Source organism: Pedobacter terrae (assembly GCF_036946585.1).
Lineage (GTDB): Bacteria > Bacteroidota > Bacteroidia > Sphingobacteriales > Sphingobacteriaceae > Pedobacter > Pedobacter terrae_C.
Genome location: NZ_JAQIIV010000017.1, coordinates 57,672 through 109,637 on the forward strand (window position 1 = coordinate 57,672; position 51,966 = coordinate 109,637).

Here is a 51,966-nt window from a genome sequence, read left to right on the forward strand (position 1 = left end):
ACAAAGTCCACAATCAATACAATCGCCTGTTTTTTGTTCAATGGCATTTCGCTGCATATGCCCGCGGGGTTCGCCCCTGGTGAAATCATAAGCTACAACCAGGCTCTGGTTATCGAGCAACACCCCTTGAAGTCTGCCATAAGGACAGATTACAGTACACACCACTTCACGTAAATATGCGAATACGCCATAAAAAATAAAGGTAAACAACCAGATGGATGCAAAACCAGAAAGATGTTGCGCGATAGGTTCTGTGATGATTTTAAATAGCATATCAGAACCGATCATATAAGCCAAAAAAGTATTGGCAATGGCAAAAGAAATGAACAGGAAAATAAAATGTTTTACACCTTTTTTCCATATCTTTTCTGTGGTCCAGGGTCCATTATCCAGCTTCTTTTGCTTATTGGCATCGCCTTCTATCCAGTATTCAATCCTGCGGAACACCATCTCCATAAAAATAGTCTGCGGACAGGCCCATCCGCACCAAAGCCTGCCCAGTACTACCGTAAAACAGACAATGAAGATGATAAAGATGAGCATAGCAATTGCAAACAGGTAAAAATCCTGTGGAGTAAAAATCAACCCAAAGAAAACAAATTTCCTTTCGATGAAATTTAGCAGTACCAATTGCTCGCCATTAAATTTCAGCAATGGACAGAAAAACAGAAACAATAACAGGACATAACTAACCCATTTGCGGTAGGTATACAATTTACCCGACGGCTTTTTAGGATAAATTGTTTTTTTGCCCCTGCTATTATTCGCTGATTTATTTTTTGGTAACATCGGCTTGATTTACACTGTCTTTTGCTGCTTTCATCTCATTATCTTTTACATCTTTCGCTTCGTATTTTTCGCCTTGCGGAGCTTTTGCACCTGGAGGATTACTGCCATGTACCGAAAGGATAAAATTGGCAACTGCACTGATCTGTTTAGGGTTAAGGTTTTTCTCCCAACTGATCATTCCTTTTTCAGGTACACCATATTTGATTGTTTTAAATACATTGTTAATGCCCCCACCATGCAACCAGTAATCATCGGTTAAGTTAGGGCCAATTACACCTTGTCCTTTATCGCCATGGCAAACCACACAGTTGGCATTAAATATGGTTTTCCCTTCTTCCAGTACGGTTGGTGTATTATCAACTTTTACGGAGTTTTCGTCAATGGTATTGGCAGATTTTTCGAGAAATGCTGCCTTTTCTATCTTCGCCTTCGCTATCTCATTTTCATATTCCTTATCCTGTAGATCGCCATAACCACCGATGTGATAATAAAAGAGATAACCTGCAGCAAAGATCATCGTGCCGAAAAACAGGAAGTTAAACCATGCCGGCACTGGATTATTCAATTCCTTAATACCGTCATAAGCGTGATCAATAACCAGGTTTTTTTCTTCCTCAATAGGTTTTAAGCCTAATACTTTTGCCCAGATGGATGGTTTTACCGGTTTCTGTTTCAACCAGCTATCATAATCAAGCGCTTCTTCCTTTACAGGCCCACTGTATTTGGTCGGATTTAACTGTTCCTGATACATTACTTTAAATGCATTGAGCAGTGTCACCGAAACAAAAAGTAGCACAAGTGCTAATAATAACAACAGTACAATGAGTAATTCAGATTGGTTAAGTCCTAATCCAGGCTCAGAAGGAGCTACTTCTTTTGCTGCTTTTTCTTCTGAAGCAAAAGTGGCCACGGATAAAAACAGTGAAAATAATAATAGTTTAATCTTCTTCATATGGATTGGTATTATGATCTTGAAAAGGGATTTCACTCATGGTTTTGATATGGTTTTTGCTTAATTTGAAGAGGTAAACCCCAACAATTACAAAAAACAACATGAACATAAGCAGCGAGGTAACGAGGTATATTTCGCCTCCGGCTAAATCTTTGATCTGATTGAACATATCTTATTGGTTTGATGGAATGGTTTCTTTATTGGCTTTAATATCGGTACCCAGTCGTTGCAGGTAAGCAATAATGGCTACAATTTCACGGTCGCTTTTGACCTTAATATTGTTCTGTTTCAGGTCTAAAGCAATTTTATTGGCCTGTTTTTTTAAATCTTCATTAGCCTGTTTGTCGTAACCTTCAGGATACGGAACGCCCAATGTTTGCATCGCTTTGATTTTACTTGCAGTAGTACTGATATCCAGCTGTTGTTCGATAAGCCAAGGATATGGTGGCATTATACTTCCCGGCGACATCGATGTCGGATCAACCAGGTGATTGTAATGCCAGGCATCAGAATACTTTCCGCCTACACGGTGAAGGTCTGGTCCGGTACGTTTACTGCCCCACAAAAACGGGTGATCGTAAACAAATTCTCCCGCCTTACTGTATTCTCCATAACGTTCAGTTTCTGAACGGAAAGGTCTGACCGTTTGCGAATGGCAGTTTACACATCCTTCTCTGATGTACAAATCTCTGCCCTGCAGCTCAAGCGCAGTATATGGTTTTACGCTTGCAATGGTGGGTACGTTAGATTGAATGGTGAAAGTTGGCATCATTTCTACCATTCCACCAATCAGGATAATGATCAGCGATAATACCATGAATTTCATTGGTTTACGTTCCAACACCCTGTGCCAGGCTTTATCTGCCGGACTGCTATCTACCACTATTTTAGCTAAAGGCATGGTTTCTGCAGCTTCATTGGCTACCAGTTTAGCACTCAGCATGGTTTTGACCAGGTTATAGGTCATTACGATTACTCCGGTTAAATAAAGCGCGCCGCCGATAGAGCGTAAAACATGCATCGGGATAATCTGTAATGTGGTGGCCAGAAAATTAGGGTATTTCAATAAACCTTCGGGGGTAAATTCTTTCCACATCAATCCTTGCGTAAAACCTGCCCAATACATCGGGATGGCATAAAAGAGGATACCCAAAGTACCGATCCAGAAGTGGAAACCAGCAAGTTTTTTAGAGTAGATTTCGGTTTTATAAATACGTGGGATTAACCAGTACAGTACGCCGAATGTTAAAAATCCATTCCATCCCAAAGCGCCAACATGTACGTGGGCTACAATCCAATCGGTAAAGTGTGCTACCCCATTAATTTGTTTTAACGATAATAAAGGACCTTCAAAAGTGGCCATACCATAAGCGGTAAGGGCAACCACCATAAATTTAAGTGTCACATCTTCTCTTACTTTATCCCAGGCACCGCGAAGCGTCAACAAGCCATTAATCATACCACCCCAACTTGGCGCAATTAACATGATGGAAAATGCAACCCCTAATGATTGTGCCCAACCCGGTAATGAAGTATATAATAAGTGATGGGGACCTGCCCAGATATAGATAAAAATGAGCGACCAAAAGTGTAAAATACTTAGCTTGTAAGAGTAAACAGGTCGGCCAGCCATTTTTGGCAAGAAATAATACATCATCCCCAAATATGGTGTAGTGAGGAAAAATGCTACGGCATTATGTCCGTACCACCATTGTACCAAAGCATCCTGAACGCCCGCATACAAATAGTAGCTTTTCATAAAAGAAACAGGCAGCTCAAAAGAGTTTACGATGTGTAATACAGCAATGGTTACAAAAGTGGCAATGTAAAACCAGATCGCTACATAGAGATGGCGCTCTCTCCTTTTGATAATGGTTCCGAACATGTTGATACCAAAAACCACCCAGATGATGGTAATGGCAATATCGATTGGCCATTCGAGTTCAGCATATTCGTGTGAGGTGGTAAAACCTAGTGGAAGGGTGATTACAGCCGATAGGATAATGAGCTGCCAGCCCCAAAAATGAATCTTGCTAAGCGCATCGCTAAACATTCTGGCTTTAAGTAAACGCTGAAGCGAATAATAAACGCCCATAAATATGGCATTTCCAACAAAGGCAAAAATCACCGCATTGGTGTGTAAGGGCCTAATCCTACCAAAGGTGGTATACTGATTGCCCATGTTCATTGCCGGTTTAAAGAGTTGCATGGCAACAAGCAGTCCAACGGTCATTCCGATGATGCCCCAAACCAGGGTGGCAATGCCAAAGTTTCTGACAATCCTGTTATCGTAAGTAAATTTTTCTAGCTGCATAATAGAAGCGGAATTTTATATGTTTTGTACACCAAAGGTATCCCGCAGCAAAGAGATAAAGGATGATAGCGGTTAGCTGGAAAAGTGATCTTCTTCACTTTTTTCGGCAGCAACTTCGTCATCAAACAAGATGCGCATACCAGGAGTATGTACATCATCATTCTGACCGGTTTTATAAGCCCAAAAGAAAGCACCCAAAAAAATGAGTGCCATTAAAACGCTACAGCCAACCAAAAAGTAAAGGATGTTCATATCAGTTTGTTTTTACGGGCAAACCAGCGGGTAGCCAAAGTGGTAAATAAAATAATGGTAACGGTACTAATAGGCATTAGCACCGCTGCAACCAATGGATAAAGTGTCCCCTGTACAGCATAATAAATACCTATACAATTATAGGCTGTGGCGATTGCAAAACTGATTTTAATCACTTTTAGGCCATCTTTACCAAGCTGGATAAAGTTTGGAAGGAGGTTTAACGCGCTCCCTTGTAGAATGGCATCGCAACCCGGCGTAAAGTTATTGATGTTATCAGTTAAAGCTATCCCAAAATTGCTCTGCTTTAAAGCTCCGGCATCATTTAGCCCGTCACCTAACATCATTACGTGATTTCCCTTATCCTGAAGACTTAAAACAGCATCAAGTTTCTTGTAAGGACGCTGTTGAAACCTGATCGTTGTGTTTTCAGGGAAAATAGTCTTGAGCATAGAATGGTCCTTGTTCGTATCGCCTGATAAAACCTGAAGTTCAAATTTAGATAGTTTCGAAACCAGTTGTCCCAATCCAGGTCGCCATTGCTGTTTAATATCAAAACAACCTTTATAAATATGATCGATCAGGATATGTACACCGGTTTCTCCTACTGATTTCACGGTTATCGGCAGCATAGATAGATGTCCTGCATAAATACCATGATCGTTTATTGTAGCAGATAAGCCTTTGCCTACCAATTCTTTATAATCTTTAAGTGAATAAAATTTTTCTACATTTAAGGCCTTTAAAATATGTCGGCTTAAAGGATGGGTTGAATTACGCAACAGCGAAGCTACAATCAGTTTTTCTTCTTTTGTTAAAGATCCGCTAAACGAAATCTCGGCGTTTTCATTACTGGTTAATGTTCCTGTTTTATCGAAAATCACCGTATCGCATTTGGCCAGTTCTTCAACAGCATCAGTATTTTTCACATAAAATCCTTTTTTATCAAACACAGATAAAATGGCTGATAAAGTGAAAGGCGTGCTTAAAGCGAGTACACATGGACAAGCTACAATAATGACCGCGGTAAATGCCGACCAGGCCTTATGGCTATCCTGCTGAAACAACCAATAAGCAGTAGCTGCAAAAGCTATTAGAAAAACACCAAGAGTGAAATATTTAGCTACCGAATCGTTAAAGTTCTGTTTTTCGATATTACTTTTGTAATGGTCATTATTCCAGAGTCCGGTGAGGTAACTCTGTGAAACCGGTTTAATTACTTCGAGTTCTATGGCCTCGGTAGTCTGCCTCCCTCCTGCATAAATGATCTCACCCAGTACCTTATGTATCGGTTCCGATTCGCCGGTAACAAAACTCATGTCTACCCAGGCATCACCTTTCATTAAAATAGCGTCTGCCGGTACCAGTTCTCCATTTCTGATCCACAACCTATCGCCTATTTTAACGTCATTAATAGGCACAGGTTTTTCTTTGCCATTTTGCAAGGTAGTAACCGCAATCGGGAAATAAGAACGGTAGTCACGATCGAACGAAATGTGATGGTAGGTACGCTGTTTAAGCCACTTGCCCATTAAAAGCAAAAAGACCAGCCCAGTTAAGGTATCAGCAAAACCTGGTCCGGCGGCAAAAATGACTTCAAAAGCAGTACGTAAAAACAACACGGCAATAATCAATGCTAAAGGTGTATCTAAATTGATGTGTTTGTGTTTGATACTGGTAATAGCCGAAGTAAAATAATCTCGCCCACAATAGAAAGCAGCGGGAATAGAAAATGCCAGGTTTAACCAGCCGAATAAATATTGGAACTGTTTTTCGAAACCCGATAAACCAAAGTATTCTGGAAAGCTGAAAAGCATTACGTTCCCCATTAAAAAGCCTGCAACAGCAATTTTCAGCACCAAAGTTTTATCAACCGAACTGCTGTGTGCCTTTACTACATCCTGAAGACTGATTAAAGGTTCGTAACCGATCTGATTTAAGGTTTCGACCAAATGTTTTAACGAAATTTCTTCCTGATTAAAGTGAATGGTTACCTGCTTTTTTATAAAATCAATTCGAGAGCTGAAAATAGCCGCATTAATTTTATAAAGGTGTTCTAACAACCAAATACAAGAACTGCAGTGGATGGCGGGAATGTAAAACGTAATGATGCTTGAGTTTTCATGTTTGTAATCAAGCAATTGATCAATAATTTTAGGATCGTCAAGGTATTCCAGGTGGCTTTCATTTTTTAATTGCCGACCTGGGTTATTGTTATACACATAATAATTGCAGAGGTTGTTTTCTGAAAGAATTTTGAAAACAGCCATACAGCCTGCACAACAAAAATCTTTATCGTCTGTTTGATATCTTATCTTGGGCAGATCTTCTCCACAGTGGTAGCAAATGGCTTTGGTGGCAGTTTTTCTTTGATCTTCCATTGTATTTATTACTTATATTGATGAACTGAACAGTTGCGTTTTGGGTTGCCTAAGCCATAATTTCTCGTCGAATGCCATGCAAACATTTCTTAGGAAAGATTTTCCTCTGGAATTAATACTGATCTCTTTTTCAGTTAACGATATCAGCTTATCTTGCAATAAAGGCAAAAGCCGCTGATGAACCTCTTCTGGAATCCTATCGCTGTAGGCTGTGTTGGATCTGCACATGATATTAAGAATATGCTTTCTTACATCGAGATCTTCATCTGTTAAAAGATGTCCTTTCTCCACAGGCAATAACTGCTTTGCAATTTTATCCAAGTAAGCTTCTACCGTTTTAGGATTCTGCGCAAAGGCCGTCCAGCTATCACTGATCGACGAGACACCAAGGCCAATAATTAAATGTGTGTGCTGACTGGTATAGCCCATAAAATTACGATGAAGTTTATTTGATGCCATCGATTGAAATAAAGGATCGCTTTTCATCGCAAAATGGTCCATGCCTACATCTTCGTAGCCGGCATCAGAAAGTAATTTTCTTCCAAATTGATATAGGGCAAATTTTGCATCACCTGCTGGAATATCCTTTTCTGTATAATGCCTTTGTCCGGGTTTTAACCAGGGCACATGTGCATAACCGTAAAAGGCGATACGATCTGGCCGCATACCAATCACATCTTTTATAGTACGGCCCAATCCTTCAATGCACTGACCAGGCAATCCATAAATTAAATCGAAATTGATGGAGGTGTAACCTATTTCCCTTGCTTCATTTGTTACCTGAGCTACTTGCTCTGGTGATTGAAAGCGATTGATTAAAAACTGTACCTTAGGATCAAAATCCTGGATGCCTAAACTTAACCTTCTGAACCCGAGGTGGTAAAGCGTTGTTAAATGCGCTTTGGTGGTATTTGCGGGATGAGCTTCAAAAGAGAGTTCGGCATCTGTAGCCAGGCTCGCATTTTGCATAATGCAGCTAATCAGCAGATCAAGATTTTCTGCACTAAAGAAAGTGGGTGTTCCGCCGCCTAAATGAATTTCTTTCAATTTTGGTTTTTCCTGTAGGGCATCTACATACATGCGCCATTCACCAAGTACGGCGGAGATGTACGGCAACTCTACTGAATGATTTTTGGTAATGCGGGTATTACAGCCACAATAAGTGCATAAGCTTTCGCAAAAAGGGAGGTGAATGTACAAGCTAATCCCATCGTCTTTATGGATTGCATAGGTTTTAACTACCCTATTCAACCATTCATCAGCACTAAAGTTTTCGATATCCCAAAACGGAACCGTTGGATAACTGGTATAGCGTGGAGCAGCAACATTGTATTTTTTAAGTAATTCTGCGCTTTCCATGTTTATAGCTTTTTGGTGGTTGCGCATTCACTCTGGCAACAGCAGGCTTTACCTACGCATTTACCGGCTGCCCATTGATCGAGGTTTTTGATCACCTGTTCCATTCTTGCCTTTGTATCGGCTTGATTAGCCGTCAGCGGAACATTGGCAACCTTCATGCCGGCGAGTCCGGCAGCATTAAGATCAAGATGATCTGTTTGTGAAGATGAAGTTGCAATATATTTGATACCCAATGATCTAAGGCCTAATATCATGTTACCGCTTAACTCATCATTGTTAAAAACCAGTAGCGCCTCTTTACCGGTTGCGAATGAAAGCGTATCAGCTGTTAAGCTATTGGCGATTATCGTGATATCATGTTTTTTGTAATTGGCCAGTACCAACCATTCCTTTTCATCGGGCTTGATGTTGTAAGCTATAGCTTTCATATACAGTATTTATGTATACAAAACTATGAAGGAAGCTAACGGCAGCAGGTGAGCACGCTTAGGGAAAAAAATGATACTGCTCACTTTTTTAGTCCAGAGTCTCGTATCTGTAGTCGAACGATTAGTGATCAACAAATCAAGTGTATCTCTAATTGCCATGGTTCGTTTCCCGACGAAACATTTCTTTTTGCCTCATCTAGCGCGAGTCTTAGTGCGAAGATAAAGCAGGCTGGCCGACTTGTGCTTTGGAAGAGTTCGGTCTAAGCACAAGTCAGGCCGTTGATCAAGCCCCATGCGCTAACACTCTCGCTAAATTTGAATACGATAGGAAAGTTCGGGAGAGATAATTATCACAATAGATTTCTCGACTGCGTTGCACCCCGCTCTAAATGACGAACTCTTCAGGGACCAAGTTCCAGTTAACCGAATAAACTGTCAACCTAATGACGAATGAACCAATTTCCAGTTAACCGATTAACCGATTTTAACAGTTAACCAGCCGAACAATGAGCCTGAACCTTACTGCTTGATATTCCTAAGTTTTTCGATGGAAAGAATGTTAATGGCATTCCCAGTTTTATCAATTAGTTTCTCATCTTTAAAATCAGCCAGCATTCTGCTTACGGTTTCGCTGGCAGTACCCACCAATGCTGCAAGATCATCGCGGGAGATCCGGATGGTGCAGGTATCTTCCGTGCCATGGCCAAATTTTTCAGCGACTTGTAATAAAGCTTCGGATACTCTTTTTCTTACTGATGAATATGCCAATTGGAGCATCTGCTTTCCTTTATCGCGTACATTTCCGGATAACAGACCAATAAATGTTTTAGATACAGCCTGATGACTCAACAGGTATTCCATAAAATCTGCTTTCGGAATATGGATAATTTCTGATTGGGTTAGGGTGGCAGCATTTTCCACATAAAGTTCGCCATTGCATAAACTCTCGTAACCGAAAAAGTCTCCATCATGGTAGAGTCCTGAAGAAAGTTCCCTGCCATCTTTAAAGCGTTTGTAAGTTTTCACTTGTCCTTTATTTACATAATAGAGGTGTGTAGGCTCATCGCCTTCTATATAAATTACTTGTTTAGCGTTTACGGTTCTGGGTTTTCCTTTTTTGCGCAGTTCATCTATTATCGTTTCACCATTGCCATCTATTGAACTGAATCCTGCTGCTTGTTGCTTTTTTTTGAACCTGCTTTCTATGGCTCTAAAAAGTTCCGTATCGTCAAAGGGTTTGGTCAGGTAATCATCAGCACCCATCTCCATACCTTTCCGCATATCTGCCCGCTCCGTTTTTGCAGTAATGAAAATGAAAGGGATATTGGCCGTTTTCGGATTTTTGTTTAACAAGTACAAAACACCATATCCATCAAGTTCTGGCATCATAATATCGCACAGAATTACATTGGGTAAATGATTGACAGCCATTTCCACACCGATTTTTCCGTGTTTAGCTGTAAAAGTTTCATAACCAGCCAAATCAAGTACCTCAGCAGTACTCTCTCTGATATCGTCATTATCTTCAATAATTAAAACTTTTTTGTTCATCGGATAGCGCTTAAATTATAAAATGGTTTCTAAAGGAAAAGTAAGCGTAAATACCGTACCTGAATGCTGTTTGCTATTGCAGGTTACCGTGCCGTTCATCAAGCCCACGTATCTTTTCACTATATTAAGTCCTAGTCCCGTTCCCGGAATATCGCCCGTATTGTGGGCCCTGAAAAACGGTTCGAATAAATTGCCTTGATCGGCATCCGGAATACCAATGCCATTGTCTTTTACCTCTAAAATCAGTTCATCATCTTTTAAAATAGAATTGAATTGGATGAGTGTATCTTCTCCTGAGTATTTGATCGAATTGGAAATGAGGTTAATGATGCAATTTTTCAACAGATTAGGGTCCAGATATACTTCGGCAGTTGTTCCGGTATGTTCATAAATAATATGCTGGTTCTGCTTGGTCATCATCTGCATCTCTTCTGCTATTTCTTCTGCAAAGCTGATGATGTTAAAAGCTTGTGCAGATGCCTCTACTTTACCCGCTTCCAATTTCTCAAGCGAAAGGAAATCGTTTAGTATCGTAGTGAGGTTGTTAATGGAGTTTTTAATCTTTAAGGTATGCTTTTCCACACTGGTCACATCCTGTTTAATAGTATATTTATCAATTAATGATGCTGATAGCTGAATGGAGCTAAGTGGCGTCCTAAATTCGTGAGAAGCCATAGATACAAACCTGGTTTTGAGCTGGTTGAGTTCCTTTTCCTTTTGAAAAAGTGCACGCATGTTTTCTTTCGCCGTTTCCAGTTCTGATACGAGCTTAACCAGGTCTCGCGTACGTTCCTTTATTTTAACTTCCAGTTTTTCGGTATAACTCTTTATCTGTTCTTCGTTGGCTTTTTCCTTGCTTAGATCGTGGATAAAACCCGTATAAATTTTACGATCTGTAAATTTGATCTCACTCACACCAAGCCTGAACGGAAATATAGAACCGTCTTTCCGTTTGCCCGAAACCTCCCGCCCAATACCAATAATATGTTTCTGACCCGTATGTTCATACCTGGACAGGTATCCATCATGGCGCGATTGATCAGGCTCGGGCATCAGAATGGAAATGTTACTGCCCACTAATTCCTCCTTTTCATAACCAAAAAGCTCAAGTGCTGCAGGGTTTAAATGTTCTATAATTCCCTTGTCATCAATGGTAATAATCCCATCAATGGCGTTTTCAATAATCGCATCCAAAAATTTCGACCTGTCCATTGCTATGCTTCAAATATGCCTGTAAATATAGAAAAAGTATTATCGATCTTCTTTTCCTAACCAACAATCAACGTGTCGAGTTTAGTTTTAGCACGTGCCAGTTGTTCATATAATTGGTTAATATCATCCGAAGCCTGGTCCGCTATTTCGCTGAAAAGCTTTTTGTAATAATTGATCCCTTCAGCCAATTGCAGCCTAAATCCATTTAACTGTTTGATCTTTTTATCGCTAAAATGCTGCAATTGTTTTTTGATATCTTCCTGTAAGTAATCGATATAGAGATTAAGCTCTTTGATGAAAACATGAGGACGATCAACCTGCGTTAAAAGATTGTTTTTGCCATAAATATGACCAACCATTTCATCTAAAGAGTATACATCAGAAAAATAAGCCAGGTTGGGTCCCGGGCAAATGGCTACGGACTTATTTTCTTTCGGTTTTAGGATATTGTATTTGAGGTAAGTAGAAGAACAAAGTCCTTCACAAAGGCATACCTTTCCAGTCGCCTCATTAAAATGTTTTTCGTATTCTTCTGCAGGCAGCCCAGCCATTTGAAGGCTTTTGATCTTTAGGTGCTGGTATTCACGAGATGCGGTACAGATTGCCTGTTCGGTAAATTCGGTATTGTTGCAGAGGTATTTTTTGGTGCAAGGGCTTCCAGGTCTGCCCTTTTCAATGCGTTCAATCCGTTGCTGCTCTATCGTACTGTTTCTAAAGTGATTAAAGCGGATGCCCAATGGTGAAGCATCACTTAAATAAAAATCCTTTTCGGTTGCAGCAGTAAGTTGTGTTAAAGTCTTTGCATCTACATTGGTTACTTCCGGCACCAATAAAAAAGGACTTCCCCATCCTGTAGCATCAAGTTGGTAATGCTGTAGCAGAAACTGATGTTCTGCCGCTGTTCCGATTCCACCCTGTACCGTAATCTTTTGTTTCGGTTCTTTTTCAATCTGAATTCCCTTGTGCGCCAGGGCAATCTGATACATACTGAAAAGCTCCCTGTACATGTCACTTCTTTTTGTTTTAAATTCTTCTAAGATCGGGCCCAACAGATAACCCTCGGTAGCAAATGCATGCCCACCACAGTTTAGGCCCGATTCGATCCTGAATTCTGATACCCACAAACCTTTTTTTGCTAAAAATTTAGCCTGGATCAGTGCAGACCTGAAATCGCTTACTTTTAAGATGATACGCTTTTTTAATGAGGTATTTTTATCTGGTAAAAAGTCTGCAAATTGTTCCATATAGCTGTATAATTTAGGATTCATGCCTGCAGAAAGCACCACTGAGGCATTAAGCTTACTTTTAGCAAAACCTCGCAAAGCCGCTAAAGCGTCGGTGTTGGCATCACCCGTGTATTCACCATCCACATAGTTCATTTTATCTACCTTAGCCATAATGTTCACATCAATATTGCCCATACACATGGCATTTTTTAGTACGGATTTAAAGATCTGTTTGGCTTCTCCCTCGGGATATTCCATCATCAGTTCATAACCATGTTTCAATTTTGAAGTATCAGGCAAAAGCTCGAAATAACGGCAGATATCATCCTCATCGATAAAATCCTGCTGTTTTAAAATTTTAAAATCTTGGCTGATACAATCGGATAAAAAGTTAAGGTATGCGGTAATGCGCCTGCTGCGACTATCTGTTTCGTAGTTACTAATCGGCTCGTAACCTACCGATCTATTTTGCGAATGATAAGCACGCATACGCTCCACCAGTTCATCATCAACAATCGAAAGTACAGAAGAGATGCCATACCTGGCAACTTTTAAAGGGGTATCAATGGAGTAACCCAATCCCAAAACGGGAATATGAAATGAATGTGACATGATGTTCTTGATATAAAATTGGCTTTCAATATGCCGAAAGCCAAATATTTTCATTGGCAAAACTACTCTGCATTAACTGCGGTAATGATGATATGGCTCAAACCAAAAAATGAGCGCAATCATTTTTTCAGTTTATTATGGAAAGCACACTGCTCAAATAATAGAAAACGTTTGTTTTATTGGTAAACGGATACGTAAACCAATAGATTAATCCGAGTGTCATTATATTATAAATCTTCTTTCAATGTTTTAACAGTTTATACTTTCGTTATAGAAATAAAATATTTTAGGATAAAAAAAATAATATTCAGCCATGAAAGCTATAGGATTTAAAACCTCATTGCCAATAAACGAAAACGAAAGTTTTATCGAATTTGAAATGCCTGTTCCAGAGCCAAAAGGACGGGATTTACTTGTCAAAGTAAAGGCCATTAGTATAAATCCGGTTGATTTTAAAATCCGCCAGAACAGCGCAAAAAACACTGTATTGGAAATCCCCAAGGTAATTGGCTGGGATGCTGTTGGAACAGTTGAAGCGGTTGGTGAAGGTGTTTCGCTATTTAAAACCGGAGACGAAGTATATTATGCCGGAGATTTAACACGGAGCGGCTCGAATGCCGAATACCAATTGGTTGATGAACGTATAGTAGGTTTTAAACCTGGAACATTAACATATACCGAAGCAGCTGCGATGCCATTAACTGCATTGACTGCATGGGAGTCACTTTACGATCGGATCCGAATCAGCGTAGAAAAAGATAAAGGAAAAAGCATCCTGATTATTGGTGGTGCAGGTGGCGTTGGCTCCATTGCCATCCAATTGGCCAGGAAAATTAGCGGCTTAAAAGTAATTGCTACTGCTTCCAGACCAGAAACAAAAGATTGGTGTAAAGCCATGGGAGCAGATGTGGTAGTTGATCATAAAAGTCTGGTTGAAGAAGTGCGTGCTGCAGGTTTAAATGAAGTAGATTTCATTCTCGACTTTGTAGACCTGAATAGTTATTGGGATGATCTGGTAGAACTTATTAAACCACAGGGACATATCGTATCAATAACTGGCTCTGCAACACCTATTGCCCTGAATAAATTAAAAAATAAAAGTGTTACTTTTTCCTGGGAATTGATGTATACCCGTTCCATGTATCAAACTGACGATATGGAACAGCAGCACCATATTTTAAACGAGCTGACAAAATTATTGGACAATGGCACGCTTAAGAGTACATTAAATCAAACATTAAAGGGCTTTACTGTAGAAAACTTAAAAGAAGCCCACCGCTTACTGGAAAGTGGTAAAACCATTGGTAAGGTGGTTATTGAATACTGAAAAATAGCATAAAAAAAGAGAGAAGCTTAACAGGCTTCTCTCTTTTTTCTTATCTCAGGTTTCAATTAAACCTTGGTTCTACTTTCTGAACTTTTTTTTAACTGTGCATTAATGCGTTCCAAAACATTGTAAATATCGAAAGGTTTGCTGATATAATCGTCAGCGAATGCATCAATCGCTTTTTGCTCACTATTGTTCTGTGCAGACATTACAATAATCGGGATATGTTTGGTAAAAATATCAGTTTTTAAATCTTCGCATATCTCTGCTCCGTTTCCATCTGGTAACATTACATCTAATAAGAAAAGATCAGGCATAGCATCCTGGATGTTTTTCTTTAGCTCCGCAAAAGATGATGAAAGCTGTAATTCAAAACCCTCTTCTTTTAACAGGATTTCAATCACGTTTCTGATTTCCTGATCGTCTTCTAAAATGTGTATTCGTTTTTTTTCCATGTTCAAATTATATGTTTGGGATTTCCGTTCGCGTGGAATGCGCTACACGATAGTAACAGTAACACCCAAACCCTCTAAATGTTTTACAATTTGTTCAGAAATTCCTTTATCAGTAATGATATGATCAATTTCTTCCAATCCGCATATCTTTCCGAAGCCTCTTTTTCCAAACTTAGTCGAATCTGCCAATACAATCGTCTTTTGCGATGCGCCGATCATTTTGCGGTTCAAATGTGCTTCCATGGCATTGGTAGTGGTAATGCCGAAATCCAGATCAATGCCGTCTACCCCTAAAAACAGTTTGTTGAAATAAAAATCCTGTAAAACCTGTTCGGCATAAGCGCCCATTACTGAGGATGAACTTTTCCGTAATAAGCCGCCCAACTGTATCACTTCAATGCCAGGTTCGCGCATTAATTCGAGCGCTACATTTAATGCCGAGGTAACCACCGTTAAATTTGTGGCAGGTGCAATATTCTTGGCAAAATAAAGTACTGTGGTTCCCGAAGCAATCACAATAGAATCGTTATCATTCAGTAATGCAGCTGCAGCTATCCCGATCTTATTCTTTTCAGCTGATTGTATTTTTTCTTTTTCGTTAACCGGACGGTCTACTGTGTATGGATTGTTGATTGTTGCACCACCGTGTGTTCTGAACAGTAGACTCTTGTCTTCCAGTAGTTTTAAGTCCTTTCTTATTGTTACTGAAGACACTTTCAATTCCTTACACAAATCCACAACGTTTATATATTGATCACGTTGCAGGCGACTTAAAATAAATTGATGCCTCTCAGCCAAATTCATCATAGTAAATTAAATTAGCGTGCTGCAAATTAGCAATAAAAACATTCTTTAAAATATTTTAAACAAATATTTAATAAATTTTTAACCCATTATATATATGATTTCGATCTTGATTACTTATAATTGCGAATAGTTTCGTTTTATTATTTTTATAACAATTCAATGAATAGATTGTACGCACCTCATCTAGCTGATGATATACTTTGGGATATCATCATTATTGGCGGCGGTGCTACAGGTTTAGGTACAGCCTTAGATGCTGCGAGTCGAGGATACAAAACATTATTAGTAGAGCAAGCTGATTTTTCCAAAGGAACATCAAGCAGAAGTACTAAATTGGTTCATGGAGGCGTTCGCTACCTTGCGCAAGGCGATATTGGTCTGGTTAAACATGCTTTGAAAGAACGTGGTTTATTACAACAAAACGCTAAACACCTAGTTAGTAGAGAAAAATTCCTGATTCCCTGCTACGATTGGTTTTCTGTTGTAAAATATTTAACCGGACTTACCGTTTACGATTGGCTGGCAGGCAAATATAGCTTTGGAAAATCTAAATTTTTCTCGAAAAAAGCAACCCTAACTCTCATGCCAGGCATCAAGGCTAAAGGATTAAAAGGAAGCATCCGCTATTATGACGGAAAGTTTGATGATGCCCGTTTGGCCATCAACATTGCACAAACGGCTATCGAGAAAGGTGCATCATTATTAAACTATACCAAAGTAACAGGTTTATTAAAAAGTGGCGATACGGTTACCGGTATTGAAACAGAGGATATGATAACCGGCTCATCAGCCAAATACAATGGCAAAATTGTAGTTAATGCAACAGGTGTATTTGTTGATGATATCCTGCATATGAATAATCCTGATACCAAAAAAATGGTCCGCCCCAGTCAGGGTATACATATCGTATTGGAGAAAAGCTTTTTAAATAGCGAATCGGCATTAATGATCCCAAAAACATCTGATGGAAGGGTTTTATTTGCTGTTCCCTGGCACGAACATTTGCTGGTAGGCACAACTGATACCCCACTTCATGAGCATAGCCTTGAGCCGCGCGCTTTAAAAGAAGAGGTAGATTTCATTATGGATACTGCAGCAACCTACTTTCGCCAAAAACCGACTGAAAAGGATATCCTAAGCGTTTTTTCGGGTTTGCGCCCCTTGGCCGCCCCTACCAATGGTGATGCAAATAGTACAAAAGAAATCAGTAGAGACCATAGACTGCTGGTTTCTGCAAAGGGATTGATTACCATTACTGGCGGTAAGTGGACAACCTATAGACTAATGGCAGAAGAAACGGTTAATTTAGCGATTACCCACGCTGGTCTGAAAGCGAAAAAATGTGTAACTCAAAATTTAAGCATACATGGCAACACAAATCATTCCGACAGTAGTCATTTAGCCATATATGGATCAGATCGCATTAAAATTGAAGCCTTGATTAAACAAAACCCAGATCTTGAAAAACCCTTACATCCAGCTTTTCCTTTTATGGAGGCAGAGGTAGTTTGGTCTGCAAGGAATGAAATGGCAGAAACTGTAGAAGATATTTTAAGCAGGAGGCTAAGAATATTATTTATTGATGCACAGGCTGCAAAAGACATGGCGCCGCGGGTAGCCGCGCTCCTGTGCGAAGAATTATCAACAGATGAAAAGTGGGAAGCCGATCAGATTGAAACTTTTAATAAATTAGCTGATGGTTACCTTTATCGTCAGTCTGTGAAATAACCTAGAAGGCATAGCCGCTAACCAAATTTTAATATGAGTAAATACATCTTATCTATTGATCAGGGAACTACAAGTTCCAGAGCCATTGTCTTTAATCGCAATGGCGAAATTGTTGCTATAGCCCAACGGGAATTCACACAGATTTATCCTAAAGCGAGTTGGGTAGAGCATGATCCAATGGAAATCTGGTCTACACAGTTGGCTGTGGTAACAGAAGTGATTGTTAAGGCAGGTTTGAGTGTAAGTGATATCGAGGCTATCGGAATTACCAATCAACGAGAAACCACTGTGGTTTGGGATAAAGAAACGGGACAGCCAATTTATCATGCTATTGTTTGGCAAGACAGGCGTACCGCTGCCTATTGCGATGAAATTAAAGCCCAAGGGCTGGCCAATAAAATATTGGAGAAAACAGGTCTGATCATTGATTCTTATTTTTCTGCCACTAAAGCCCGGTGGATTTTGGAAAATGTTGAAGGCGCGCGTGAAAAGGCTGAAGCAGGAAAATTGGCTTTCGGAACCATTGATACCTGGTTGATATGGAAATTAACAGCGGGTGAGAAACATGTAACCGATGTGACCAACGCTTCCCGAACCATGCTTTATAATATTCATACTTTAAGCTGGGATGAAGAATTACTGGAACTTTTCACTATACCAAAAACAATGCTTCCTGAAGTAAAATCATCAAGTGAGGTTTACGGTGTAACCGCGGGAAGGATACTGGCAGCAAAAATCCCCATTGCAGGCATCGCCGGTGATCAGCAATCGGCTTTGTTTGGGCAAATGTGTACCGAAATTGGGATGGTGAAAAACACCTATGGTACCGGTTGTTTTATGTTGATGAATATAGGACAAAAGCCAAAAATTTCTTTCAATAACCTGTTAACCACTATCGCATGGCAAATTAATGGCGAGGTGAATTATGCTTTAGAAGGCAGTATTTTCATAGGTGGCGCCGTTGTGCAGTGGTTGCGAGATGAAATGGGCCTGATTTCTAAATCGGCCGACGTAGAAACCTTAGCAAAAAAAGTAAATGATACGGATGGGGTTTACGTTGTTCCTGCTTTTGCGGGTTTAGGTGCACCACACTGGGACCAACATGCGCGAGGCACGATAACCGGACTAACCAGGGGTACAAACAAATCGCATATTGCCAGGGCTGCCCTGGAAAGCATTGCTTATCAAACCATGGATGTCTTGAAAGCAATGGAAGCGGATGCAGGCATTAGTATTACCGAATTAAGGGTTGACGGTGGCGTTACGGCCAATGATTTATTGATGCAGTTTCAGGCCGATCTGTTAAACTGTAAAGTAATCAGACCTGACGTAACAGAAGTTACCGCTACTGGTGCTGCCTACCTTGCCGGCTTAGCAACCGGGTTCTGGAAAAGTATTGATGAGATCCGTTCACAATGGAAAATCAACAGAACTTTTATTGCCGAAGAAGGAATTGATAATACCGAAAGAATAAACGGCTGGACAAGGGCAATAAAAGCGGCCAGAGCAAATTCAGATGGCTAACAAAAATGGGTTCGTCACACTGACCTGTAGCGCAGCTGAAAGCTACGTAGTAAACCGAGCCATTAGCGAGCTCACCGAAGGTAATTTATTGCAGGGTCTTAGCTCTATGAACAGATTGCTTGTTACCAATCGCCTTAGACCTAATTAAACCTAATCAATTATAAATCGTTTAACTTTTACATGAATATATATCTTTCAGAATTTATTGGTACCGCAATCATGATTCTTTTAGGAAATGGTGTAGTCGCTAATGTGGTACTTAAAGGCACTAAAGGTAATGGTGGAGGATGGATGGTGATTACAACAGCTTGGGCACTGGCCGTTTTTATAGGCGTTGTTGTGGCGGGTCCTTATAGCGGTGCACATTTGAATCCGGCAGTAACCCTCGGGCTCGCCATCGGAAAAGGCTTTGGCTGGGCCTTGGTTCCATTTTATATTTTAGCACAGTTAGCTGGAGCGATGACAGGATCCTTTCTGGTTTGGTTAATTTATAAAGACCATTTCGATGCTACTGACGATCAGGACTTAAAGGCCGCACCTTTTGCAACTGCTCCGGCCATCAACAAGATATCTTCAAATTTGTTGTCAGAAATTATCGGCACCTTCGTGTTGATATTTGTGATTTTTTATTTTACTGATGCCAGCATGGGTACCAAAGAAACGGTTACCACCCCTATTGGACTAGGTTCTATTGGTGCAATACCAGTGGCATTTTTAGTTTGGGTAATAGGCCTTGGATTAGGCGGAACAACCGGCTATGCCATCAATCCTGCAAGAGATCTAGGACCACGAATAATTCACTTTTTAATCCCAATGAAGGGAAAAGGAAGCAGTGATTGGGCATATGCCTGGATACCTATTTTAGGACCCATATTAGGATCGGCTTTGGCCGCTATGGTATTTCTATTGATTAGTAAAGGATGATTTATTTCAGGTATTCTGGCAATTAGGAATAGATAGCATTCTTGAGCACTGTTAAATACGACATCACTGCAAAAAAAAAAGCATGTTCGATGACAAGGCCATGCGCAGCATGGCATAAAAAATCAGTAAATCATATGAATTTCCCTCTTAAGCCATTAGATCGTAAAATAAAAATATAGGTAAAAATCTATAGTAACTCATTTGCCAAGTTGGCCAATTTACTCCGCTCCCCTTTTTGTAAGGTAATATGGGCGTAGAGCGGGTGGTTTTTCGCATTTTCAATTAAATAAGACAGTCCATTACTTTCCGAATCGAGGTATGGGGTATCAATCTGGTAAATATCACCTGTAAAAACAATTTTGGTATGCTCCCCTGCCCTTGATATGATGGTTTTCACTTCATGTGGCGTCAAATTCTGGGCCTCATCAATAATAAAGAAGATTTTGGTGAGGGTTCTGCCCCTTATAAAAGCCAAGGGTGCGATGGCTATCTTTTCGGTAACAATCAATTCATCAATCTTTTCCACCATTCTATCGTCACCAACAAACTGCTCTTTAATAAATCGCAGATTATCCCAAATCGGCGCCATAAACGGATCTGTTTTGGATTTCGCATCGCCAGGAAGAAAACCAATATCCTTATTGCTCAATGATACAATTGGCCGGGTAACGTAAATCTGCCTAAAGTTTTTACGCTGTTCTAAAGCACTGGCCAGCGCCAGTAAGGTTTTTCCGGTTCCGGCGTTGCCTTGTATACTTACTAATTTAATTTCCGGATCTAAAAGTGCGTGTATGGCAAATGCCTGTTCAATATTTTTAGGTTTGATTTTAAAAATCTCATCGCTAGAAACAGCAGAAATGGTTTTCAACTGATGGTTATAAAACACATCGGCCGTTTTCCTCTTATTTTTTAAAACGTAAAAATGATTGCCATTTCTGGGTGGTAATACTATTTCATCAGCATCAATAAATTTTTGTTTCTTTACTTTCTCTATCACCTCTACAGGAAAATTAGCTATTTCGGTTTTGCCGGCATAAAGCTCATCTACGTTCTTAATTTTCCCTGTTTCGTAATCTTCTGCATTTAAATCCAAAGCCTTTGCTTTCAACCTCAAGCAAATATCTTTCGATACCAGTATTACTTTTTTATCTGGATATTCTTCTTTTAAGCTCAATGCTGCGTTTAAAATTTTATGGTCAGTTTTTCCTTTTCCAAACACTTCTTCTGCATTTATCGTTAATGGCTTTTCATTTAAAACTACCTTAAATTTTCCAGATTCCGACCCATTTAGTAAAATCCAATCGCTGATGAGTTTTTGTTTGGAGGTTTCGTCAATGAGTCGGATAAAACTTCTGGCTTCGAAATTTCGTGTATCATTACCGCTTTTAAAATGATCAAGTTCTTCTAAAACCTGAATGGGAATGGCCACATCATGTTCGTGGAAGTTATTGATCGCATCATGATCGTATAAAATAACGGATGTATCTAAAACAAATATCTTTTTCGACAGACTTGAGATTGATTTACCTTTTTTGGCCATTTGGTAAATTTAATGTTTTAGTGCTTAAATAAAGCAAATTCCTTTATCGATATTTTAGCGTTTTATGGTATAAGATAGACTCTGCATCAGGTTCAGGGTAACGATACCTTTGCAAAATAAAAACGGGGACTTTCTTCTTTCGATTCAGTTCCCCGTTTAACTTTAAAATAACCGTAGTTAAATTTAAAGCATCTAATTCTTGTTACTTTGATTTTTCCGTTATCGTTAGGTTTTACAACTTTTGCGATCCGTGAAAATTTATTTCCAGTTCTTCCGTTCGTAAACTTCTTAACTTTCTATAAGCTCTGTCTGGGCCTGTGCGATTTTCTTATTGTCCTATCTTTCGATGGTTATATATATTCTTAATCAGTTTAACCCTTTCAGAAATTAATCGTTTTCCCTGTAAACATTCCGAAATAACTCCCCTTTCGGTTCCTTATATCTTTTGGACTGTTTTATCAGAATTCAAAGTACTTCGTATTTGATATAAGCTAATTTAGCACATAAAGCCTTACTTGTCAAGTACAAAATAAATGTTTTTATTAACAATTTTACTCACCATAAAGTGCTGCTTATCAACATTTTGTTTCTAAGTAAACTTCGTTTTAGTGCTCGTATAGCCATACTGTAAGTTTATCAACAATAATGGTTGAAATACTTATCAACATCTTGCAGGTATTTAATAGTCAATCGATTATATTTTTTCTGCTTAAGAATGATAAAAAAGCTAAAAACTTAATTTTAATCCCAACAAAAAACATTGCTATTATGTTATTTTTGTAGCATGCAGATCAGGCAACCCATTAGAAATATACAAGACTTTTTACTGAGTACCTATTTTGCCGATGGGCTCCGCATTACCATGGGCGTGCTGCTCCCCTCACTCATTTTTGCACAATTCGGCCTATTAAAGTATGGCATGACTTTATCTTTAGGCGCTTTATGTGTAAGTGTGGTAGATAGTCCAGGGCCAATGGTGCATCGAAGAAACGCCATGCTGATTACTACCGCACTTATTTTTACTTTCTCGATCATATCAGGACTAACGAACAAAAGCCACTATTTTATCGGTTTTTTATTGGTTATATCGAGCTTTGTATTTTCCATGTTTTACATTTATGGTGTAAGAGCAGCATCAGTGGGTACGGCCGTTTTGTTAATCATGGTATTGAGCATTGATGATATCCGCCCGTGGCAAGAGGTGTTGTTACACGCTGCTCTAGTATTGGCTGGTAGCCTGTGGTATACGGGCTTGAGCTATTTTGTGTATCGCTTACGTCCTTTTCGTTTGGTACAGCAATCGTTAAGTGATTCTATTTTGGAGGTCGCAGAATTTCTCCGCGAAAAAGCTAAATTTTATCATCAGAATAATAATTACGATAAAACCTATTCGGAACTGTTACAACTTCAGGTTTCTGTTCACGAAAAACAAGATGCAGTAAGAGAGCTGTTATTCAGAACACGCGAAATTGTAAGGGATTCTACTCCCGAAGGCAGATTTTTATTATTGGTTTTTGTAGATATGGTAGACCTTTTTGAGCAGGTCATGTCTACCTATTATAATTACCAGCAATTGCACGATCAGTTTGATAAAGCAGGTATCTTATCAGATTATGAAATGGCCATAAAGCGGATTTCATACGCGCTTGACGATATTGCCTTTGCCCTAAAAAGCGGCGGAACGCCCGTTGTTTCAAAACGTTTATTGATTGAGATCGAAAGGTTGAAGATCAAAATCAACAATCTCGAAAAAAATAATCAAAATCAGGAATATAATACGCTGGGTATTATCGCTTTAAAAAATATTGAGGTGAACATCGAAAATATCCTGTCAAGGGTTAAGACCATTTTCAGCTACTTTAAAATCAGGAACAGCAAGGATATTAGAAAGGCCGAGGTAGATACCGAGAAATTTATCACCAGGCAAAAATTTGATTTCAAACTCTTTACCGAAAATTTAACTTATACTTCTTCTACTTTCAGGCATTCGTTGCGGGTTACTGTAGTGATGTTATTGGGTTTTATTGTGGCTCGGATTCTCAATTTTTCGCATAGCTACTGGATTCTGCTTACCATCCTCGTTATTTCAAAACCAGGATTCAGTTTAACTAAAGAACGTAACTATCAGCGTTTAATCGGTACTACTGTAGGGGCTTTTGTTGGTATGGGGGTAATTACCTATGTTCATGATCGGAATACCTTGTTTATAATTTTGTTGATCTGCATGATTGGCTGCTACAGTTTCCAAAGGAAAAATTATGTGGTCAGCGTTCTCTTTATGACACCTTATATCTTGATCCTGTTTGATTTTCTGGGAATGGGATCTATAGCATTGGCACGTGAACGGATTTTTGACACCTTTATAGGTTCTGGTATCGCTTTGTTGGCCAGTTATTCTTTATTTCCAACCTGGGAATATGAAAAACTGAAAGAAGCAATGGTAGATATGCTAAAGTCAAATAAAGCTTATTATGCACAAGTGATTAAACTGTATTTTGAAAAAAATTATAATAGAACAGAATATAAACTGGCCCGTAAAGAAGTGTATGTAAGTACCGCGAATTTGGCTTCGTTATTTCAAAGGATGTTCTCTGAACCTAAAAGCAAGCAGTTGTTTATTAAAGAAGTACATCAATTTACTGCGCTAAGTCATCTATTGTCTTCTTATGTGGCAACACTTTCATTGTATAATAAGGAGCACCAATTTATATTTGAGAGTTTCGAAACCTTAAAACCCATTGCCAACAATACGAACTATCTATTGGATGCCTCTATTGATAACCTGGAGCAAGGGAAAGATACAGTAGATAACGTACCCTTAATTAGGCTAAATGATAATGGTTTTGCGATAAAAAAAGGTGAAGATCTGGTTCCTGAGCAGTTTGATCTGATTCAGAAAGTGGCATACGACATCTATAAACTATCAGTGAAGATAAAGCTTTAGTTCAAAAAGAAAGTTCTTAAGTGCATAGTTTTGTATCTCTGGATTACCTCTTTAAACTGAACAAAGAATATCCTGTACAGTCATATTTTGATGCAATGATTACCCTTGTCTTCCACAATGCTAAAAACAAAGACAAGTGCAAATTTGTTAAACTCAAATCAAATCAAAATTATCATGGAAAAGTTATATACGGCTGAAGTTACAGCTACAGGAGGAAGAGACGGACACATTAAATCCAGTGATGGGATTTTAGATTTCGATTTAAGAAAGCCCAAAGAACTTGGCGGACAAGGTGGTGCTACAAACCCGGAAGAATTGTTTGCCGCAGCATGGGGACCATGTTATTTAGGTGCGCTAGGGAGTGTAGCGGAGCGGGAAGGCGTTGATATCAGTGAAGCAAATGTGAAAGTGTTGGTATCCTTTAATAAAGATGGTAATGCATTTGCACTTTCTGCAGATCTTGATGTTCATATTCCAGGTATTTCGCATAACGAAGCCCAAGCATTAGCAGATAAAGCCCATCGGGCCTGTCCATATTCTAAAGCAACAAAAGGTAATATTGAGGTAAGGGTAACAGCGGTATAGACAAATTTCTGTCGTGCTGCCGGACGTTACCATCCGACAGGTGGTTAGATTTCAGACCAAAGTATTATAAACAAGAAAGTCCCGGATTTAATCCGGGACTTTCTTGTTTATAGCATGATTTGCGTTGTTAGTCGGAAACAACTGCAGCACAGATATATTTTTTCTAAACAGCTTCCTGTTCAATTATGGTATTAGCCGGTCTGCCATTTTTAAAGGCATCTCGGGTTTTTAAACCCAATAATTCAAACATAGCCATATCATCTATAAATGCTGGATTTGGTGTAGTTAATAGTTTATCGCCTGCAAAAATAGAACTTGCACCAGCCATAAAGCAAAAAGCCTGTTCAAGTGTACTCATTTCATTTCTACCAGCCGATAAACGTACTACCGAATTTGGCATCACAATACGAGCTGTTGCAATCATCCTGACCATATCCCAGATCGGTACACGTGGTTGATCTGCCAATGGTGTTCCTTTTACCGGTACCAAAGCATTAACGGGAACTGACTCCGGATGTTTTTCCATGTTTGATAAAGTCTGTAACATGGAAACGCGGTCTTCTACCGTTTCACCTAAACCAATGATACCTCCGCTACATACGGTTAGTTTAGCTTTCCGCACATTTTTAATCGTATTTAAACGATCATCATAAGTTCTGGTTGATATAATCCGTTTGTAATCTTCTTCAGAAGTATCGATATTATGGTTGTAAGCGTATAAACCAGCATCAGCCAAACGTTGGGCCTGGTTTTCGGTAAGCATGCCTAGTGTGCAGCAAACTTCCATATCCATATCATTCACGGCCTTAACCATTTCAATCACACGATCAAAATCACGGTTATCGCGTACCTCCCGCCAAGCAGCGCCCATACATAAACGAGATGCACCACCCTCTTTGGCTTTTACTGCTGCGCTAACTACCTGGCTTACCTGCATTAAAGGCTGCACTTCTAAATCAGTATGGTAGCGTGCTGCTTGTGGACAATAGCTACAATCTTCGGCACAGCCACCAGTTTTAATGGAAATTAATGAACTGACCTGAACTTCATTGTAATCTTTATTTTCCCGATGAATGGTTGCGGCTTCATAAACCAGATCTAAAAAAGGTCTGTTATAAATTTCGTATATTTCTTCTTTTGTCCAATCGTGTCTTGTTGTTTGCATTGGGATCAGATTTTGCAGATTTAATTTTTGTAGTATTAGTTAAATTAACAGTCATTCCGATTTAGTTTGCAAGCCTTAAATCCTGGTGTACTAAATCAGGTATTTCCTGGTTTATAGTAAAAGTTTGCTGGCCAATCCTAAAATTAATAGGAATCCAAAAACATCGGTAAAAGTAGTAATAATTATAGATGATGCAATGGCAGGATCAATACCTACACGTTTTAAAATAAGTGGAATGCCTGCGCCTGTTATCCCCGCAATGATTAGATTACCAGTCATAGCCAGGAAGATAACCAGACCAAGCATAGGGTTTCCATCAAAAAAGAAGGCGAAAATAAATACAATTAAACCGTTAGCTGCACCATTAATTAAGCCTACTGTAAATTCTTTTAATACTGTTCTATAAGCTTGCTTATCAGTTAAGTCATAGAGCGATATACGCCTTACCGTTACTGCAAGTGCCTGGGTAGCGGCGTTTCCACCCATGCCCGCTATAATAGTCATGTAAGCTGCTAATGATGGGATCAGTTTAATGGTTGGATCGAAATAACGCACCACTGACGACGCCAGGAAAGCCGTTCCAAGATTGATAATTAACCAGGGTAAACGGGATTTTACGGCTTCCACCCAGTTACCGCTCAATTCCTCATCTTCCGATACCCCTGAAATTTTCAGAATATCCTCTGTACTTTCCGCTTCCATTACATCGATCACATCATCGAAAGTTACCCTGCCAAGCAGTTTTTGATTTTCATCTATTACCGGGATACTGGTTAAGTTATATTGTGAAATTAAGCTGGCTACTTCTTCCTGGTCAGTATCAGGATGTACATAGACTGCATCTATATTGACCAATTCGGTTAATTTGGCATTATGTTTTGACTTGATAATATCTTTTAACGAAACAATCCCTTTAAAAATTTCTTCATCGTCTACCACATAAATGGTATAAAACTCTTCCATTTCTTCGCTCTGGCGGATAATCTCGTCAATTGCATCTTTTTTGGTGAGGTTAATGTTTACACAGATTAACTCTGTGTTCATCAAACCACCTGCGGTTTTTTCGTCGTAAGTTAATAGGTTACGGATTTCCGAAGCATGATCTTCGGTAAGGTCTTCCAGAATTTCTTTTTGCTCATGGTCTTCCAGTTGGGAAATAATATCCGTTGCATCATCATAATCCAGCTCCTCAACAATCTCGGTACGTTTATCAGGGTGAAGCTCAAAGAGTAATTCCTCCGGATGGGATTCTTCATCCATTTCAGAGATAATCTCTGACGCAATTTCGGAAGGAAGAAGATTTATGATATGCCGCTGTTCGGATTTATCCAAACGTTCAAACAAAATTGCAATTTCCGAGGCATGGTATTCCTGTAAAACTAATTTTAAAGTCTCATCACCAGCTAAAATTGCATTTTTAACCTTGAGTACGTCGCTTTTATCTATTTCGAATGATTGCATCTATAACCTAAACCAAAACGCCCTAAAGCTACAAATATTAACAATTGATTTTTACAAAAACTAACGTCTAATATTTATCACTTACAGGTATATTAAAGTTCTGACAATTTAGCTCCTAAATCCATTTTAGCATGTAAAATTCTAACTATTTCAATTTCTCCAATGTCAATCATCAGATAGAAAATGATATGTTCACCAGCTTTGGATCCTAATATATTTTGGTTTGTCTCTCTGTAATTTCTACCTTTTTCAGGTTTCTTAGCAATCTGATTACAAAATCCAATGAGTAGGTTATAATATTTGTCTGCTTGATTTTCTGACCAAACATCATAGGTATAGTCCCAAATTTCACTTAAGTCTTGAAGTGCTTTATTACTAAAAGAGAACTTAGCCATTTGTCCTCTTCCTGGTTTTCAACATTTCAAGATGTTTTTGAGGATCAAAATCCTTCACCATTCCACTATCAATTCCTACCTGGAGTGCTTCTCTTAAAATTTTGATTTTATTTTCTTCATCTTCCAGTAGTCTTAGTCCTGCCCTAATAACCTCACTAGCATTTTTAAATCTTCCTTCGGAAATTCTTTCATCAACAAAGTTTTCAAAATGATCTCCCAAAGCCATAGATGTATTTCGTCCCATTGTGTTAATATTTGAATTTTATTAAAATTACCAAAAAATGGTAACTTTTGAAAATAAATTTTTATTTAAACCATCCTTTACGCCAAAAATAAATCACCTGTATAATGGCAATCACTGCCATCACCAGCCAGGTGTATAAATAGCCATGCTCCGCATACAATTCCGGCATGTTATCTTTCAATATTTTTCCTGTTGCAGGATCTTCTCTGCTAAAATTCATTCCATAAATACCTGCTATAAAAGTCAATGGGATGAATATTGAGGAGATAATGGTCAATACCTTCATTATTTCATTCATGCGGTTACTGATGATCGATAAATTCATATCGATATTGGCCGATGCAATCTCTTTTAAAGATTCGATAAAATCGATAATCTGAATGCAATGATCGTAAGCATCTTTCATGTAGGTTTTGGTCAGATCGGATATCAATGGGCTATCTGATCGGATAATATCATTCAATTTATCTCTCTCTGGCCAGGTTACTTTTCTAATGGTAATCAAAGATCTTTTAATGGCCTGTGTATCATACATAATCCTTTTATCAGGATGATCGTATAAGCGGTCTTCAATTGCATCTAATTCTTCGCCCCAAAAATTCAGAAGTGCAAAATAGTTATCAACGATTACATCCATAATGGCGTACATTAAATAACTACTGCCACCAATGCGGATGTTGCCCTTCCCTATTTCCAAACGTTTTCTCACTGGCTCAAAACAATCTGCATAGGTTTCTTGGAAAGTAATCAATGTCCGCTCTGATAAGATAAAAGAAATCTGATCATTACAAAGCACATTATCATCGTTCAGATATAAATGTCTGCTTACCGAAAAAATGTATTTATCGTTATCGTATTCATCCAGTTTAGGGCGTTGATAAGAACTGGTGATGTCTTCCAGTACAAGTCTGCTGATATCCAGTTTGCCATATAAGGTTTCGAATATATTGGGATCAGCCAAGCCTTTGATATCAAACCAGTAAAAAAAATCTTTGTTTTCTATCAGCTCATCAATGTTGTTGATGTTTTCCAGTTCGGTTTTCTTATAACTCTTATCATTATACGTATGCAATACGATAAGTGGCTTTAAAGCATCCTCATCAATGGCATATAAACCCGGACTAGTGCCAGGCGCTGGAACCTTGTAGTGTTTATGGCGGTTACGTGGCTTGCTTTTTCCCATATGTTATAAATATAGCCGGGCTTGCGGACCCTGGTTAAATAACAAATCAACAATACTTAAGTTCGGTAAAAACTGATGTTTGTCTTCAAAAACCTGGTAATATGGTTTATTGTTTACCATATCTTCGGGTTTTTTAGGGTTCATTGCCGAGCGGAAATCCAATGCTGGCAGAATATTATCAAAATACTCGCTGGTTAACTCAAAACGCTTATTTAGTTTTAGTTTTTTATTCAGCCATGCTAAAAGCTCGAGGTTATAATCGAACAAAAATTCAAATTTGTTAGTATAAAAATGACTAAGTTCATCTTCGTAAAACTCGAAATAAGCAGAACTCCGGTAACAGCTTTCTAAACTTAACCAGTGTAAACGTTGCCAGTTAAAATCGTAACTGATCCGAACATCTTTCATTTTGGTATGTGTTTTAGCTCCTTTAACCAATGGGACAGTAATGTCTAGCTTACCATTAGGTGAATAAATGCTTGCCCTGTTACGGTAAGTTTGCTTGGCTAAATGCTCATGTTGTTCTATTAAAAAATCTTCACCCAGCTTTTGCAATAAACTAAAATAACCTACCGGTGGAAGATAAAATAATGGAAGTATAGCTGTATTCTGCATTTGAAAATTTATGTTTGTAGCTGAAACGTTTTATAAATAATGATTAAGAGAGGGATTGCGCACGTTGGCGTATTTTTTTTGTACCTGTTATCGCTGCTTCCCCTGCCTTTGTTGTTTTTTTTTGCAAGATTACTATATTATCTGCTTTATTACGTAATAGGCTATCGAAAAAAAGTTGTCAGGCAGAATTTAAAACAATCCTTTCCTGAGATATCTGCTGCTGAAATAAAAGCCATTGAGAAAAAATTCTTCTTATATCTTGCAGAACTTATCTTTGAAATAATTAAAATGACGAGTATCTCAAAAGCAGAGACTTTAAAAAGAGTTAAATTTACTGGTTTGGAACAATTAGATGAGCATTTTAAATCAGGAGAAAGTGTTTTGGCCTGTACGGGCCATTATGGCAACTGGGAATTAGGAACCCTGGCGCTTGGATTAAGCATATCAGCCAAAACATTGGTTATTTTTAAACCCATCAAAAATAAAATCTTCGAAACCTGGTTTGATTGCATGAGGACAAAATATGGAAATGTTTTTATTGCCATGCGGCAAACCCTGCGCGGAATAGCGGCTTATAAAAACGAACCAACCTTGTTATGTTTTGCGAGCGACCAATCGCCAACGAGGGAAGAAACCAGATACTTTACCGATTTTTTAAATCAACCCACAGCCGCACTTTTAGGTGTAGAAAAGATTGCAAAATCGACAAGAAGGCCTATCTACTATTTCAAAGTAAATGTGGTTAAAAAAGGTTATTACCATGTAGAAGTATTACCAATGTGTCTGGATCCGGAAAGCATACACGAATTTGGGATTACGGATCTGCATTTTAAATTCTTAGAGAACATTATAAAAGAACAGCCTCAATATTGGCTCTGGAGCCATAAGCGCTGGAAATTTAAACCCGAATAAAAAGAATGAACCCATCAGTAGCCGTTGTAATTTTAAACTGGAATGGAAAAGCATATTTAAATCAGTTTTTGCCAGGAATTTTACTTTCAGAATATGACAACCTGCAAATTGTTGTGGGCGATAATGCCTCTACAGATGATTCAGTTTCATTTTTGAAAGAAAACTTTCCCACTGTTAAAATTATACAGAACGACCAGAATTACGGTTTTGCGGGGGGATACAACAAAGTTTTAGAACGTGTTAAAGCAGATTATTTCGTATTGCTTAATTCTGACGTAGAAGTAACGCCCAATTGGATCAAACCAGTAATTGATTTGATGGAAAGTGATGCGAATATTGCTGCGGCTCAACCTAAAATAAAATGGCAGTTAAACAAAAAACAATTCGAGTATGCAGGCGCTGCGGGAGGCTATCTGGATATTTATTCATTTCCTTTCTGTCGTGGCAGGTTATTTAATGTATATGAGTTTGACGAAGGGCAGTATAATGATGCAACCGAAGTTTTTTGGGCAAGCGGAGCTGCATTTTTTATTAAAAGTGCATGCTGGATAGAAGCCGGAGGTTTAGATGCTGATCTTTTTGCACATATGGAAGAAATAGATCTTTGCTGGCGTTTAAAAAACCTCAATTACAAAATTTTGTACTGTCCTGATGCTGAAGTGTTCCATGTTGGCGGCGGAACGTTACAAACTGAAAATCCTTTCAAAACTTATCTTAATTTTAGGAATAACCTGATTATTATGCAAAAAAACCTCCCGGTAGGTGATGCTATTTTCAGGATTACCATCAGAATGTTTATCGATTTTGTTGCGTGGTGGCATTTTTTAATGACTGGGAAACCTAAATTTACGATGGCCGTAACCAAAGGTCATTGGCATTTCGTTAAATCGCTTTTAAAAACCAGCAAAAAACGGAAAGCGTTTCAGAAAGATTATGCTAAACATACCGGGGTATACAATAACAGTATTGTTTGGGCATTTTTTATTAAGAAAATTCAATATTTTTCCAAATTAAAATAGTCACTAAATCTGACAACGTATTTGGTCATCTGAGATGATCATCGTGCTTAAGATATTAAAATTTCCGCCTACGCGGGAATGACGAACTTCTTTGAGGGTTATCAGGTGCAGCATTCGAAAGGTTCTGTTGATAAATTAATTATACCAACAAACTTTCTATAGCCAGGCGGTAACCCTTCATTCCAAAGCCGGTTAAAACCCCTTGACAGTTTTTTCCGGTTAATGAGACGTGACGATACTCTTCACGGGCATAAATATTAGAGACATGTACCTCAACCACCGGCGTTTTAATAGCGGCAATGGCATCAGCAATGGCCACAGAAGTGTGTGTATAACCGCCAGCATTTAGCACAACCCCATCATAACTGAAACCTACCTCATGTAACTTATTAATAATTTCGCCCTCTACATTACTTTGATAGTATTCTATTTCAATATCCGGATAAGCCGATCTTAATTCTTTAATATAATCTTCTATACTGGTATTTCCGTAGATAGATGGCTCACGAACACCTAATAAGTTTAAGTTTGGACCGTTAATAATTTGTATTTTCATCATATAATGTTGTAACGTTGCAATGTTATAAAAAATCTCAAATAAAAGCATGCTTTGGTCATCATATATTAAAGGATTTAAATCGTATTTAAAACTGGAGCGGTCATTATCTGGAAATTCTGTTGATGCCTATCTCAATGATATCAATAAACTGATCCAGTATTTTCAATCGTTGAATGTTGAACCAAAACTCGATGAAATTACGATAGCCCATTTAAAATCATTTATTTCGTGGTTAAACGAACTTGGTATGCTACCGAGTACACAAGCCCGGGTAATATCCGGATTAAAGGCTTTCTTCGCCTATTTGATAATTGAAGATTTAATATCGAACGATCCAACTGCATTATTGGAAGCGCCAAAGCTTAGCAGAAGACTGCCCGATACCTTGAATATTTATGAAATCAACCAACTTATAGCGGTTATAGACGCTTCTAAACCTGATGGAATGCGTAACAAAGCTATTATGGAAGTGTTGTATGGATGCGGTTTAAGGGTAACCGAATTAACTGAATTAAGGATCTCAAATCTTTTCCCAAAGATTGAATTTATAAAGATCATCGGAAAAGGCAATAAAGAGCGTTTGGTACCCATCGGCAGTGTAGCGCTTAAACTACTCGATATTTATATTAAAGAAGTTCGGGTACATGCGACAATTAAAAAAGGAAATGAAGATTTTATATTTCTAAATCGTTTTGGTGCTAAACTTTCCCGCATTTCTATTTTTAATTTGATAAAAAGCCTCGCTATATCGGCAGGAATAAACAAAACCATCAGTCCCCATACCTTAAGACATTCTTTTGCCACTCATTTAATTGAAGGTGGTGCTGATTTGCGTGCGGTACAGGAAATGTTGGGCCACTCGAGCATTACCACCACAGAGATTTACACGCACATTGATCGAGATTACTTAAGGGAAGTAATTACACAATTTCACCCAAGGGCTTAATGAAAAGATAGCCAAGATCAAATCCTGACTATCTGAAATGATGTTCCCTTAAATATTCTTTTTTAACCAATCTTCGGAACTGCGCGTATCCTCCTTATTTGCCTTGCCTAGCTTGATCGCTTTTTGGATGGTAGCAATGGCGAGTTTTTTGTTTCCAGTTTTGTATAGCAGTCTGGCATAGGTGTCAAGTGTGTTATAACTTGGTGATCTTTTAGCCAGTTTTTTCATCCATGAGGAACATTTAAGTAAAACGTGTTGGTCATTGCATTCCTGATAGATGGACCAACAAAAATCATTGGTAGATTCTGGATCATAATTTTCCAGTTGCATGCGTTGCTCTACCACATTGGCTGCATCTGCCCAACGCTGTTCTTTCTTTAGCATCTGCTGCTCAATAGCCAGAAAGTAAGAAACTGTATCTTTGGCTGATATTTGTAACCTTGCCATGTCCTTGGCTTCGTTAAACAGTTTCCTATCCTTCGCATCAAGTGCAGCATATACTTTTTTACTAAGAATCATCGAATTGACCCATCTCACATCTAATTCGCCATATAGATCTTCGTACTTCTTTTTGTTCTGGGAAAAAAAGTTGGCCATTTCATCGCTCCCACCGTCAAAATAACAAAGCATGCTAAAGGTGACTTCATCAAAATGGTCAGGATTGTTCTGCCAGTATCGAGTGAATTTCTGATCAACGTCCTTTTTGTTGATATGATATACATATTCCTCATAGAACTTTGGATAGTTCAGGAAATTATCACCTGAAACACCTTTTATGTAATTCTTCCGGGAATGGTTTTCAATAGACGTATTTATAAATGCCATATAATTTTTAGTCATATCCTTATCGCTACCACCTGTACCATACATCCTGTTCACCACTAGCTTGTTTTCATTAAGGACTACTGCAGAGGGATACATACGGATATGATATTTTAAGCTTAGTTGGTGGTTCTTGTCTTTTTCGGCATCATATTTAAGCACTACAAAGTTTTTTGCCAGCTCTTCGCTTAAATTTGCGTTCTTAAACACAGCTTCATCCAGGTATTTGCACGGTACACACCAAGTGGTGAAAAAATCAATCAGCAATAGTTTGTGCTGTTTTTTCGATTCGAGTTTGGCCTGTTCATAATCCTGGTCGATGATGGTAAGTTTGGCGCTGGTTTGTGCATAACCGGCCTGGAAGCCAAAAAATAGTAAGGCCGCGCACAACGCAGAAATAAACGGTTTAATTGTTAAGTAATTTGTTGCCATTGTATAAGGTTTTTAATGTTGAAATTTGGATAATAGGATTCCCATGTCGCACCAGGGCGGCTTTAAAAAATAGTGAATTTGAATAAACCGGGCCCGGTTTATCGCTGTATTAAAATTTTAATATTTACCTTTAAGCAGATTAATTTGGATAGTTGTTTTTTTCTGGAAAATGTATTTTGTTATATGCTTTCATTTTCGAATTATACTTTTCTATAGTAATATTGTAGGCTTCCAGATCCGATTTGTATTGCAACATATCTTTGTTGTATTGCGCTAGATCTTTATGATACGCTTCCATATCAACCTCATAAGGTGTAAGATCGTGTTCAGTGGACGCTGAAGGTTTATCTAAGCCATCTATTTTGGTATCCACCGGTACTTGAGCAAGCATCACTTGCTCAACTTCGCTGATCGATCTATGCTTTGTTTGCGCAACTACTAGTCTTTTTTTAAAGGGATGATCATCTTTTTTGAGCGGTGCCTGTATCTGAAAATTCAGATCAATAGCAGACTTTTGAATTTGTTTGACCACAGTTCTGCTTGTCTTTTCTTGTTTAGAAAGCCATACAATGGAATTTTTAAAACGTAGACTGCCCAGGCCCATTAATACGAAAAATGAAACGCTTAAGATACTAAGATCTCTGGAAGAAATTTTTCTATATGGCTTTCCCAGTACCCGGCTTACGCGGTTAAATAATATACTATTTCCGGTAAAGGCAAGTCGGTAATTATTTTTCGAAACATATCCCTTAAAATCTACTAAGGCAAGGAGGTAATCCTTAACATTTGGGGTGTAGCTAAGGGCGATGTCGTCACAGCAATGCTCTCTTTGTGATCTTAACCAGCCAGATAACATTAAGAATCCAGGGTTAAAGAAAAATAATGCCTCGGCAATGTTTTGAAACAAATTAACCAGATAATCATTTCTGCGGATATGCGCAAGTTCGTGTAAAAGGATTGCTTCCACCTGTTCGGCTGGTATGTTGGATAACAAACCCAAGGGAAAAAGGATAACTGGTTTAAAGTGTCCAAGCACAATGGGAACTCTTACCTTTGCAGATTCCTTTATATGCACTATAGATTTAATACCAAGCTCTCGGCTTAATCGTTCAACCTGTTCAAACCAAATTTTAGCAGGTTCAATAATCCTATTATGCTTTAGGTTATTAAAATACAAAAAGTTAACGAACATTTTAACCATGCAAAAGCCAACACATGAAAGCCACAACATGAAAATGAATTTCGCATGGGTTGAAGTGAAGGAAAGGATTTTCGCAATAAATAAGTTTAATGTACTGTAACTGGCTATCACCTCCGGTCTAAGTACAATTAACCAGGACGATCCATACTGATAATTCCATAAAAAAGTCAGCGAACAGGTGCCGAAGAAAAGTAGGCAAAATATCAATAATACATTATATTTAAATGAAGCACTTGATCTTAAATACATCAAAGCGCTGCCCATTAGCGCAAACAATAGTCCTTGCCATAGGGAATGCAATAGCGTCATACAAAATGCATCAATAAAATGTTGTATGGCTTTATTTTCGACCAGAAAAATCATTTTTTTAGATTTGTATTGTTGATCATATCCTTCAATTGTTGGAGTTCTTCAGCAGATGTTTTGTCAGTTCCCAACAGGGATACCATCATCCTGCTCGGCGAGCCCTGATAAAACTGATCAACAAACCGGATCAACAGATTTCCTTTTACCTTATCTTCTTTTAAAACAGCACGATAAATATGTTTCATCTGGCTTTCATCCCGATTTAATACTCCTTTTTCCTTCATCACCTGCATGAGTTTGAGGGTCGACGTGTATATTACTGCTTCTTTTTGCTCATTAAGCTTATCATGTACAAAGCGCACAGTTGAAGGGCCATATTCCCATAAAATTTCCAGTACGTTTAATTCCGTTTTCGTGGGGACAAAGGCGGTCAATTCTTCGTTATTCTTCATACGTTAAAGGTATGCATTAAAAACGTACGTTGCAATAGCTAATGTTGCTTTTTATCACTTAAAAAAGCGTCAATGAAAAACTTTCTTTACAACGCCGCTATTCTATGTATGCTAAAGATATTAAAGTCTTTGCTAAAAGGTTAAAAAACAGTATTTTGATAGATCAAACCACCAATTAGAGTCGTATGAGTTTTAATGATTTAAAACACAATTATTAAAGTCTGGGGCAATTTGGATTCACCCACAAACGGGGGAAAAGCACAGATCGAAACTCAATATACATAGTTAGGCATCCTACCTCACTGCCCTTACCATCCTGTCTTTTCCTTGCATATCCTGTCTTAACCTTATATTTGTAAAGCCCTTATCTACTAACATTTCAATAGTTTCTTTACCTAAGTGTTCGTTAATCTCAAAGTAGATCTGTCCGGTAGGATTCAAATTTAATCTTGCAAAGTCTGCAATCGCTTTATAAAAAAGCAATGGGTTCTCGTCGCTTACAAATAATGCCAGGTGCGGCTCATGCAATAGTACATTGTTGTGCATGTCTGCCTTCTCCAAATCTCTGATATAGGGTGGATTACTAATGATGATGTCAAATTTTTCTTTAGATCTAAATGTTAATATATCTGCCTCCATAAAATGGATTTCAACGCCAATTTGAATTGCATTGTGTCTAGCGATTGCGATAGCTTCAGGAGAAATATCTAAGGCAGATACCTTTGCGTTTGGTAGATGTTTTTTTAGGGTGATCGGTATACAACCCGATCCGGTTCCAATATCTAGTATGCTGAGCGTTTTAGGCGAGGCCAAACTGTTAACTGATAACTGCTTACTGCAAACTGATATGATCCATTCCACCAGTTCCTCTGTTTCGGGCCTCGGTATCAACACGTTTTCATTTACTTTAAAAATCAAACCATAAAAATGAGCTTCAGCTAAAATATGCTGAATTGGTTTTCCGATCTTTAAATCGTTCAGGATACTCAATAATTTTTGTGTATCAACAAAACTGATATCAAGATCTTTTTGAATGATCAATTTACCTGAAGATATGGTTAAAACTTTTTCGGCAGCAATACTAAACAGTGTTTTTGCCTCATTACTATCGTAAAGCGGTTCAAGTTCAAGTGCGTAATGCGCCGCTAATTCTCCTATCTTCATATTCGCAAAATTACTTATTTGAGATGATAACAGCATTCTTTTGATAAGTCCATGACTCTTTTTTTACTACTTTTGCGCTAATGAGCGATGAATTTTATATCAACCGATGTCTTGATCTGGCAGCCTTAGCTTCAGGTAAAGTTAGCCCTAATCCGATGGTCGGCTGTGTGATTGTTGTGGACGGTAAAATTATCGGCGAAGGTTATCATCAGGAATATGGAAAGGCACATGCAGAACCCAATGCGATTAATGCTGTATTTGATGCTCATGGCAGCGCGGCCGAAAATCTATTGAAAAAAGCCACCGCCTACGTTAACCTGGAGCCTTGTGCCCATTTTGGAAAAACGCCTCCTTGTGCAGATTTATTGGTAAAACATCAATTAAAGAAAGTAGTAATTGGCAATAGAGATCCGTTTTCAGGTGTTGACGGCAAAGGTATAGAGAAACTCAAAAACGCAGGTATCGAAGTCATCAGTGGGGTTTTGGATGGTGAATGTCGCTATTTTAACAGAAGATTTTTTACCAGGATACAAAAACAAAGACCTTATATTATTTTAAAGTGGGCAGAAACCGCTAATGGCTACTTCGCAACAAAAGATGGCCATCAGAAGTGGATCAGCGGAGCACTGGCCAAACGGTTGGCACACCAGTGGCGGAGCGACGAAGATGCCATCCTGATTGGTAAACAAACCGCGATAATGGATAATCCGCAGTTAACTTCGCGCGAATGGCCGGGCAAAAACCCCATCCGTTTGGTCATCGATAAAAACCTGCAGGTGCCGTTATCCAATCATATTTTTAACACTGAAGCCAAAACGATCATTTTTAATGAAATTAAAACTGATGTGCTTAACAATATCCATTATATCCAGATGGAAGACATGCACTTTTATCTGGCGCAAAAAATTGCTTTCCAGCTTTACTTAATGGATATCCAGTCGGTTATTATTGAAGGAGGCGCCAATATTTTGAATCAGTTTTTAAACACTAATCTCTGGGATGAAGCACGTATTTTTACCTCCTCTACCAGTTGGAGCGATGGCGTTTCTTCTCCAAATATAAATGGAAACCTGCAAGAAACTGTACAAATTGGAAACGACAAACTCTCTTTGTATCTAAACGACATCAAATAAAATGATTTACATTATTTTAAGCATCTGCTGCAGTGTTACGGTAGCTGTTTTGTTAAAATTAGCCAAGCGATACCAGATCAGTGTGATCCAGGCCGTTACAGTCAACTATTTTATCGCGTTAAGTTTATGTTTTCTTTTTTTTAAGCCCGATGTAAAACTAATCACCGCTGCGGCCCCATGGCCTATTTATATTGCATTGGCTACTTTATTGCCATCTATATTTTTATTTCTTGCCGCATCAGTAAAAAAACTTGGCATTGTAAAAACCGACATTGCCCAACGTTTATCGCTATTTATTCCCATACTGGCAGCTTATTTTATTTTTAAGGAAAATTTTAATCACCTAAAAATTACTGGTCTGGTAATCGGTTTTGCAGCTATCGTATTAACTTTCTTCCGAAAATCTGATCATCAGAAGGCGGAGAGCAAAAGTCTCCTCTATCCTATTGTAGTTTTCGTCGGTTTTGGCGTTATTGACGTACTTTTTAAACAAATTGCGTTATACAAAGAATTACCTTACACCACCTCACTTTTCACCATTTTCTGCCTTTCATTCATCGTATCGCTGCTAATTGTCATCACTATGGTCATTTCGGGCAAAATAACATTACAATTGGTAAATGTAGTTTGCGGACTCATTTTAGGCTTGTTCAATTTTGGGAATATTCTTTTCTACATGAAAGCGCATAAGGCATTGGCACACAATCCATCTACCGTTTTTGCAGCGATGAATCTAGGCGTAATTATAGCAGGAACTTTAATTGGCCTGATTGTGTTTAAAGAAAAGCTGAGCAAATTAAATTACTTAGGTATAATTCTGGCCATTGTGGCTGTTATCTTCATTACATTATCACAACATGTTGTTCGATGATTCTTATAAAACAATAGAAAATACTTCAGAAGGCATATTTCGGGATAAAGGAAGTAAATTTATGTCTTATGCCTACCCGATCCGTGACGAGGAAGAAGTAAAGCCAATTATTGCGAACCTGCGCGCTAGCAATGTTAAGGCAAATCATTTTTGTTATGCATACCGTTTAACACCTAATCGATCTGTTTTTAGAGTAAACGATGATGGCGAACCTTCCGGGACAGCAGGCCGGCCAATATTGAACTGTCTATTATCTGAAGATCTTACCAATATACTCATTGTAGTGGTTCGCTATTTTGGTGGCACCTTATTGGGGGTTCCTGGTTTAATTAACGCTTATAAAAGTGCTAGTATAGCGTCTATTAAAGCTTCAAAGATTGTAATCAAAACAATTAATGATATTTATGAAGCCCATTTCGAATACCTACAGATGAATGACGTAATGAAGTTGATCAAAGAAGAAAACCTGCAGATTTTGGCGCAGCAGTTTGATACCAATTGTATATTGAAATTTGAGGTAAGAAAAGCACAACTTAGTCAGGTTCTGAGTAAATTTGATAAGCTTGAAGTTGTTAAATTAAAATATCTCCGTACAATTTAACAATTATATAGTTCATTGATTTTTCATGTGAAAATAATGGAGAACGAGGGCAAAAACAACTAATATGAAAATATCAGAAAGCGATCTAATCATTAACCCCGATGGTAGTATATACCACCTCAATCTTTTACCTGAAGATATTGCTGATACTGTGATAACAGTTGGTGATCCTGACCGGGTTGGAGAGGTAAGCAAATACTTTGATCAAATAGAATTTAAAAAAGGCAAACGCGAATTTATTACCCACACCGGTTATGTAGGCAAAAAACGCATTACCGTACTTTCAACAGGAATTGGAACCGATAACATTGATATCGTATTCAATGAGTTGGATGCACTTGTTAATGTGGATTTTGAAACCCGTGAAGTTAAAGGATCACATACTTCTTTGAATATCATTAGAGTGGGTACATCCGGTGCGGTGCAACCGGATATTCCTATGGGTACCATTCTGGCTTCGTCTTATGGTTTAGGGATGGATGCTTTAATGAACTATTACTTTCAACAAACAACTGAAGATGAACAGCTTTTGCTAAATGAGATAAAGGATCACTTTGGTCAAATCAATTATATTAACCCTTATTTAACTGCTGCAGATAACGGGCTTTTAAATACAATTGGAAAAGATATGTTTCATGGTATCACCATAACTGCACCAGGTTTTTATGCTCCGCAAGGCAGAATAGTACGTGCAAAAAATGCTGTTTCAGATTTTATCGGCTTAATTAATAGTTTCAAAAGCAAACAACACCGCATTACCAATTTAGAGATGGAAACAGCAGGGATTTACGCACTGGCCAAAGTGTTAGGACATAACGCACTTTCTGTTAACGCTATTTTAGCCAGCAGGGTAAAATTTGAATTTAGTAAGGAACCGAATAAAATTGTAGAACAGGCTATAAAAATGGTATTGGAAAGGGTTAATTAGAATTAGCTCCTCAAGAAGTTCATTATCCTGATAAATAGGGCCCGAGATTTTGGGCCCTATATATGGATATTTTCTAAACCGTAGGAATAGTTTCCTTTACCAGTTCATTTCCCTTAGCATCTAAGTAAGTGCAAGTCATCTCATCCAGATCTGTGATCCATTTTTCTACCCCCGCATCTGCAGCCTGCTTGCAAAATGTAAAATAATCCGTTTCTCCTTGCTGGTGTATTTTTAAAGCATGTTTCAATTTATCAGACGAAGATTCATCATTGATAACCAATGCAGGATACTCATCCGGGCTTATTTGCTGCGCGTTATCATCGCCATCGAAATAAATGGACAAGCCATTGCTTACGTAAACATCATTTCGCTTCACCCCTAATTCCTTAATTTCCTTTATAAACTGTGGGAAATCTGATCCAGACTTAACTTTTAATGCTGCTGCCTGTATATTTTCAATGGTAAACATGGGTTATTTATTTAATGAAACTTTGTAAATTGTGGTTTGCGTATATAATTCTTCTGGTCTTAAAATCGTGTTGGGAAATGTTGGAATATTAATCGCATTAGGATGATGTTGTGTTTCAATACAAAACGCCTCAAAACCATTATAATCTTTTCCACCCTTTCCATTCTTTACATCTAAATATTTTGCTGTATAAAAATGCGCTACAGGTTCTGTAGTGTAAACGCTTAACACTAAACCACTTTCTTCTTCAATTGTTTTGCTGGCCAATGATAAATCGCCATAAATTTTATCCAACACAAAGGTTTGATCATAACCTTCATCTTCATTCCAATCCTGTCCAATTGCTTTTGGTTTAGTAAAATCCAAAGGTGTACCTTCAACAGGGATTAGTTTACCTGTTGCCGAATAATTATCGTCCTGTTCTAAATAGTGTGAAGCAAAAATCTGCTGTTGATGATTTTTAACATCTCCACCATCTGTAGCCAGATTAAAATAACCATGGTGCGTTAAGTTTATGGCGGTAGCCTGATCTGTTTCGGCTTCATAACTTAAAATCAACTCATCATTTTCAGTGAGTTCGAAAGTTAAATCAACCACTAGGTTTCCAGGGAAATTTTCTTCGCCATGTACACTTTCATATTGCAAGGTAACAAAAGGTTGAGGACCATCATTGATCTCAATAATATCCCAAACTTTTTTATCAAATCCAACAAGGCCACCATGGAGTGTATTGCTGCCTGCATTTTTTGCCAACTGGTACTCATCCCCATCAATACTAAATTCACCGTTTTTTATACGATTGGCATACCGGCCAATTATGGCTCCCAAGTATGGATAATTTGTCAGGTAAGCTGGATCAAGGTATTCGTCAAATGTATCAAAGCCTAGAACGATATCCTGCTTTTCACCTTTAGCATTGTCAACTATAAATTTATTGATAATAGCACCATAATTAAATATTTTGACGTAAGTGCCTTTGCTATTGATAAGTTCGATTGCGATAACTTCTTCGCCATCAATAATTTTTCCGGTGGGTATTTGCTGAACGCTCATAAATTGTAACTTAGGGCTTTTGTTTTTAAAGCAAACATAGCATTATTAATGCTTTTTGTAAATATATTTTAGCCCAATGAACATTAACCTACAGGAAAAATTTGCTGAACAATACCATAAAAACGCCGAAGCCATTTATTTTACACCTGGGCGGGTTAACCTAATTGGAGAGCATATAGATTACAATGGTGGTTTGGTTATGCCCTGCGCCATCTCTTTAGGAACCTGGGTAGCCATTGCTCCAAATAGCGATGGTCAATACAGATTTAAAAGTTTAAATTTTGATGTGGAAACCGTAGCAAACAGCAATACGATCACCGAAAAGAATGGTAGCATCTGGGCTAATTATCCGATTGGTGTAATTAATGAATTAATTAGAGATGGCAAAGTAATCAACGGTTTAGACTTTTTATTTTATGGAAATATTCCAATCGGATCTGGACTTTCATCTTCAGCTTCTATAGAAATCGCTACTGCTTTTGCACTGAATGCCTATTATAATTTAGGTTACGATAAGTTGGCACTTGTTAGAATCGCCAAACGTGTTGAAAATGACTTTATTGGTTTAAATTCTGGTATCATGGACCAATTTGCGGTTACTTTCGGAGAAAGAGAAAAAGCAATCGTTTTGGATTGCGAAACCCTAAAATACAAAATGGTCCATGTTGATCTGGGTGATTATGTGCTGGCCATCATCAATACCAATAAACCACGTGAACTGGCAGATTCGAAATACAACGAACGCGTTGCAGAATGCCAGACAGCAGTGAAGTTTCTAAATGAAGAAATTACGCTTCGCTATCTTTGCGAACTTAGTGCAGAAAAGTTTGCCCTTCACAGTCATTTAATCAGCAATGAAACCATATTAAACAGGGCTACACATGTAATTAAGGAGAACGACCGTGTTCATTTAGCAGCTAAGGCATTGAATGGAGGAGACTTAACAACATTTGGCCGCTTGATGTATGCTTCTCATGAATCTTTGCGAACCTTATATGAGGTAAGCGGAAAAGAATTAGATGCAGTGGTGGACTTCTGTTCGGGTGATGAGCACGTAATTGGTGCCCGTATGACCGGTGCAGGATTTGGAGGTTGTGCCATTGCGCTTTTAGAGAAAGGCTATGAAGAAGATTTCGCCAAACACTTAACCAATTACTATGTAGACAAAATCGGTTATCTCCCTACCATTTATGTTAGCGATATTAATGATGGCCCACATTTAGTAACAGATACAATCGGATAAAAATGGAATTAAATACCTACAAATCGGCGTGATCTATTAATCGGTGCAATCCTTTTAAAAATAATGAGAAAATTAAAACTAGACGAACTAAACCGTCCGGATGTTGAAGCGTTTAAAACACAGGAAAAATTACCTGTCGTTGCGGTTTTAGATAATGTGCGTAGTATGCATAATGTAGGTTCGATATTCCGTACTGCAGATGGTTTTGCGCTCGAAAAAGTAATACTCTGCGGCATTACGGCCCAGCCACCCCATCGCGAAATTGAAAAAAACGGCGTTAGGTGCCACGCAATCAGTCGATTGGATTCATTATACGGATACAGTGCAGGCTGTTGATACCTTAAGAGGCCTAGGTTACGAAATAGTGGCCATTGAGCAGGCCGAAAATAGCACCATGCTCAATACTTTCAATCCCGATCCTAATAAAAAATATGCTTTGATATTTGGTAATGAGGTTGATGGTGTGAGTGATGAAGTAATGGCTAAAATTGATGACTGTATTGAAATTCCACAGTTTGGAACTAAACATTCGTTTAACATTGTCATTTCTGCCGGAATCGTATTCTGGGATTTTTTTGCGAAATTAAGATTGTAATATTTTCAATTTATTTCGACGTAGGTGATTAGAGGATGGAATGCAACGATCTTTTAGTTGATTCTACATCCAAGGAGATGAAACGCAATTTCATCAATATTTTAACTAGGCACAACCATATGTGCTAATGCTACACCGTCCAGGCCAATTTCTCAAGTATCGAAAAATATGACCGTTAAATAAGATTTTTGCAAGAAATCTTAAGAATGATGCTATTTTGTATAGTATTCTATACAGCAATATGTGGGGTATACTCCGTTACGTAACTTTTTTGTGAAATAGATTTAACATAATAACCAGTTGATAATATGTTGTTTACGTATAAAATAATGTATTTGGCAAGATTTTTTCTTATTCGCTTCCAAACAGTATGATAAAAAAACTGTTAAGACACTAATTATTTAAAAAATAGAAAACATGAATAGGAGAATTACTAAATCAACAATGTTGGTTGCCTTACTAGGATTATCATCACAATTATTTGCACAAGAAGTTCCACCTCCACCTCCAGGAAGGTTTGCTAAGCAATCATTAAGAACATGGAGTATTGGTGCCCACGGGGGTATTCTTAGTCAGAACACCTTTTTAGGCGGCGGAAGTGTCAAAGCTGAAGAGTTTAAAAGCATTGGCTACGGAGCGTTCGTTAAAAAACAAATTTTACCTGCATTAGGTTTACAAGCTGATTTTTTACGCGGCGAGATTAAAACCCTTAACCAAACCAGTACAATCGAGCAAAAGAATAGCATCAACTGGTCTGGTTCATTAACAGCTGTTTTAAATATTGCTAACTTCAGTCTAAACACTGAAAATGCAGTTTTAATTCCTTATGTTAAAGCGGGTGCTGGTTATATGTCTTCTGATTCTGAAGTGGCCTCAACACAGGCGTTCACAGACAGAGAAGGATGGTTTATCCCTACTGGTGTTGGATTTAAACTTGGTGTAGCTAAAGGGATTAACATTGACCTAGGTTACGACATTAACTTTATCAAATCGTCTCCAACTGTTAAGAGTGCTTACAATGAAAGCAGATTCTCTTATGCACATGCAGGCTTAGAGTTTGCGTTAGGAAACAAAGAAAACTCTCAGTTGCAAAACTATAGCGCTGTTGCCGACTTACGTAAACAAAGTGCAGAAGAAAGTGCTGAATTAAGAAGAGCATTATCAACAGCTGAACAAAATGCTCAACGCGATAGAGAGCAATATGCTAAAGATTTAGCTGACGATGATAACGATGGTGTAGCAAACAAATTCGACAAATGCCCTGGAACCCCTTCAGGTACAGTTGTTGATGGTTCTGGTTGCCCAATCAAAGTTCAACGCGAAATCATTAAAGAAACTAAAGTAATTACTGAAGAAGACCGTAAAGTAGTTAGAGATGCGATTTCTAACTTAGAATTTGATTTAGGTAAATCAACTATCCGTTCTAAATCATATGCAACTTTAAATCGCGTTGCTGGTTTATTGGTTGATAAAAACTTTAGCTTAAAATTAGCTGGTCACACTGATAATACTGGTAGCAGAGAGTTAAACTTACGTTTATCTAAAGAAAGAGCCGAATCAGTAAAAGCTTATCTAGTATCTCAGGGTGCAAATGCATCTAGAATTGAAGCTACAGGTTACGGACCTGACCAACCAATTGCAACAAACAAAACTGCAGCTGGCCGTCAACAAAACCGCCGTGTAGAATTCACTTTATACTAATCGTAAGTAACGGTTAAAAAAAAGCTCCTCAGATTAGTTTCTGAGGAGCTTTTTTACTTAGTTTACTTTTTTTCGTCATCCCAAACTTTTTTCAGGATCTATCATGTTCTAGTTCGCAATCGTTTCCAGTGGAGTACAGCAATAGCATTTCGATCTCCTACACTCGTAACGATTGATTATTTAACGTATGTTAGAAACGAGCGTTAGCATACACCGTTAAGACAATCCCTTTTTGTTCTTATATGTCATTTTAGCCTTTGCGCCTGCACTATAATTGTAAGTTTTGAGGTTGCTGGCTTTCTTTTCGTGAAATGCAGCCCCACGCTCAGAATCTTCATCTTCTTCGGCACTTTTCTTTTTCTTTGACTTATCAGCAGCCTCAACAACTTTTAAACCTTCAGGCAATTCCATTATGTTCATTTTCTGTCCAATAGCCTGCTCGATTTTTTTTACTTCAATCAATTCAATATCCGTAGAGAAAGTAATGGCTACCACATCTTCATTTCCATACTTAACGATGCGTTTAATTAAGGTTTCTTTTTGCTCTGGTAGTTCAAAATGAAAAATAAAAGGGAGTCTTTCAATATTGAGTTCGCCTGAATTCTCATTGGCTACAATTAAGATTCTAGCCTGAGGATTTTCTTTAAAGTCATTAATGTCATCAAAACCCCTATCATCAAAAAACAAAGGACGGTAGATGCTAATTTCGCCTTCTTTATGCTGATTAAAATTTTTATAAACGGTTTGCGCGGTTAGACGGGTATTGACGAAAACAACAACCTTATCAAAAACTTCAGCATCGTTTAATAACAAGGTTAGTAAATTTAGCTTTGTCCTGAAATTTGGTACTTGATAAAGCATCTGCTGATAAACTTCTGCTTGCTTTTCGCCAATCTCATCAACCTCAATGGTAGCTGCCGAATCTTTCATGAATGGGGCTATCATGTGTTTAAGCTTATCGTGCATTACCTCTGTAAACACAACATGCTGAGATTTGTAGGCGCTGTTCGCTAATTCTACCACAGGTAATTGCAAGCCCTTTTTCACGATAAGCTCAGCATTATCAACGATAAATAATTGTATTTTATTGGTATTTAAGGCTAGCTTTAAATATAAAGCCCGGGCACGATCTGGAACAGCAACAATAATATCGCAACCGTCGGTAACCTCATTCATTTGCGTCTCAATGGTGCCGCGGCTATCAATTCCCAAAATTCGGAAAGTACTGTTGCGGTTTAACAGTTTAAATTGTTCTAGCACATGGTCTACATGCTCAATATCCGGCACTAAAATCAATGCTCTTGGTGCTTCCTCGAAGGCGTATTTCAACTTCATTAAAGTAGCTAAAACATAGGTTGTTGTTTTTCCTGAGCCCTCTGGTCCTACCGCTATAACGTCCTGGCCACCTAAAATCCGAGACATTGTTCTGGTTTGGATTTCCTTTGCGGTCAAAAATCCTGCATCAGTCATCGCCGCTATAAGTGGTTTGCTAAGTTTTAATTTATCTAAAGACACAATTACTATTTTAATGTTTGAACTGCAAATATCCTTAAAATAATTAGCTTTTCTGAAATTGAATTTAAAGGCATTGAATAGCTATTAAAAGTGGACAGATATGATATGCACCCGGACCGCGGTTTACTTTGAGATATGATGATTTTTTAGCTTATTTATCAATCCTATTTACGTAATAAGGTGTTAATGATAATTTTATTTAACTGTAAATTAAACAGTTATAAATTTTTTAAATTAAAAAAACTACTAAATCTATAGATATTATATACTTATTTATATATTTGCTCAACAATAAGCATTACAAAATATGTTGAACAATTAAACACGAAGATTATGTCCATTTATTTTCAATATCCGGCTATAGATGAATATCCTCAATTGATTTATCCTTTGCAAACAGAGGTTGAAAAATTAACGAATACAAAGGATGAAGATAGCTTAAATAAAGAACAGATTTTAGAATTAAGTGATTATTTAACATTAAAACAATTGTAAAAATACGGCCAGTTGACCGATAGGAAGGTTGGGGTTTCATAAACTCTTTATAATGGTTCGAATCCATTACTAGGCCGCAAAGTGTATCTCATAGCACTTTATCCTGATTCTGCTCAATCAGGTAAGATTTGGTTATCTTATATTTGTTTTGTTGTTAGCAAAGGCTATCCGCGATGGATGGCCTTTTATTTTTAAAGCAACTGTCGTCAGCCTATTTTGTTTCTTCATTATTTGAAGCGCAGTTTCAGTGCCTATCGTTAAGGCTTGTTCCTGCTGTACACTGCAATCTTTTTGGGAAGATTCAGAAAATATAATATCACGGTACCAAAAAGGATTTCCGTTTCCATCAGGGCTATTAAACAAAGGCTAGCGATTTTAAGGTTATTATAAACAATCAGATCATTAAACATGCAAGAAACAAAGTGGTATTTAATAGATTCTTCGCAGTTTTCAGAATAACTAAATATTTTTCTAGAATCTCAAAACATTTTATTTTAAAAGTGGTTAATTATATAATTCACATTATACTAATCTTTTACAGATTAATTTGTTTGGTTTAAAAAAGGGATTTATGGATATAAATCCCTTTTCTTTTTATGCCAAATTTTTAAATCCTATATTTAGCCATATCAATTCTACTACCCTATCTTAGATGAACAGAAAACATTTCATTTCTTCATTTATTGCGGCTACTGCCATTATTCCAGCCATTAAAACTTTAGCTATTGAAAGTGAAAGTTCATCGTTTAAAATCCCTCCTTATTTGAAACCTGGTGATACGATAGGAATTAGCAGCCCGGCCGGGCACGTTACACTTGAGCAGATCCAACCTTCCGTTGCACAAATGCAAAGTTGGGGTTTTAACATCAAAATTGGAAAAACCATTGGCAAGCGTGATTTTACCTATGGTGGAACAGACGAAGAAAGGCTAACTGATTTTCAGGAAATGCTGAATGATCCAGGCATTAAAGCCATTATGTGTGCACGTGGTGGATACGGTTTTGTACGCATTATTGATCAGCTCGATTTTTCCGGTTTTAAACGAAACCCTAAATGGATTATCGGCTTCAGTGATATCACCGTGCTGCATTGCCATCTGTCCAAAAATTTTGGCATTGCTTCTATTCATGCTAAAATGTGCAACAGTTTTCCTGATGATTGGGCTAAAGCAGAGCCTATACAGGTTGAAACCATCCTCTCGATAAAAAATGCCATGATTGGTGAAAAAATGGGTTATACCGCTCCAGTAAATAGCAATAACCGTTTTGGTAAGGCCGATGCGATACTGGTTGGCGGTAACCTGAGTATTATCGAAACACTGGCTGGTAGCCAATCAGATTTGGATACGAAAGATAAAATCTTGTTTATAGAGGATACCGGTGAATACCTTTACAGCATCGATAGAATGTTGTGGAATTTAAAGCGTAGCGGCAAGCTTAACAGCCTGAAGGGACTAATTGTTGGCGGTTTTAAAGTTAAACCTGATGATGCAGGCGAGGAGTTTGGTAAAAATATTTATGATATAGTGCTTGAAAAGGTAAAAGAATATGCCTACCCTGTCGCATTCGATTTTCCTGTTGGTCACCAGCGCAATAATTTTGCATTGAAATGTGGTGTGAAGCATACATTTGTGGTAAATGAAAATGGCTCGGCATTGAGAACAATTTAATTGTATCATCGTACTGATAACTCTGTGGCTTTTATTTTAGCGGCTAATTACTGTCAAAATATTTCGTATTTTTGATTATAAAGTATTTGTCATGGCTGTAATCGCACATCCTAAAAATAAAAAGCAGGAAGCCGCAATCGAGGCTATTCTAAAAGCTTTAGATGTATCTTTTCAAAAAGAAGAGGAAAGTCCGTATCATCCTGAATTTGTTGCTAAGGTAAATCAAAGTTTAGCAGAGGTAAATAAAGGAACTGATATTACACTTGACCGCCAGCAAATCAATATGGGAGATATAAAGTAATCATCTCATATATTGCACAAAAACATTTGTTAACTATCCAAAAGTCAGGAGACAAGTCGTCAATAAAAAAGGTTGAAAAAATTAGCGTAGCGAATCCTGAAAGGTTAAAGTTCGAACTATCGGGACTTTGGCCACGGCGAATCAATCAAAAAAAAACGTTTAATTTATAAAATAGAAGATGAAGTAGTAACCGTTACTATTATCTCCGCCTTAGGTCATTACGGAGACAAATAAGAAAATTAACTTCAAGATTAGACGCCGCCTAAATAAAGATAAATGCTTAGGTTATCTGGAATTCTGATATTTTAACAATATATCTTAAACCGTTTTTACCTCATCCTCATTATAATCCTTAATATCTGTAATATAACCATTAATCAGTAGAAAATCAAATAATGGTTTGGCTTCCGGGGTAATCGGCATATTCTCTGTTGTAATGACCTGATTGGTCTTTTTATCCAGAAATGGATAAGCAAATAACCGCACATTGGTGTTAAACATATCATTTACATAACTCAACAATTGGCCAGAATAATTTTCGCCTGTGAAGTTTTTAGCGTTGAATACGAATTTTAAGTTGTTGATGTTTGTAGCTAAGCCAACACTTTTTGGCTTACATCTGGCCAGATATTTGGCAAGGCGGTTATGGCGGGTAAAATTTGAAACGATCACCGTGTTTCCCGTGTCGCACATTTCCTGCGTACGTTTCGCTACGGTTTCTAAATCGATATCATCGGGTGTTTCCTGTGCGTCGGTTAAGACATTGGTTGCCAAAACCTCAATCATTACAGCCAGATTTCCCTCTTCTACTTTATTCGTACGCTTAAATTGCTCCGTAGCTTTATTAAAAAGGTTAAAGTTAGGTAACGATTTTTGGCCATATTTGGTCCGTAAAATCATGATATCCTTTTTGTATAAAAGATCTTTAGCCTGCCGCGGATGTGCATCAGCATCAAAAATTGCCGCTGCAGAGAAATCTTTCATAATCATATAAAGATTCAGTAAGATGTTGTCTACTCCAGGAAATGCCGGACCTTTAACCGAAATCAAATCAATTTCTACAGATCCAATGGTTAAATTGTCAGCCAAAGATTCTACCATTATTTTAGGATCCTCATAATAATAGAAAGCTGCATAAAGCAAGTTTACACCAATAATACCAAGCACACGTTGTTGCATATTTACATCAGTATCCAACAAACGGACATGAAAGAATATCTCGTTAGGGAAACCTCCCGGCTCGTTTTGGAACCTGATGCCAACCCAACCATGTGGTTCGTTGGTACGTTTATAATTTAAGGTAGTTACAGTATCAGCAAAAGCAAAAAAGGTGCGGCTCTCGTATTTTTCGCCTGATAAACGCTCATTAAGTAATCCGAATTCATGGTCAAGCATCTGTAAAAGCCTATTTTGGCTAACGTAGCGGCCATTTGCCTCTGCTCCATAAATCGCGTCGCTAAAAGTCATATCATAGGCCGACATGGTTTTGGCTACGGTTCCAGATGCCGCTCCGGCGTTAAAAAAATTTCTTGAAACTTCTTGTCCAGCACCGATTTCTGCAAAAGTGCCATAAATTCTTGGGTCAAGATTTATTTTGAGTGCTTTG

47 protein-coding genes and 1 pseudogene (1 of these 48 cut by a window edge) are annotated in these 51,966 nt (G+C 38.0%); 19 read left to right on the forward strand and 29 right to left on the reverse strand.

Annotated elements, in window-relative coordinates:
* The 11 genes from ccoG to PGN18_RS18390 form a co-directional block, all read right to left on the reverse strand.
* Positions 1-789: the 5' portion of a cytochrome c oxidase accessory protein CcoG gene (gene ccoG, locus PGN18_RS18340; protein ID WP_335321045.1), read on the reverse strand. It extends 591 nt beyond the left edge of the window; 789 of the gene's 1,380 nt are visible here — the first part of the coding sequence; it begins with the start codon at positions 787-789; its stop codon lies off the left edge, out of view.
* Positions 773-1,741, reverse strand: coding sequence for a cbb3-type cytochrome c oxidase N-terminal domain-containing protein (locus tag PGN18_RS18345; RefSeq protein ID WP_335321046.1), 969 nt, complete (start codon positions 1,739-1,741; stop codon positions 773-775). Before PGN18_RS18345 ends, ccoG begins: the two co-directional genes overlap by 17 nt.
* Positions 1,728-1,910 (reverse strand): hypothetical protein, encoded by a 183-nt coding sequence (locus tag PGN18_RS18350; RefSeq protein WP_335321047.1) that lies wholly within the window; start codon positions 1,908-1,910, stop codon positions 1,728-1,730. The genes PGN18_RS18345 and PGN18_RS18350 overlap by 14 nt, the downstream gene beginning before the upstream one ends.
* Positions 1,911-1,913: 3 nt before the next feature.
* Positions 1,914-4,055: a cytochrome-c oxidase, cbb3-type subunit I gene (ccoN, locus tag PGN18_RS18355; RefSeq protein ID WP_335321048.1), complete on the reverse strand. Its 2,142-nt coding sequence runs from the start codon at positions 4,053-4,055 to the stop codon at positions 1,914-1,916.
* A 72-nt stretch (positions 4,056-4,127) separates the two neighbouring features.
* Positions 4,128-4,307: a cbb3-type cytochrome oxidase assembly protein CcoS gene (ccoS, locus tag PGN18_RS18360; RefSeq protein WP_335321049.1), complete on the reverse strand. Its 180-nt coding sequence runs from the start codon at positions 4,305-4,307 to the stop codon at positions 4,128-4,130.
* On the reverse strand, positions 4,304-6,688 hold the full coding sequence (locus tag PGN18_RS18365) for a heavy metal translocating P-type ATPase (protein WP_335321050.1): 2,385 nt from the start codon (positions 6,686-6,688) through the stop codon (positions 4,304-4,306). Before PGN18_RS18365 ends, ccoS begins: the two co-directional genes overlap by 4 nt.
* Before the next feature lie 12 nt (positions 6,689-6,700).
* Positions 6,701-8,047, reverse strand: a complete 1,347-nt coding sequence (gene hemN / locus PGN18_RS18370) for an oxygen-independent coproporphyrinogen III oxidase (RefSeq protein ID WP_335321051.1) — start codon at positions 8,045-8,047, stop codon at positions 6,701-6,703.
* 2 nt (positions 8,048-8,049) lie between these two features.
* On the reverse strand, positions 8,050-8,475 hold the full coding sequence (locus PGN18_RS18375) for a lactate dehydrogenase (RefSeq protein ID WP_335321052.1): 426 nt from the start codon (positions 8,473-8,475) through the stop codon (positions 8,050-8,052).
* 519 nt (positions 8,476-8,994) lie between these two features.
* Entirely contained in the window at positions 8,995-10,026 is a 1,032-nt protein-coding gene (locus PGN18_RS18380) for a response regulator (protein ID WP_335321053.1), read from the reverse strand.
* Positions 10,027-10,041: 15 nt separating this feature from the next.
* On the reverse strand, positions 10,042-11,238 hold the full coding sequence (locus tag PGN18_RS18385; RefSeq protein ID WP_335321054.1) for a PAS domain-containing sensor histidine kinase: 1,197 nt from the start codon (positions 11,236-11,238) through the stop codon (positions 10,042-10,044).
* Between the two features lie 56 nt (positions 11,239-11,294).
* On the reverse strand, positions 11,295-13,076 hold the full coding sequence (locus PGN18_RS18390; protein WP_335321055.1) for a hypothetical protein: 1,782 nt from the start codon (positions 13,074-13,076) through the stop codon (positions 11,295-11,297).
* Between the two features lie 313 nt (positions 13,077-13,389).
* Between PGN18_RS18390 and PGN18_RS18395 the strand changes: the two genes are divergently transcribed.
* A complete protein-coding gene (locus PGN18_RS18395) occupies positions 13,390-14,403 on the forward strand; it encodes a zinc-binding alcohol dehydrogenase family protein (RefSeq protein ID WP_335321056.1) in 1,014 nt (337 codons plus the stop codon).
* A gap of 65 nt (positions 14,404-14,468) precedes the next feature.
* On the opposite strand, the gene PGN18_RS18400 is transcribed toward PGN18_RS18395, so the two are convergent.
* Both PGN18_RS18400 and PGN18_RS18405 read right to left on the reverse strand, forming a co-directional pair.
* Positions 14,469-14,858 carry a response regulator transcription factor gene (locus PGN18_RS18400; RefSeq protein ID WP_335321057.1) on the reverse strand — a complete coding sequence of 130 codons (390 nt, stop codon included), beginning with the start codon at positions 14,856-14,858 and terminating at the stop codon, positions 14,469-14,471.
* A gap of 42 nt (positions 14,859-14,900) precedes the next feature.
* On the reverse strand, positions 14,901-15,665 hold the full coding sequence (locus tag PGN18_RS18405) for a DeoR/GlpR family DNA-binding transcription regulator (RefSeq protein WP_335321058.1): 765 nt from the start codon (positions 15,663-15,665) through the stop codon (positions 14,901-14,903).
* A 159-nt stretch (positions 15,666-15,824) separates the two neighbouring features.
* On the opposite strand from PGN18_RS18405, the gene PGN18_RS18410 reads away from it, so the two are divergent.
* From PGN18_RS18410 to PGN18_RS18420, 3 genes are all read left to right on the forward strand, one after another.
* Positions 15,825-17,393, forward strand: coding sequence for a glycerol-3-phosphate dehydrogenase/oxidase (locus PGN18_RS18410; RefSeq protein WP_335321059.1), 1,569 nt, complete (start codon positions 15,825-15,827; stop codon positions 17,391-17,393).
* A gap of 33 nt (positions 17,394-17,426) precedes the next feature.
* On the forward strand, positions 17,427-18,917 hold the full coding sequence (gene glpK, locus PGN18_RS18415; protein ID WP_335321060.1) for a glycerol kinase GlpK: 1,491 nt from the start codon (positions 17,427-17,429) through the stop codon (positions 18,915-18,917).
* Between the two features lie 180 nt (positions 18,918-19,097).
* Complete coding sequence (locus tag PGN18_RS18420) at positions 19,098-19,841, forward strand: MIP/aquaporin family protein (protein ID WP_335321061.1); 744 nt, start codon at positions 19,098-19,100, stop codon at positions 19,839-19,841.
* A gap of 187 nt (positions 19,842-20,028) precedes the next feature.
* Here PGN18_RS18420 and PGN18_RS18425 read toward each other — a convergent pair whose 3' ends face one another.
* The gene (locus tag PGN18_RS18425) at positions 20,029-21,381 is read right to left on the reverse strand and encodes a PhoH family protein (protein ID WP_335321062.1); all 1,353 of its coding nucleotides are present in this window, start codon (positions 21,379-21,381) and stop codon (positions 20,029-20,031) included.
* Positions 21,382-22,165: 784 nt separating this feature from the next.
* Here PGN18_RS18425 and PGN18_RS18430 point away from each other — a divergent pair.
* Positions 22,166-24,325: an FUSC family protein gene (locus tag PGN18_RS18430; RefSeq protein ID WP_335321063.1), complete on the forward strand. Its 2,160-nt coding sequence runs from the start codon at positions 22,166-22,168 to the stop codon at positions 24,323-24,325.
* A gap of 174 nt (positions 24,326-24,499) precedes the next feature.
* On the forward strand, positions 24,500-24,910 hold the full coding sequence (locus PGN18_RS18435; RefSeq protein ID WP_335321064.1) for an organic hydroperoxide resistance protein: 411 nt from the start codon (positions 24,500-24,502) through the stop codon (positions 24,908-24,910).
* 163 nt (positions 24,911-25,073) lie between these two features.
* On the opposite strand, the gene bioB is transcribed toward PGN18_RS18435, so the two are convergent.
* The 6 genes from bioB to PGN18_RS18465 form a co-directional block, all read right to left on the reverse strand.
* Positions 25,074-26,075: a biotin synthase BioB gene (gene bioB, locus PGN18_RS18440; RefSeq protein WP_335321065.1), complete on the reverse strand. Its 1,002-nt coding sequence runs from the start codon at positions 26,073-26,075 to the stop codon at positions 25,074-25,076.
* A 111-nt stretch (positions 26,076-26,186) separates the two neighbouring features.
* Entirely contained in the window at positions 26,187-27,536 is a 1,350-nt protein-coding gene (gene mgtE, locus PGN18_RS18445; RefSeq protein WP_335321066.1) for a magnesium transporter, read from the reverse strand.
* 92 nt (positions 27,537-27,628) lie between these two features.
* A complete protein-coding gene (locus PGN18_RS18450) occupies positions 27,629-27,931 on the reverse strand; it encodes a type II toxin-antitoxin system RelE/ParE family toxin (RefSeq protein WP_335321067.1) in 303 nt (100 codons plus the stop codon).
* On the reverse strand, positions 27,924-28,175 hold the full coding sequence (locus PGN18_RS18455; protein WP_335321068.1) for a type II toxin-antitoxin system ParD family antitoxin: 252 nt from the start codon (positions 28,173-28,175) through the stop codon (positions 27,924-27,926). The genes PGN18_RS18450 and PGN18_RS18455 overlap by 8 nt, the downstream gene beginning before the upstream one ends.
* A 61-nt stretch (positions 28,176-28,236) precedes the next feature.
* Positions 28,237-29,358 carry a magnesium/cobalt transporter CorA gene (gene corA, locus PGN18_RS18460; RefSeq protein ID WP_335321069.1) on the reverse strand — a complete coding sequence of 374 codons (1,122 nt, stop codon included), beginning with the start codon at positions 29,356-29,358 and terminating at the stop codon, positions 28,237-28,239.
* Between the two features lie 3 nt (positions 29,359-29,361).
* Positions 29,362-29,973 (reverse strand): WbqC family protein, encoded by a 612-nt coding sequence (locus PGN18_RS18465; protein WP_335321070.1) that lies wholly within the window; start codon positions 29,971-29,973, stop codon positions 29,362-29,364.
* A gap of 39 nt (positions 29,974-30,012) precedes the next feature.
* Here PGN18_RS18465 and PGN18_RS18470 point away from each other — a divergent pair, with 39 nt between their 5' ends.
* Together PGN18_RS18470 and PGN18_RS18475 are read left to right on the forward strand one after the other, a co-directional pair.
* Positions 30,013-30,885 (forward strand): lysophospholipid acyltransferase family protein, encoded by an 873-nt coding sequence (locus tag PGN18_RS18470; protein WP_335321071.1) that lies wholly within the window; start codon positions 30,013-30,015, stop codon positions 30,883-30,885.
* Between the two features lie 5 nt (positions 30,886-30,890).
* Entirely contained in the window at positions 30,891-31,904 is a 1,014-nt protein-coding gene (locus PGN18_RS18475; RefSeq protein WP_335321072.1) for a glycosyltransferase family 2 protein, read from the forward strand.
* A gap of 139 nt (positions 31,905-32,043) precedes the next feature.
* On the opposite strand, the gene aroQ is transcribed toward PGN18_RS18475, so the two are convergent.
* Positions 32,044-32,460, reverse strand: coding sequence for a type II 3-dehydroquinate dehydratase (gene aroQ / locus PGN18_RS18480; protein WP_335321092.1), 417 nt, complete (start codon positions 32,458-32,460; stop codon positions 32,044-32,046).
* Positions 32,461-32,509: 49 nt separating this feature from the next.
* Between aroQ and xerD the strand changes: the two genes are divergently transcribed.
* Positions 32,510-33,409 carry a site-specific tyrosine recombinase XerD gene (xerD, locus tag PGN18_RS18485; RefSeq protein ID WP_335321073.1) on the forward strand — a complete coding sequence of 300 codons (900 nt, stop codon included), beginning with the start codon at positions 32,510-32,512 and terminating at the stop codon, positions 33,407-33,409.
* Positions 33,410-33,457: 48 nt separating this feature from the next.
* On the opposite strand, the gene PGN18_RS18490 is transcribed toward xerD, so the two are convergent.
* The 4 genes from PGN18_RS18490 to prmC form a co-directional block, all read right to left on the reverse strand.
* Entirely contained in the window at positions 33,458-34,663 is a 1,206-nt protein-coding gene (locus PGN18_RS18490; RefSeq protein WP_335321074.1) for a thioredoxin family protein, read from the reverse strand.
* A gap of 139 nt (positions 34,664-34,802) precedes the next feature.
* Entirely contained in the window at positions 34,803-36,227 is a 1,425-nt protein-coding gene (locus PGN18_RS18495; protein ID WP_335321075.1) for a M56 family metallopeptidase, read from the reverse strand.
* Positions 36,224-36,622 carry a BlaI/MecI/CopY family transcriptional regulator gene (locus PGN18_RS18500; RefSeq protein ID WP_335321076.1) on the reverse strand — a complete coding sequence of 133 codons (399 nt, stop codon included), beginning with the start codon at positions 36,620-36,622 and terminating at the stop codon, positions 36,224-36,226. Before PGN18_RS18500 ends, PGN18_RS18495 begins: the two co-directional genes overlap by 4 nt.
* A 294-nt stretch (positions 36,623-36,916) precedes the next feature.
* Positions 36,917-37,786, reverse strand: coding sequence for a peptide chain release factor N(5)-glutamine methyltransferase (gene prmC, locus PGN18_RS18505; RefSeq protein ID WP_335321077.1), 870 nt, complete (start codon positions 37,784-37,786; stop codon positions 36,917-36,919).
* Positions 37,787-37,866: 80 nt separating this feature from the next.
* Here prmC and ribD point away from each other — a divergent pair, with 80 nt between their 5' ends.
* From ribD to PGN18_RS18525, 4 genes are all read left to right on the forward strand, one after another.
* On the forward strand, positions 37,867-38,919 hold the full coding sequence (ribD, locus tag PGN18_RS18510; protein ID WP_335321078.1) for a bifunctional diaminohydroxyphosphoribosylaminopyrimidine deaminase/5-amino-6-(5-phosphoribosylamino)uracil reductase RibD: 1,053 nt from the start codon (positions 37,867-37,869) through the stop codon (positions 38,917-38,919).
* Between the two features lies 1 nt (position 38,920).
* Complete coding sequence (locus PGN18_RS18515) at positions 38,921-39,790, forward strand: DMT family transporter (protein ID WP_335321079.1); 870 nt, start codon at positions 38,921-38,923, stop codon at positions 39,788-39,790.
* Positions 39,777-40,391, forward strand: a complete 615-nt coding sequence (locus PGN18_RS18520; RefSeq protein WP_335321080.1) for an IMPACT family protein — start codon at positions 39,777-39,779, stop codon at positions 40,389-40,391. Before PGN18_RS18515 ends, PGN18_RS18520 begins: the two co-directional genes overlap by 14 nt.
* A gap of 64 nt (positions 40,392-40,455) precedes the next feature.
* On the forward strand, positions 40,456-41,319 hold the full coding sequence (locus PGN18_RS18525; RefSeq protein ID WP_335321081.1) for a nucleoside phosphorylase: 864 nt from the start codon (positions 40,456-40,458) through the stop codon (positions 41,317-41,319).
* A 73-nt stretch (positions 41,320-41,392) separates the two neighbouring features.
* Here PGN18_RS18525 and PGN18_RS18530 read toward each other — a convergent pair whose 3' ends face one another.
* Positions 41,393-41,788 carry a DUF1398 domain-containing protein gene (locus PGN18_RS18530; protein WP_335321082.1) on the reverse strand — a complete coding sequence of 132 codons (396 nt, stop codon included), beginning with the start codon at positions 41,786-41,788 and terminating at the stop codon, positions 41,393-41,395.
* A 3-nt stretch (positions 41,789-41,791) separates the two neighbouring features.
* Positions 41,792-42,841, reverse strand: a complete 1,050-nt coding sequence (locus PGN18_RS18535; protein WP_335321083.1) for an aldose epimerase family protein — start codon at positions 42,839-42,841, stop codon at positions 41,792-41,794.
* A gap of 76 nt (positions 42,842-42,917) precedes the next feature.
* Here PGN18_RS18535 and PGN18_RS18540 point away from each other — a divergent pair, with 76 nt between their 5' ends.
* From PGN18_RS18540 to PGN18_RS18550, 3 genes and pseudogenes are all read left to right on the forward strand, one after another.
* Positions 42,918-44,084, forward strand: coding sequence for a galactokinase (locus tag PGN18_RS18540; RefSeq protein ID WP_335321084.1), 1,167 nt, complete (start codon positions 42,918-42,920; stop codon positions 44,082-44,084).
* Positions 44,085-44,147: 63 nt separating this feature from the next.
* Positions 44,148-44,679 (forward strand): annotated as a pseudogene (locus PGN18_RS18545) (RNA methyltransferase).
* Between the two features lie 417 nt (positions 44,680-45,096).
* The gene (locus PGN18_RS18550; protein ID WP_335321085.1) at positions 45,097-46,380 is read left to right on the forward strand and encodes an OmpA family protein; all 1,284 of its coding nucleotides are present in this window, start codon (positions 45,097-45,099) and stop codon (positions 46,378-46,380) included.
* A 216-nt stretch (positions 46,381-46,596) separates the two neighbouring features.
* On the opposite strand, the gene PGN18_RS18555 is transcribed toward PGN18_RS18550, so the two are convergent.
* Positions 46,597-47,895, reverse strand: coding sequence for a DEAD/DEAH box helicase (locus PGN18_RS18555; RefSeq protein WP_335321086.1), 1,299 nt, complete (start codon positions 47,893-47,895; stop codon positions 46,597-46,599).
* Between the two features lie 333 nt (positions 47,896-48,228).
* Between PGN18_RS18555 and PGN18_RS18560 the strand changes: the two genes are divergently transcribed.
* From PGN18_RS18560 to PGN18_RS18570, 3 genes are all read left to right on the forward strand, one after another.
* Entirely contained in the window at positions 48,229-48,390 is a 162-nt protein-coding gene (locus PGN18_RS18560; RefSeq protein WP_335321087.1) for a hypothetical protein, read from the forward strand.
* Between the two features lie 652 nt (positions 48,391-49,042).
* A complete protein-coding gene (locus PGN18_RS18565; protein WP_335321088.1) occupies positions 49,043-50,059 on the forward strand; it encodes a S66 peptidase family protein in 1,017 nt (338 codons plus the stop codon).
* A 91-nt stretch (positions 50,060-50,150) separates the two neighbouring features.
* On the forward strand, positions 50,151-50,360 hold the full coding sequence (locus PGN18_RS18570; RefSeq protein ID WP_335321089.1) for a DUF2683 family protein: 210 nt from the start codon (positions 50,151-50,153) through the stop codon (positions 50,358-50,360).
* Between the two features lie 318 nt (positions 50,361-50,678).
* On the opposite strand, the gene PGN18_RS18575 is transcribed toward PGN18_RS18570, so the two are convergent.
* Positions 50,679-51,966, reverse strand: a 1,288-nt coding sequence (locus PGN18_RS18575; RefSeq protein ID WP_335321090.1) for a nicotinamide mononucleotide adenylyltransferase, incomplete at its 5' end; no start/stop codon positions are given.

Excerpts from the sequence above, each read along its gene's own strand:
- PGN18_RS18345 (WP_335321046.1), bottom strand. The coding sequence starts at position 1,741 with ATGAAGAAGATTAAACTATTATTATTTTCACTGTTTTTATCCGTGGCC.
- PGN18_RS18350 (WP_335321047.1), bottom strand. The coding sequence starts at position 1,910 with ATGTTCAATCAGATCAAAGATTTAGCCGGAGGCGAAATATACCTCGTT.
- ccoN (WP_335321048.1), bottom strand. The coding sequence starts at position 4,055 with ATGCAGCTAGAAAAATTTACTTACGATAACAGGATTGTCAGAAACTTT.
- ccoS (WP_335321049.1), bottom strand. The coding sequence starts at position 4,307 with ATGAACATCCTTTACTTTTTGGTTGGCTGTAGCGTTTTAATGGCACTC.
- PGN18_RS18365 (WP_335321050.1), bottom strand. The coding sequence starts at position 6,688 with ATGGAAGATCAAAGAAAAACTGCCACCAAAGCCATTTGCTACCACTGT.
- hemN (WP_335321051.1), bottom strand. The coding sequence starts at position 8,047 with ATGGAAAGCGCAGAATTACTTAAAAAATACAATGTTGCTGCTCCACGC.
- PGN18_RS18375 (WP_335321052.1), bottom strand. The coding sequence starts at position 8,475 with ATGAAAGCTATAGCTTACAACATCAAGCCCGATGAAAAGGAATGGTTG.
- PGN18_RS18380 (WP_335321053.1), bottom strand. The coding sequence starts at position 10,026 with ATGAACAAAAAAGTTTTAATTATTGAAGATAATGACGATATCAGAGAG.
- PGN18_RS18385 (WP_335321054.1), bottom strand. The coding sequence starts at position 11,238 with ATGGACAGGTCGAAATTTTTGGATGCGATTATTGAAAACGCCATTGAT.
- PGN18_RS18390 (WP_335321055.1), bottom strand. The coding sequence starts at position 13,076 with ATGTCACATTCATTTCATATTCCCGTTTTGGGATTGGGTTACTCCATT.
- PGN18_RS18395 (WP_335321056.1), top strand. The coding sequence starts at position 13,390 with ATGAAAGCTATAGGATTTAAAACCTCATTGCCAATAAACGAAAACGAA.
- PGN18_RS18400 (WP_335321057.1), bottom strand. The coding sequence starts at position 14,858 with ATGGAAAAAAAACGAATACACATTTTAGAAGACGATCAGGAAATCAGA.
- PGN18_RS18405 (WP_335321058.1), bottom strand. The coding sequence starts at position 15,665 with ATGATGAATTTGGCTGAGAGGCATCAATTTATTTTAAGTCGCCTGCAA.
- PGN18_RS18410 (WP_335321059.1), top strand. The coding sequence starts at position 15,825 with ATGAATAGATTGTACGCACCTCATCTAGCTGATGATATACTTTGGGAT.
- glpK (WP_335321060.1), top strand. The coding sequence starts at position 17,427 with ATGAGTAAATACATCTTATCTATTGATCAGGGAACTACAAGTTCCAGA.
- PGN18_RS18420 (WP_335321061.1), top strand. The coding sequence starts at position 19,098 with ATGAATATATATCTTTCAGAATTTATTGGTACCGCAATCATGATTCTT.
- PGN18_RS18425 (WP_335321062.1), bottom strand. The coding sequence starts at position 21,381 with ATGGCCAAAAAAGGTAAATCAATCTCAAGTCTGTCGAAAAAGATATTT.
- PGN18_RS18430 (WP_335321063.1), top strand. The coding sequence starts at position 22,166 with ATGCAGATCAGGCAACCCATTAGAAATATACAAGACTTTTTACTGAGT.
- PGN18_RS18435 (WP_335321064.1), top strand. The coding sequence starts at position 24,500 with ATGGAAAAGTTATATACGGCTGAAGTTACAGCTACAGGAGGAAGAGAC.
- bioB (WP_335321065.1), bottom strand. The coding sequence starts at position 26,075 with ATGCAAACAACAAGACACGATTGGACAAAAGAAGAAATATACGAAATT.
- mgtE (WP_335321066.1), bottom strand. The coding sequence starts at position 27,536 with ATGCAATCATTCGAAATAGATAAAAGCGACGTACTCAAGGTTAAAAAT.
- PGN18_RS18450 (WP_335321067.1), bottom strand. The coding sequence starts at position 27,931 with ATGGCTAAGTTCTCTTTTAGTAATAAAGCACTTCAAGACTTAAGTGAA.
- PGN18_RS18455 (WP_335321068.1), bottom strand. The coding sequence starts at position 28,175 with ATGGGACGAAATACATCTATGGCTTTGGGAGATCATTTTGAAAACTTT.
- corA (WP_335321069.1), bottom strand. The coding sequence starts at position 29,358 with ATGGGAAAAAGCAAGCCACGTAACCGCCATAAACACTACAAGGTTCCA.
- PGN18_RS18465 (WP_335321070.1), bottom strand. The coding sequence starts at position 29,973 with ATGCAGAATACAGCTATACTTCCATTATTTTATCTTCCACCGGTAGGT.
- PGN18_RS18470 (WP_335321071.1), top strand. The coding sequence starts at position 30,013 with ATGATTAAGAGAGGGATTGCGCACGTTGGCGTATTTTTTTTGTACCTG.
- PGN18_RS18475 (WP_335321072.1), top strand. The coding sequence starts at position 30,891 with ATGAACCCATCAGTAGCCGTTGTAATTTTAAACTGGAATGGAAAAGCA.
- aroQ (WP_335321092.1), bottom strand. The coding sequence starts at position 32,460 with ATGAAAATACAAATTATTAACGGTCCAAACTTAAACTTATTAGGTGTT.
- xerD (WP_335321073.1), top strand. The coding sequence starts at position 32,510 with ATGCTTTGGTCATCATATATTAAAGGATTTAAATCGTATTTAAAACTG.
- PGN18_RS18490 (WP_335321074.1), bottom strand. The coding sequence starts at position 34,663 with ATGGCAACAAATTACTTAACAATTAAACCGTTTATTTCTGCGTTGTGC.
- PGN18_RS18495 (WP_335321075.1), bottom strand. The coding sequence starts at position 36,227 with ATGATTTTTCTGGTCGAAAATAAAGCCATACAACATTTTATTGATGCA.
- PGN18_RS18500 (WP_335321076.1), bottom strand. The coding sequence starts at position 36,622 with ATGAAGAATAACGAAGAATTGACCGCCTTTGTCCCCACGAAAACGGAA.
- prmC (WP_335321077.1), bottom strand. The coding sequence starts at position 37,786 with ATGAAGATAGGAGAATTAGCGGCGCATTACGCACTTGAACTTGAACCG.
- ribD (WP_335321078.1), top strand. The coding sequence starts at position 37,867 with ATGAGCGATGAATTTTATATCAACCGATGTCTTGATCTGGCAGCCTTA.
- PGN18_RS18515 (WP_335321079.1), top strand. The coding sequence starts at position 38,921 with ATGATTTACATTATTTTAAGCATCTGCTGCAGTGTTACGGTAGCTGTT.
- PGN18_RS18520 (WP_335321080.1), top strand. The coding sequence starts at position 39,777 with ATGTTGTTCGATGATTCTTATAAAACAATAGAAAATACTTCAGAAGGC.
- PGN18_RS18525 (WP_335321081.1), top strand. The coding sequence starts at position 40,456 with ATGAAAATATCAGAAAGCGATCTAATCATTAACCCCGATGGTAGTATA.
- PGN18_RS18530 (WP_335321082.1), bottom strand. The coding sequence starts at position 41,788 with ATGTTTACCATTGAAAATATACAGGCAGCAGCATTAAAAGTTAAGTCT.
- PGN18_RS18535 (WP_335321083.1), bottom strand. The coding sequence starts at position 42,841 with ATGAGCGTTCAGCAAATACCCACCGGAAAAATTATTGATGGCGAAGAA.
- PGN18_RS18540 (WP_335321084.1), top strand. The coding sequence starts at position 42,918 with ATGAACATTAACCTACAGGAAAAATTTGCTGAACAATACCATAAAAAC.
- PGN18_RS18550 (WP_335321085.1), top strand. The coding sequence starts at position 45,097 with ATGAATAGGAGAATTACTAAATCAACAATGTTGGTTGCCTTACTAGGA.
- PGN18_RS18560 (WP_335321087.1), top strand. The coding sequence starts at position 48,229 with ATGTCCATTTATTTTCAATATCCGGCTATAGATGAATATCCTCAATTG.
- PGN18_RS18565 (WP_335321088.1), top strand. The coding sequence starts at position 49,043 with ATGAACAGAAAACATTTCATTTCTTCATTTATTGCGGCTACTGCCATT.
- PGN18_RS18570 (WP_335321089.1), top strand. The coding sequence starts at position 50,151 with ATGGCTGTAATCGCACATCCTAAAAATAAAAAGCAGGAAGCCGCAATC.